General features: G+C 70.3%; 56 protein-coding genes (2 of these 56 cut by a window edge). 23 read left to right on the forward strand and 33 right to left on the reverse strand.

From position 1 onward, the window contains the following. The 3 genes from H4281_RS17680 to H4281_RS17690 all read left to right on the forward strand — a co-directional run. Positions 1–327, forward strand: partial view of a S8 family peptidase gene (locus H4281_RS17680; RefSeq protein WP_182892012.1) — the final stretch only. It extends 837 nt beyond the left edge of the window; the window shows 327 of its 1,164 coding nt (coding positions 838–1,164); its start codon lies off the left edge, out of view; it ends in the stop codon at positions 325–327. A 284-nt stretch (positions 328–611) separates the two neighbouring features. Beyond that, a complete protein-coding gene (locus H4281_RS17685; protein ID WP_182892013.1) occupies positions 612–1,772 on the forward strand; it encodes an MFS transporter in 1,161 nt (386 codons plus the stop codon). A gap of 175 nt (positions 1,773–1,947) precedes the next feature. Then, on the forward strand, positions 1,948–5,247 hold the full coding sequence (locus tag H4281_RS17690; RefSeq protein WP_182892014.1) for a protease pro-enzyme activation domain-containing protein: 3,300 nt from the start codon (positions 1,948–1,950) through the stop codon (positions 5,245–5,247). A 43-nt stretch (positions 5,248–5,290) separates the two neighbouring features. On the opposite strand, the gene H4281_RS17695 is transcribed toward H4281_RS17690, so the two are convergent. Both H4281_RS17695 and H4281_RS17700 read right to left on the reverse strand, forming a co-directional pair. Next, positions 5,291–6,208: an XRE family transcriptional regulator gene (locus tag H4281_RS17695; protein WP_182892015.1), complete on the reverse strand. Its 918-nt coding sequence runs from the start codon at positions 6,206–6,208 to the stop codon at positions 5,291–5,293. Positions 6,209–6,312: 104 nt separating this feature from the next. Then, a complete protein-coding gene (locus H4281_RS17700) occupies positions 6,313–7,368 on the reverse strand; it encodes a TetR/AcrR family transcriptional regulator (RefSeq protein WP_182892016.1) in 1,056 nt (351 codons plus the stop codon). A gap of 97 nt (positions 7,369–7,465) precedes the next feature. On the opposite strand from H4281_RS17700, the gene H4281_RS17705 reads away from it, so the two are divergent. From H4281_RS17705 to H4281_RS17715, 3 genes are all read left to right on the forward strand, one after another. Continuing rightward, positions 7,466–8,602 (forward strand): cytochrome P450, encoded by a 1,137-nt coding sequence (locus H4281_RS17705; protein WP_182892017.1) that lies wholly within the window; start codon positions 7,466–7,468, stop codon positions 8,600–8,602. A gap of 88 nt (positions 8,603–8,690) precedes the next feature. Then, positions 8,691–9,284: an HdeD family acid-resistance protein gene (locus tag H4281_RS17710; protein ID WP_182892018.1), complete on the forward strand. Its 594-nt coding sequence runs from the start codon at positions 8,691–8,693 to the stop codon at positions 9,282–9,284. 44 nt (positions 9,285–9,328) lie between these two features. Further along, positions 9,329–9,877, forward strand: coding sequence for a DUF6069 family protein (locus H4281_RS17715; protein WP_182892019.1), 549 nt, complete (start codon positions 9,329–9,331; stop codon positions 9,875–9,877). Position 9,878: 1 nt separating this feature from the next. Here the strand turns inward: H4281_RS17715 and H4281_RS17720 are convergent, their stop codons facing one another. From H4281_RS17720 to H4281_RS17765, 10 genes are all read right to left on the reverse strand, one after another. Then, complete coding sequence (locus H4281_RS17720) at positions 9,879–10,670, reverse strand: hypothetical protein (RefSeq protein WP_182892020.1); 792 nt, start codon at positions 10,668–10,670, stop codon at positions 9,879–9,881. Continuing rightward, positions 10,667–10,846, reverse strand: a complete 180-nt coding sequence (locus H4281_RS17725; RefSeq protein WP_182892021.1) for a hypothetical protein — start codon at positions 10,844–10,846, stop codon at positions 10,667–10,669. The genes H4281_RS17720 and H4281_RS17725 overlap by 4 nt, the downstream gene beginning before the upstream one ends. A gap of 20 nt (positions 10,847–10,866) precedes the next feature. Then, positions 10,867–12,321, reverse strand: coding sequence for a hydrogenase large subunit (locus H4281_RS17730; protein ID WP_182892022.1), 1,455 nt, complete (start codon positions 12,319–12,321; stop codon positions 10,867–10,869). Then, a complete protein-coding gene (locus H4281_RS17735) occupies positions 12,318–13,781 on the reverse strand; it encodes a proton-conducting transporter transmembrane domain-containing protein (protein WP_182892023.1) in 1,464 nt (487 codons plus the stop codon). Before H4281_RS17735 ends, H4281_RS17730 begins: the two co-directional genes overlap by 4 nt. Continuing rightward, a complete protein-coding gene (locus H4281_RS17740; RefSeq protein WP_182892024.1) occupies positions 13,781–14,419 on the reverse strand; it encodes a hypothetical protein in 639 nt (212 codons plus the stop codon). Before H4281_RS17740 ends, H4281_RS17735 begins: the two co-directional genes overlap by 1 nt. After that, the gene (locus H4281_RS17745) at positions 14,416–15,378 is read right to left on the reverse strand and encodes a respiratory chain complex I subunit 1 family protein (protein WP_182892025.1); all 963 of its coding nucleotides are present in this window, start codon (positions 15,376–15,378) and stop codon (positions 14,416–14,418) included. The genes H4281_RS17740 and H4281_RS17745 overlap by 4 nt, the downstream gene beginning before the upstream one ends. Then, the gene (locus H4281_RS17750) at positions 15,375–17,375 is read right to left on the reverse strand and encodes a proton-conducting transporter transmembrane domain-containing protein (RefSeq protein ID WP_182892026.1); all 2,001 of its coding nucleotides are present in this window, start codon (positions 17,373–17,375) and stop codon (positions 15,375–15,377) included. The genes H4281_RS17745 and H4281_RS17750 overlap by 4 nt, the downstream gene beginning before the upstream one ends. Next, positions 17,372–17,851 carry an NADH-quinone oxidoreductase subunit B family protein gene (locus H4281_RS17755; RefSeq protein WP_237598952.1) on the reverse strand — a complete coding sequence of 160 codons (480 nt, stop codon included), beginning with the start codon at positions 17,849–17,851 and terminating at the stop codon, positions 17,372–17,374. The genes H4281_RS17750 and H4281_RS17755 overlap by 4 nt, the downstream gene beginning before the upstream one ends. A gap of 33 nt (positions 17,852–17,884) precedes the next feature. Next, positions 17,885–18,241, reverse strand: coding sequence for an ArsR/SmtB family transcription factor (locus H4281_RS17760; RefSeq protein WP_182892028.1), 357 nt, complete (start codon positions 18,239–18,241; stop codon positions 17,885–17,887). A gap of 173 nt (positions 18,242–18,414) precedes the next feature. After that, entirely contained in the window at positions 18,415–19,266 is an 852-nt protein-coding gene (locus H4281_RS17765; RefSeq protein ID WP_182892029.1) for an NAD(P)H-binding protein, read from the reverse strand. A gap of 87 nt (positions 19,267–19,353) precedes the next feature. Between H4281_RS17765 and H4281_RS17770 the strand changes: the two genes are divergently transcribed. Further along, the gene (locus H4281_RS17770; protein ID WP_182892030.1) at positions 19,354–19,761 is read left to right on the forward strand and encodes a winged helix-turn-helix transcriptional regulator; all 408 of its coding nucleotides are present in this window, start codon (positions 19,354–19,356) and stop codon (positions 19,759–19,761) included. A 243-nt stretch (positions 19,762–20,004) separates the two neighbouring features. Here H4281_RS17770 and H4281_RS17775 read toward each other — a convergent pair whose 3' ends face one another. Both H4281_RS17775 and H4281_RS17780 read right to left on the reverse strand, forming a co-directional pair. Continuing rightward, positions 20,005–21,159: an acyl-CoA dehydrogenase family protein gene (locus tag H4281_RS17775; protein ID WP_182892031.1), complete on the reverse strand. Its 1,155-nt coding sequence runs from the start codon at positions 21,157–21,159 to the stop codon at positions 20,005–20,007. A gap of 20 nt (positions 21,160–21,179) precedes the next feature. Further along, positions 21,180–22,031, reverse strand: a complete 852-nt coding sequence (locus H4281_RS17780; protein WP_312872137.1) for a 3-hydroxybutyryl-CoA dehydrogenase — start codon at positions 22,029–22,031, stop codon at positions 21,180–21,182. 140 nt (positions 22,032–22,171) lie between these two features. On the opposite strand from H4281_RS17780, the gene H4281_RS17785 reads away from it, so the two are divergent. Beyond that, positions 22,172–22,840, forward strand: a complete 669-nt coding sequence (locus H4281_RS17785) for a TetR/AcrR family transcriptional regulator (protein ID WP_182892032.1) — start codon at positions 22,172–22,174, stop codon at positions 22,838–22,840. Positions 22,841–22,981: 141 nt separating this feature from the next. Here H4281_RS17785 and H4281_RS17790 read toward each other — a convergent pair whose 3' ends face one another. From H4281_RS17790 to H4281_RS17805, 4 genes are all read right to left on the reverse strand, one after another. After that, positions 22,982–23,536 (reverse strand): YbaB/EbfC family nucleoid-associated protein, encoded by a 555-nt coding sequence (locus H4281_RS17790; RefSeq protein WP_182892033.1) that lies wholly within the window; start codon positions 23,534–23,536, stop codon positions 22,982–22,984. 1 nt (position 23,537) lies between these two features. Next, positions 23,538–24,584 carry a hypothetical protein gene (locus H4281_RS17795; RefSeq protein ID WP_182892034.1) on the reverse strand — a complete coding sequence of 349 codons (1,047 nt, stop codon included), beginning with the start codon at positions 24,582–24,584 and terminating at the stop codon, positions 23,538–23,540. A 1-nt stretch (position 24,585) separates the two neighbouring features. Further along, positions 24,586–24,963 carry a hypothetical protein gene (locus H4281_RS17800; protein ID WP_220507328.1) on the reverse strand — a complete coding sequence of 126 codons (378 nt, stop codon included), beginning with the start codon at positions 24,961–24,963 and terminating at the stop codon, positions 24,586–24,588. A 120-nt stretch (positions 24,964–25,083) separates the two neighbouring features. Further along, the gene (locus H4281_RS17805) at positions 25,084–25,920 is read right to left on the reverse strand and encodes a DUF1295 domain-containing protein (RefSeq protein WP_182892036.1); all 837 of its coding nucleotides are present in this window, start codon (positions 25,918–25,920) and stop codon (positions 25,084–25,086) included. A 51-nt stretch (positions 25,921–25,971) separates the two neighbouring features. Between H4281_RS17805 and H4281_RS17810 the strand changes: the two genes are divergently transcribed. Then, positions 25,972–26,478 (forward strand): EXPERA domain-containing protein, encoded by a 507-nt coding sequence (locus tag H4281_RS17810; RefSeq protein WP_182892037.1) that lies wholly within the window; start codon positions 25,972–25,974, stop codon positions 26,476–26,478. A gap of 33 nt (positions 26,479–26,511) precedes the next feature. Here H4281_RS17810 and H4281_RS17815 read toward each other — a convergent pair whose 3' ends face one another. Genes H4281_RS17815 through H4281_RS17825 form a run of 3 tightly spaced genes read right to left on the reverse strand, consistent with a single transcriptional unit; the run spans position 26,512 to position 29,013 of the window. Then, entirely contained in the window at positions 26,512–28,026 is a 1,515-nt protein-coding gene (locus tag H4281_RS17815; protein ID WP_182892038.1) for an MFS transporter, read from the reverse strand. A gap of 58 nt (positions 28,027–28,084) precedes the next feature. Then, on the reverse strand, positions 28,085–28,453 hold the full coding sequence (locus H4281_RS17820; RefSeq protein WP_182892039.1) for a VOC family protein: 369 nt from the start codon (positions 28,451–28,453) through the stop codon (positions 28,085–28,087). A 17-nt stretch (positions 28,454–28,470) separates the two neighbouring features. Next, positions 28,471–29,013, reverse strand: a complete 543-nt coding sequence (locus tag H4281_RS17825; RefSeq protein ID WP_182892040.1) for a dihydrofolate reductase family protein — start codon at positions 29,011–29,013, stop codon at positions 28,471–28,473. A 97-nt stretch (positions 29,014–29,110) separates the two neighbouring features. Here H4281_RS17825 and H4281_RS17830 point away from each other — a divergent pair, with 97 nt between their 5' ends. Together H4281_RS17830 and H4281_RS17835 are read left to right on the forward strand one after the other, a co-directional pair. Then, a complete protein-coding gene (locus H4281_RS17830) occupies positions 29,111–29,482 on the forward strand; it encodes a YciI family protein (protein ID WP_182892041.1) in 372 nt (123 codons plus the stop codon). Further along, complete coding sequence (locus H4281_RS17835; RefSeq protein WP_182892132.1) at positions 29,479–30,687, forward strand: RNA polymerase sigma factor; 1,209 nt, start codon at positions 29,479–29,481, stop codon at positions 30,685–30,687. The genes H4281_RS17830 and H4281_RS17835 overlap by 4 nt, the downstream gene beginning before the upstream one ends. Here H4281_RS17835 and H4281_RS17840 read toward each other — a convergent pair. Then, positions 30,684–31,235, reverse strand: coding sequence for a M15 family metallopeptidase domain-containing protein (locus tag H4281_RS17840; RefSeq protein WP_182892042.1), 552 nt, complete (start codon positions 31,233–31,235; stop codon positions 30,684–30,686). The two genes, H4281_RS17835 and H4281_RS17840, sit on opposite strands and share 4 nt — an antisense overlap. A gap of 198 nt (positions 31,236–31,433) precedes the next feature. Between H4281_RS17840 and H4281_RS17845 the strand changes: the two genes are divergently transcribed. From H4281_RS17845 to H4281_RS17855, 3 genes are read left to right on the forward strand one after another with little or no spacing between them, the layout of a single operon-like run. Then, the gene (locus H4281_RS17845; protein ID WP_182892043.1) at positions 31,434–32,126 is read left to right on the forward strand and encodes a response regulator; all 693 of its coding nucleotides are present in this window, start codon (positions 31,434–31,436) and stop codon (positions 32,124–32,126) included. Beyond that, positions 32,123–33,529, forward strand: coding sequence for an ATP-binding protein (locus tag H4281_RS17850; protein WP_182892044.1), 1,407 nt, complete (start codon positions 32,123–32,125; stop codon positions 33,527–33,529). The genes H4281_RS17845 and H4281_RS17850 overlap by 4 nt, the downstream gene beginning before the upstream one ends. After that, positions 33,526–33,987: a hypothetical protein gene (locus H4281_RS17855; protein ID WP_220507331.1), complete on the forward strand. Its 462-nt coding sequence runs from the start codon at positions 33,526–33,528 to the stop codon at positions 33,985–33,987. Before H4281_RS17850 ends, H4281_RS17855 begins: the two co-directional genes overlap by 4 nt. Position 33,988: 1 nt before the next feature. Here H4281_RS17855 and H4281_RS17860 read toward each other — a convergent pair whose 3' ends face one another. Next, on the reverse strand, positions 33,989–35,158 hold the full coding sequence (locus tag H4281_RS17860) for an MFS transporter (RefSeq protein ID WP_182892046.1): 1,170 nt from the start codon (positions 35,156–35,158) through the stop codon (positions 33,989–33,991). A gap of 101 nt (positions 35,159–35,259) precedes the next feature. On the opposite strand from H4281_RS17860, the gene H4281_RS17865 reads away from it, so the two are divergent. Continuing rightward, positions 35,260–35,856 carry a TetR/AcrR family transcriptional regulator gene (locus H4281_RS17865; protein ID WP_182892047.1) on the forward strand — a complete coding sequence of 199 codons (597 nt, stop codon included), beginning with the start codon at positions 35,260–35,262 and terminating at the stop codon, positions 35,854–35,856. Between the two features lie 299 nt (positions 35,857–36,155). On the opposite strand, the gene H4281_RS17870 is transcribed toward H4281_RS17865, so the two are convergent. The 4 genes from H4281_RS17870 to H4281_RS17885 all read right to left on the reverse strand — a co-directional run bounded on the left by H4281_RS17870 (position 36,156) and on the right by H4281_RS17885 (position 39,357). Continuing rightward, the gene (locus tag H4281_RS17870) at positions 36,156–37,244 is read right to left on the reverse strand and encodes a Gfo/Idh/MocA family protein (RefSeq protein WP_182892048.1); all 1,089 of its coding nucleotides are present in this window, start codon (positions 37,242–37,244) and stop codon (positions 36,156–36,158) included. Continuing rightward, positions 37,241–37,972, reverse strand: a complete 732-nt coding sequence (locus tag H4281_RS17875) for a sugar phosphate isomerase/epimerase family protein (RefSeq protein WP_182892049.1) — start codon at positions 37,970–37,972, stop codon at positions 37,241–37,243. The genes H4281_RS17870 and H4281_RS17875 overlap by 4 nt, the downstream gene beginning before the upstream one ends. A 94-nt stretch (positions 37,973–38,066) precedes the next feature. Further along, entirely contained in the window at positions 38,067–38,606 is a 540-nt protein-coding gene (locus H4281_RS17880) for a GNAT family N-acetyltransferase (RefSeq protein WP_182892050.1), read from the reverse strand. A 19-nt stretch (positions 38,607–38,625) separates the two neighbouring features. Beyond that, positions 38,626–39,357, reverse strand: a complete 732-nt coding sequence (locus H4281_RS17885) for a FadR/GntR family transcriptional regulator (RefSeq protein WP_182892051.1) — start codon at positions 39,355–39,357, stop codon at positions 38,626–38,628. A 214-nt stretch (positions 39,358–39,571) separates the two neighbouring features. Here H4281_RS17885 and H4281_RS17890 point away from each other — a divergent pair, with 214 nt between their 5' ends. The 7 genes from H4281_RS17890 (at position 39,572) to H4281_RS17920 (ending at position 49,897) form a co-directional block, all read left to right on the forward strand. Further along, the gene (locus tag H4281_RS17890) at positions 39,572–41,179 is read left to right on the forward strand and encodes an ABC transporter substrate-binding protein (protein WP_182892052.1); all 1,608 of its coding nucleotides are present in this window, start codon (positions 39,572–39,574) and stop codon (positions 41,177–41,179) included. Between the two features lie 15 nt (positions 41,180–41,194). After that, a complete protein-coding gene (locus H4281_RS17895; protein ID WP_182892053.1) occupies positions 41,195–42,154 on the forward strand; it encodes an ABC transporter permease in 960 nt (319 codons plus the stop codon). Positions 42,155–42,221: 67 nt separating this feature from the next. Then, positions 42,222–44,183 carry a dipeptide/oligopeptide/nickel ABC transporter permease/ATP-binding protein gene (locus H4281_RS17900; RefSeq protein ID WP_182892133.1) on the forward strand — a complete coding sequence of 654 codons (1,962 nt, stop codon included), beginning with the start codon at positions 42,222–42,224 and terminating at the stop codon, positions 44,181–44,183. Further along, positions 44,180–45,139 carry an oligopeptide/dipeptide ABC transporter ATP-binding protein gene (locus H4281_RS17905; protein ID WP_182892054.1) on the forward strand — a complete coding sequence of 320 codons (960 nt, stop codon included), beginning with the start codon at positions 44,180–44,182 and terminating at the stop codon, positions 45,137–45,139. The genes H4281_RS17900 and H4281_RS17905 overlap by 4 nt, the downstream gene beginning before the upstream one ends. Then, positions 45,136–46,065 (forward strand): dihydrodipicolinate synthase family protein, encoded by a 930-nt coding sequence (locus tag H4281_RS17910; protein ID WP_182892055.1) that lies wholly within the window; start codon positions 45,136–45,138, stop codon positions 46,063–46,065. The genes H4281_RS17905 and H4281_RS17910 overlap by 4 nt, the downstream gene beginning before the upstream one ends. Continuing rightward, positions 46,065–48,071, forward strand: coding sequence for a beta-galactosidase (locus H4281_RS17915; RefSeq protein ID WP_182892056.1), 2,007 nt, complete (start codon positions 46,065–46,067; stop codon positions 48,069–48,071). Before H4281_RS17910 ends, H4281_RS17915 begins: the two co-directional genes overlap by 1 nt. Continuing rightward, entirely contained in the window at positions 48,068–49,897 is a 1,830-nt protein-coding gene (locus H4281_RS17920; protein WP_182892057.1) for a sialidase family protein, read from the forward strand. The genes H4281_RS17915 and H4281_RS17920 overlap by 4 nt, the downstream gene beginning before the upstream one ends. A 35-nt stretch (positions 49,898–49,932) precedes the next feature. On the opposite strand, the gene H4281_RS17925 is transcribed toward H4281_RS17920, so the two are convergent. The 3 genes from H4281_RS17925 to H4281_RS17935 all read right to left on the reverse strand — a co-directional run bounded on the left by H4281_RS17925 (position 49,933) and on the right by H4281_RS17935 (position 52,438). Further along, the gene (locus H4281_RS17925; RefSeq protein ID WP_182892058.1) at positions 49,933–50,667 is read right to left on the reverse strand and encodes a sulfite exporter TauE/SafE family protein; all 735 of its coding nucleotides are present in this window, start codon (positions 50,665–50,667) and stop codon (positions 49,933–49,935) included. Positions 50,668–50,797: 130 nt separating this feature from the next. Continuing rightward, positions 50,798–51,523, reverse strand: coding sequence for a GntR family transcriptional regulator (locus H4281_RS17930; RefSeq protein WP_182892059.1), 726 nt, complete (start codon positions 51,521–51,523; stop codon positions 50,798–50,800). 150 nt (positions 51,524–51,673) lie between these two features. Then, complete coding sequence (locus tag H4281_RS17935) at positions 51,674–52,438, reverse strand: SGNH/GDSL hydrolase family protein (protein WP_182892060.1); 765 nt, start codon at positions 52,436–52,438, stop codon at positions 51,674–51,676. Between the two features lie 126 nt (positions 52,439–52,564). On the opposite strand from H4281_RS17935, the gene H4281_RS17940 reads away from it, so the two are divergent. Continuing rightward, positions 52,565–53,764 (forward strand): glycosyltransferase, encoded by a 1,200-nt coding sequence (locus H4281_RS17940; protein WP_182892061.1) that lies wholly within the window; start codon positions 52,565–52,567, stop codon positions 53,762–53,764. A 23-nt stretch (positions 53,765–53,787) separates the two neighbouring features. Here the strand turns inward: H4281_RS17940 and glgC are convergent, their stop codons facing one another. The 3 genes from glgC to H4281_RS17955 all read right to left on the reverse strand — a co-directional run. Beyond that, positions 53,788–55,005: a glucose-1-phosphate adenylyltransferase gene (gene glgC / locus H4281_RS17945; RefSeq protein ID WP_167545609.1), complete on the reverse strand. Its 1,218-nt coding sequence runs from the start codon at positions 55,003–55,005 to the stop codon at positions 53,788–53,790. After that, positions 55,002–56,159: a glycogen synthase gene (gene glgA / locus H4281_RS17950; RefSeq protein WP_182892062.1), complete on the reverse strand. Its 1,158-nt coding sequence runs from the start codon at positions 56,157–56,159 to the stop codon at positions 55,002–55,004. The genes glgC and glgA overlap by 4 nt, the downstream gene beginning before the upstream one ends. Positions 56,160–56,225: 66 nt before the next feature. Then, on the reverse strand, positions 56,226–56,643 hold the 3' portion of the coding sequence (locus tag H4281_RS17955; RefSeq protein WP_182892063.1) for a putative protein N(5)-glutamine methyltransferase. 335 nt of this gene lie beyond the right edge of the window; the window shows 418 of its 753 coding nt (coding positions 336–753); the start codon falls outside the window, past its right edge; its stop codon occupies positions 56,226–56,228.

Consider the following 56,643-nt stretch of genomic DNA (forward strand, 5'->3'; position numbering starts at 1 on the left):
GCCCGGCAGACCACCGGGATCACCGTGGGCGCCACCGATCAGGCCGACCACCGGGCGCCGTCGTCGAACTTCGGCAGCTGCGTGGACCTTTACGCGCCAGGCAAGGACATCCCGACGGCGGACAACACGGGAGACTGCGCGTCCGCCGTGGTTTCCGGGACGTCGATCGCTTCGGCGGAAGCGGCCGGGGTGGCCGCGATGTTCCTGTCCGCGCATCCGGACGCGACGCCGGACCAGGTGCTCAAGGGCATGACCGACGCGGCCGCGAAGGACAAGGTCGTCGATCCCGGCGAGGGCTCGCACAACCTGCTGCTGCACACCACGTAACCGCGCGCGGCCGGGCCGGTCGCCACGACGTCAGGGCCCCCCACCACGGACGTCACGGCGCCGCCCGGCCGCTCCTCCCCGCCCGGCCGCGCGACGGCATGACCGACGCGGCCGCCAAATCACCGACCGGCGACGCATCACCCACCCCGCACGGCCGCACTTCCCCCGCCCGGCCGTGCTCCGCGACGGCATGACCGACGCGGCCACAACACCGAACCCGACGACGAATCACCCGCCCCCGCCTGACCGACGCGGCCGACCGCCACGACCCCAAGGACCCCGCCATGGACGTCACCGCGCCGCCCGGCCGCACCGCTCTGCCCCTCCCCGCCCTGCTGGCCTTGGCCGCCTCGGTGTTCCTCGGCTGCCTGACCGAGATCGTCCCGGCCGGAATCCTGCTCCCGGCCGCGGCCGACCTCGGCGTGTCCCCGGCCGCCGCGGGACAGCTGGTGACGGTCTACGCGATCACCACCGCCCTCACCGCGCTGCCGCTGACCGCGGCGTCGGCCCGGATGCCGCGCCGGAAACTCCTGCTCCTGCTGGTCGCCGGGTTCGTGGCGGCCAATCTGGCGATCGCGCTGTCCCCGTGGTTCGCGCTGGTGCTCGCGGCGCGGGTGGCCTCCGGGGCGCTCACCGGGATTCTGTGGTCCCTCGTGGCGAACTACGCCATGCGCCTCGTGCCCGCGGAGCGGTCCGGCCGCGCGCTCGCCGTCGCGATGGCGGGCACCCCGGTGGGTTTCGCGCTCGGCGTCCCGGCCGGTGCCGCCCTCGGCGAACTCGTCGGCTGGCGCTGGGTGTTCGCCGGGATGGCTCTCGTCGCCGCGCCGCTGCTGTGGTGGATCGTGGCGGTGGTTCCGCCGCTGTCCGGCGAGGAACCGGGGGCTCGGACGAGTCTCCGCGCCGTGCTGCGCACGCCGGGGCTGCGTCCGCTGTTGCTGCTGGTGGTAGCGTTTTCCTTGGCGCACAACATGTTCTACACCTATCTCGGGCCGTTCTACGCCGCTCACGGGCATCTCGTGCTGTTGAGCGCCGGGCTGCTGCTCTTCGGCACCGCCACGGTGGCCGGGCTGTGGCTGGTCGGGCTCGCCCTCGACCGGCATCCCCGTGCCGTGCTCACGTGCTGCGCCGCCGTCACCGCCGGCTGTTTCGGGATACTCGTCTTCGGCGGCCGCGAACCGGTGCTGCTGCTCGCCGCGTGTGCGTTGTGGGGCTTGGCTTTCGGTGGTGCGCCGACGTCGTTCCAAGCGGTCACCGCGGTGCTGGCCGGACGCCGTGCCGACATCGCGCAGTCGCTGACCATCGCCAGCTGGAACGGCGCCGTCGCCGGTGGCGCGCTGATCGGCGGAGTCCTGCTCGGCACAGCTCCCGGCGCGCTGCCCTGGACAGCCATCGCGTTGACGGTCGTGCCGGTTCTCCTTTCCCGTTTCGTCCTCCCAGCGCGGTGAATTGACCCGCCACTCTGTGGAAAACTGTTTCACCCCACTACCTCTGAGCAGGGGAAACGCCCTGGTTCAGAATTACGGTTGAACGTCGTCGAACGTTCAGCGAGCACGATTCGGCGGCCCCCGCCGCGGCTAGCCTTGGCCGGCTGTTTCTTCTCCGCTTCGCTTTGGAGGAATCGTGCTCCCTCGTTCCCTGTGGGCGAGACCGGCCGCCGCGGCAGCCGGTCTCGTCCTGACAGCCGCTCTGGCGATACCGGGTTCGGCTGCCGCCCAAGAGCCGCGGACGCCGTTGGCGCCCACCGGTTCCGCCCCGGCGGGCGCGCAGCGTCTCGGCGCCACCGATCCCGGCCGGGAAATCCCGATCGCGCTCTCGCTGCGTCCCCACGACGAAGCCGGGCTCGCCCAGTTCGTCGCCTCGGTCAGCGATCCGCGTTCGCCGGACTACCGGCATTTCCTGTCCAGCGCGGACTACACGGCCCGCTTCGCACCGCGCGAGTCCGATGTGGACGCTGCGAAGGCATACCTGGAGAAACAGGGCCTGCGGGTCACCGACGTCTCAGCCAACCGCCAGGTGGTCGACGCGGCCGGGACCGTCGAGCAGGTGGAGGCGGCGTTTGGCACGCGGCTCGGCGACTACGCCGACTCAGCCGGAAAGCACTTTTACGCCAGGGAATCCGCGCCGAGCGTGCCGTCGTCGGTCGCGAAGATCGTGCGCACGGTGACCGGCCTGACGAACCGGCCGATCGCGCACCGCGCGTCGTCCCCGGCGGGTCCCGGCGGCCCGGGCGGCGGCTACACCCCCGCCCAGTTCCGCACCGCCTACAGCATGAAGCAGCTTTCCGGTTCCTACGACGGATCCGGGCAGACGGTCGGGCTGATCGAGTTCGACTCGTTCAAGCAGTCCGACATCGACGCATGGACGAACTACTTCAAGCAGCCCGCGGTCAAGCCCAAGGCGGTCCCGGTGGACGGCGGGGTTTCCCAGCCGGGCAGCGGGCAGTTGGAGGTGACGCTGGACATCCAGGCGGTCGCGGCCACCGCGCCCGGAGCGAGCCAGATCGTCTACGAGGCGCCGAACAGCGACAAAGCCTGGGTCGACGAGATGGCGAAAATCGCGAGCGACAACGAGATCACGATCCTGTCCGGCTCGTGGCTGCTCGGCGAGAAGTGCGAATCCGACCCGATCGCCGCGTCGCACGACTCCTACTCCCAGATGGTCGCCCAGGGCGTCACTCTGCTGTCGGCCTCCGGAGACTGGGGAGCCACCGGCTGCGGCTACAACGGCGACAACTCCACCGTGCAGGCCGACTACCCGGCCAGCGACCCGCTGTTCACCGGCGTCGGCGGCACGCAGCTGCGGACGAGCGACAGCGCGGGCACTTACCAGTCGGAGTCGTGCTGGAACCAGGGCGGCACCGGCAACACCCGCTCCGGCGGCGGGTATTCGGCGGTCTACGGCAAGCCGGACTGGCAGCCGGGCAGCAGCAAGTACCGTTCGGTGCCCGACGTCGCGCTCGACGCCGACTACGGGGCGGGCGCGCTTTCGGTGTACATGAACGGCGGCTGGCAGGACGTCGGCGGGACGAGCCTGTCCTCCCCGCTGTGGGCCGGCTATCTCGCGATGGTGAACCAGAAGGCGAAGAGCTCGGGCAAGAGCAATCTCGGCGCCATCAACCCGACGGTGTACTCGATCGCCCAGTCCGCGCAGTACTCCTCGGCCTTCCACGACGTCATCTCCGGCAACAACGGCACCTACGACGCGGGCACCGGCTACGACCTGTGCACCGGCTGGGGCTCCATGCAGGGCGACAACCTGGCGGACCCGCTGATCAACGGCACGACGCCGCCCGCGGCCAACGACTTCTCCCTCGCCGCGGACCCGGCCTCGGTCAGCGTCGACCCGGGCAAGTCGGCGACCACGAAGATCACCACCAAGGTCGTCAAGGGCAGCGCGCAGAGCGTCGCGCTGTCGGCGAGCGGGCTTCCAGCCGGCGTCACGGCGACGTTCGACCCGCCCTCGGTGACCGCGGGCGGCACGTCCACCCTCACACTCGCGGCGTCGTCCTCAGCCTCACCAGGGCAGAACACCGTTACAGTGACGGGAAAAGCCACTGATGCCACGCACACGACGCCGGTCGCTTTGACGGTCAACGGTTCCGGCCAAGGCGATTTCTCCCTCAGCGTCGACCCGACGTCGGCGTCGGTCAACGCCGGGCAATCCGCCACGACCACCGTCTCGACGACCGCGGTGAACGGCGCCGCGCCCTCGGCGAGCCCGAGCGTGATCAACGGGCAGCCGACCACCGTCGCCAAGTACCCGTTCATCATTTCCGAGCACCGCACCGGCGGGGTGCGCCCGCAGGAGCAGTCCTGCACCGGCAGCGTGGTCGCCAAACGGGCGGTGCTGATCGCCGCGCACTGCAAGTTCGCCGACGGCGACCCGAAGTACCTGATCTACGGACGGGACGACCTGAACGACACGAGCAAGGGCACCCGGATCGAGATCGCGGAGTTCCGGATCCACCCGGACTACAGCCCGCAGAGCGACCAGGGCTGGCGCAACGGAAACGACGTCGCGATCATCTTCACGAAGACCGACATCCCCGTTCCGGCGGGCATGACCTACCCGAAGATCGCGTCCTCGGCCGACGACCTGCCGCTGGGCACCCAGGGCACGGCCATCGGCTACGGCAAGACCGACGCCAATGACGCCGGCAAGAACACCCAGCTGCGCGAGGTCGTGCTGCCCACAGTGGACGGTTCGAACTGCAGCACCATCGACTCGTCGGTGTTCAAGCCGCAGTACATGTTCTGCGACGGCTACGGCGACGGCAGCAAGGGCCTGTGCCAAGGCGACTCCGGCGGACCGTACTACTACAACGGCAAGATCTACGGGGTCTTCTCCTGGCTGCGCACCGACTGTGCGTCCTACAACGCGCACGGCAAGCTGTGGGGTTCGATGGGCGACTGGGCCAACCAGCAGATCGGCGCCACGCCTCCGTCCGGCGGCGACATCGCGTTGTCAGCGAGCGGATTGCCCGCCGGGGCGAGCGCGACGTTCGATCCGGCGTCGGTCAACGCGGGCGGTTCCGCGAAGCTGACGATCGCCACGAGCGCCTCCACGCCGCAGGGGACGTACAAGGTGACGATCACCGGCAAGAACGCCACGGCGAGCCACGACACCACGTTCACCCTCACCGTGCAGGGCGGTTCGTCCGGTCCGGTCACCGTGGCCGACCCGGGCTTCCAGGCGGTGCCGCACGGTTCGCCGGTGCACCTGGCGATGCGCGCCTCCGGCGGCACCGGCAGCTACTCCTGGAGCGCCACCGGACTGCCCTCGGGGCTGTCCATCGACCGCGCCACCGGCGTGATCTCCGGGAACCCGCAGACCACCTCGGGTCTGCTGAGCTCGACGATCACCGCGACCGACACCTCCGGCACGGCGGGGAAGGCGCAGGTCTCCTGGTTCGTCTACTGACCGGGTGCGGAGGGGCTGGCCGGCGGTTTCCCGGGACCGCCGGTCAAGCCCATTCCCAGGCCAGGCCCGCGATGCCCGGCCGGACGTCGGTCAGCACCAGATGCGCGGTCCGCGAGGCCCCTATCCACAGCGGAGGCCCGGGGCGCCGCGGCGCCTGCACGCTGTTCTGGCGGAACGGCACGCAGGTGGCGGGCGGGGCGCCGGCGAACTCCGCCTGCAGCAGGTATTGCCGCACCGGGCGGGTGAAGCGGTGGTGGTAGAAGGTCAGTTCCGGGCCGGGCGGGTAGACCGCGGTGTACTCGAGCACGCTGCGCTCGCCCGTCGCGAGCCGCTGGTCCAGCAGCAGTTCGCAGACCGTCGCCCCGGCTTCCGGATCGACCCGGACCCGGCCGGGACGGCAGTACCGGACCTCGGCGGGCAGCGCCGGGGCGGACCGCTCGGCCCACAGGAACACCACGCACCGGTCGACCCGGTCGGCGGTGGCCTCCACCACGAGCCGGGTGTGCACCTTGGTCAGCCGCCGGTGCTCGTCGACCCGCAGGTGCTCGTGCACGTCGAGACGCCGCACCAGATTGTCCGGCGGCAGGTTCAGCTCCGCCAGCAACGGCCGGTGGCCCGGCCACAGCCGTTTGCGGTCGATGGCCTCCGGTTCCGCCGCCGCTCCCCTTCCCCGCGGCCGGGGCGGGCCGAGCAGCGCGACCAGCGATTCCGGCGGCAGGCCGAGCACCGCCTCCAGGGCCCGCACCGCACGCAGCGATTCGGCCCGTTCCGGACGGCTGCGGCCGTGGCGCCAGTAGCTCAGCGCCGCCCGGCTGACCCGCACTCCCCGCCCGGCGAGCCGCTGCCGGACCTGTTCGAGGCTCAGCCCCCGGACGTTCAGCGCGTGGTCGAGGACCTGCGCGAACGTGCCGTGCCGCAGCAGGCCGCGCAACTGCCGGTCCAGCGGAGCGATCTCGGCCATCGCCGCTCCTTTCGGCCGATCTTCGCTCCACTATCTGCCGCGGCGGCTGCCCTGTCCACCGACGTCGGAAGGGTTTAGGCGGCCCGGCAGCGGATTCCGCCGATTCATCCGGCGGGCACGGCGCCCGTCGCGGCGGCGTGGCAGGCGCCGAAGCCCTCCGCCCGCAGCAGAATGTGTCCATTGTGGACGCGGATAGCGGTCTCGGTCGCGTCGCTGACCGCCGAAACCCCGGCCGCGGCGGCCACCGCGCCGGTCTCGTCGACGATCACCCGCACGTCCGGCCACGCCGATTCCGGGCACGACCGCTTCAGCAGACCACGCAGATCCGCCAGCACCAGATTGGTCAACGGCACCAGCTCCCCCGGCTGACCCGTCACCACGACGAGCGTGACCTCTTCGGCCGCGCGCAAGGCTTCTTCCACCGCGGACAGCCGGTGCAGCCCGATCACCGCGACCACCCCGTCCCCGTCGATCCGCGCCGGACGCTCCCGCAGTGCGTCGAAAACCTCTGGCGGAGACCAGATTTCCCCGGCTGCTTTCGCCTGCGGCACGATCGGCGGCTCCGGCCAGGCGTCCGCGAGTCCCAGCGCGGGCAACGCCTCGCACGCGCGCACGACGTTGAACGGCTCCCCGAAACCGGGTGCCGCGGCGGCGAGCTGACTCGCCCCGTGCAGCATCGTCAGCGCCGCTTCCGCCACCCGCACCGACCGTCCGGACGACGGCGAAAGCCGCTCCAGCACCAGGCCGAGGACGATCGCGTCGAAGCGCAGCAACTGCGCGTACGGGCGGTGGGTGAGTTCGTCGGCGAGGATTTCCGGCAGCAGGTCGACGCCGAGCCGCGCGTCCGGATCGGTGGCCAGCGGCAGCCGGGCGACCCAGGCGCGGGCGAACGCGCCGAGCGCCTCGGCGGGCGTCAGGCCCGGGTCCGGTTCTGGCGGCTGGGCGGCGAACCGTTCCGCTTCGGCGGCGAGCACGGCGAAGTAGAGCGCGCGTTTGCCGGGGAAGTTGGAGTAGACCGCGCCGCGGGTCAGCTCGGCGCGCTCGGCGATCACGTCGATCTTGGCGTCGCGGAAGCCGCGTTCGGTGAACTCCTCGCGGGCGGCGGCCAGCACTTTCGCCCGGTTGCGCTCCTGCGTCTGCGCCCTGGTGAGCCGCGCCATCGTGAGTCCTCCCGGTCCGCTTCCTTGCCAAGATACCGCCACCATTCATATGATGAGATCATCTGAATTGAACATCTGGAGGTCTTCCTTGTCCCCCGTGCTCCCCGTTCCCGACCTCGACCTGACCGATCCCGCGGTCACGAGCGACCCGTTCACCGCCTACGGAGCCGCCCGCGAGCAGGGACCGCTGGCCAGACTGACCGGTCCCGGATTCCCGCCGATGTGGGTGCTGACCCGGCACGCCGAAGCCCGCGCGATGCTCACTGACCAGCGGTTCGCCTTGAGCGAGGCCAGCTATCAGCGTCCGGACGTCCCCGAGCACTGCCGCCCTTACCTGCGGACCATGCAGGAAATGGAAGGGGCGGAACACACCCGGCTGCGCCGGCTCGCCACGCCCGCGTTCGCCGCCCGCCGCGCGCTGGACTTCCGCCCCGAGATCGAGAAGATCGTCGCCCGGTACCTGGACGCGCTGCCCGCGGAAGGCCCGGTCGACCTGCTGGCGGAGTTCGCCCGGCCGCTGCCGATGGAGGTCATCTGCGCCCTGGTCGGCGTGCCGGACGCCGAACGGCCGCGCTGGCACGAATACGGCGCGGCGGTCGTGCAGGTGTCCGGAGACGAGTTCGCCGCCGCCGTGCCCGGGATCATCGACAGCTCGCGGACGCTGGTCGCGCATCCGGACAGCGCGATGCTGGCGCATCTGACGAGCGCGGGCCTGACCGAGACGGAAGCCGTCGCGCTGGTCTGGCAGCTCGTGCTGGCCGGGCAGACTCCGGCGAATTTCATCGCCAATTCCGTGGAAACCCTGCTGGCGCACCCGGATCAGCTCGAAGCGCTGCGCACGGAACCGGAGCTGTGGCCGGGCGCGATCGAGGAATTGATGCGCTGGTGCGGTTCGCAGCTGCTGACCATTCCCCGGCGGGCGACCGAAGACCTGGAATTGCACGGCGTGCGGATCCGCCAAGGCGAACCGGTCACCGCTTCGATCGCCGCGGCGAACCGGGACCCGCGCGTCTTCGCCGATCCGGACCGCTTCGACGTCCGCCGCTCGGCAGGCGCGCACCTCGGTTTCGCGCACGGGCCGCATTTCTGCCTCGGCGCGTCGTTCGCGAGGGTGCAGGCGGAGGCGGCGCTGACCGCGTTGCTGGACCGGTTCGCCGGATTGCGTGTCCTTGAGGCGAAGCGGGTACCCGACCCGGGAACGTGGCGGCTCGCCGGGCTGACGGTCGACTGGTAACGCCCTCGATCGGGTGAGGTCCCGGCGACGGCGCCCCGGTCCGGCTACCGTTTCGCCAGGTCAGCACGACACCCCCGGGAGGCACCCGATGTCCACGCCCATTCCGCCCGTCCTCGGCTTCGCGGTGCTCGATCCGCGGCGCGCGTGGCCGCTCGTGCTCACGCGCGGGATCCTGGGCGTCCTGTTCGGCGTGCTGGCGCTCGTGTGGCCGGGCATCACCGTGCTGGCGCTGGCTTTCCTGTTCGGGATCTACGTGCTGATCGACGCCGCCGGGGCGATCATGCAGGCATTCCGGCCGGGAGACGGCACACACCGGATCGCGTACGCGCTGCTCGGCGTGCTGGGCCTGGTCGCCGGGATCATGACGCTGGTGTGGCCCGGGGTGACCGTGCTGGTGCTGGCGACGCTCGTCGGCGCGTGGGCGGTGGTCACCGGGATCATGGAAATCGTCGCCGCGATCCGGTTGCGCAAGCAGATCACCGGCGAGGCGTTCCTGATCGTGGCGGGCGCGCTTTCGGTGATCGCCGGGGTGCTCGTGCTGTTCCACCCGATCGCGGGCGCGTTCGGCGTCGCGCTGCTGATCGGGATTTACGCGGTCATTTACGGGGTAACCCTCGTGGTCCTGTCATTCCGGTTGCGTTCGCTGGCGAAATCCGCAGACCCGGCGAACCAGCCGAACTAGCGGGACAATCGGCAGCGACCGGTTTTGCGACGGAGGGACCGCTGATGGCGCAGCACTACCCCGGCGACTACGGGGAGGACACCCGGCCAGGCATCGACGCGGCGAGGCTGTGGGCGGGCGGCGTGGCCACCGCGGTGGTCGCGGCGCTCGTGGCGGTAGTGGGCCTGCTGATCGCGCGAGGGATTTTCGACGTGCCCGTGCTCGCCCCGAAAGGCGATGGCCTGTGGGGCAAAGCGAGCACGCCGACATACGCGATCTCCGCCGCCGCTGTCGCGCTGCTGGCGACCGGGCTGATGCACCTGCTGAGCGTGGCGACACCTGCGCCGGGCCAGTTCTTCGGGTGGATCATGGTGCTGGTCACGGCGATCGCGGTGGTCCTGCCGCTTACTTTGACGGTGGGCATGGAGGCGAAGATCGCCACCGCGGCGATCAACCTGGTGATCGGCTTGGTGATCGCTTCGCTGGTGAGCAGCATGGCGGCCAGTGCGCGGACGTTGCACCGGCGGAAGCGGAGCAGCCGGGCGGAGCAGCAGCCGCCTCCTCCGCCTACCCGGCAGTGGCCGGAGGGTCCGACCACGTACTACGACCGCTGAGCTAACGCTGCCGAGGCGGCCGCAACGCCTCTTCGATCGCGTCGGACACCCGCGCCGCCAAATCCGGATCCGACAGTTCCGGCAGCAGCCGGTCCACCGGTGCCAGCGTCGTCAACGCGTGCGCGCACGCCCGGTGCACGTCCAGCTGATACAGCGGATCGTTCACCGGCCGCGCGACCAGCCCTCGCCGCGACGCCGCGAACAGTCCGGGCAGCGGCAGCAGTCCCGCGCTTCGGTCCGGCGCCACCAGCAGCGACCCGCCGAGGTCTCCCGCCGCGTCGACCACCACGGTCGCGTTTCGCGCGACCTCGGCCAGCGGGTACCCGGCCGCGTCGGAACGCCGCCAGGCCACGACGTCCCCCACCCCGGACGCGACCAGCAGCGGCACCAGCAGCGGCATCGCGTCCGCGCCGGCCACCACCACCTTCGCGGCGAACGGCGCGACGTGCAGCCTGCGCGACCGGATCAGCACGGCGGCGGCCAGCACGATGCCCGACGTTTCCTCCTCGGTGATCACCGGAATCCCGCCGCCCGCGGCGATGTCCCGTTGCGCCGCACGGGCTTTCGCCGGGTCCGCCCCGGTCAGGTACACCGCTTCGACCTCGCTCGGCAACGACCGCAGCGCGGCCGACAGTTCGCCCGCGTTCCGCGAGCGCACCGCGAACGCCGACGCCGGTGTGCCGGTGTGCTCCCGGATCGCCCGCGCGTCGGCGCGCAGCAGCGCCAGCGAGGGTTCCGGCTCGTCCGGCGCGCTGTCCCCGACCACCGCCAGCCCGGCCCGCAGCCCGTTCACCGGCCGGTCTCGCCCGCGTCCGGGCCGTCGAGGTCGACTCCGTTGTGCCGCGCGATTTCCCGCAGCTCCGCGAGCCGTGCGCGGTGGCTGTCCGACTCTTCCTCGCCCGCGGTCTCCAGCGCCTGGCGCGCCGCCGCGACGCCCCGCTTCAGTTCCCGCACGAATTCACTCGGCATACTGCCTCCGGTCGATGGGTTCACAGGTCGTTGCCCGCGTACGAGAGGTTGAAACTCTTGTTGACGAGCGGGAAATCCGGGACGATCGTGTCCACGAGCGCCACCGGCAGCGCGGGCCAGTTGAAGAAGCTCGGGTCGACGGCTTTGACGCGGCTCAGCACCCCGCCGGAGAGTTCGACCCGGTGCACGATCGTGCCGCGCCAGCCCTCGGCCACCCCGGCCCCGGACCCCGAACCGGCGGGATCCGCCGTCTCCGACCGGCTGCCCAGCGACCCGGTGAGCCGTTCCACGAGCGCCGCCGAGTGGGCGATTTCCTCGGCCCGCACCAGGAACCGGGACAGGACGTCGCCGTCGGTCCGCGCGTGCCGCACCGGTTCGCCCAGATCGAGGAACGGGTGCTCGTACCGCGCGTCGCGGCGGAGGCCGCTGGCCCGCGCGACGTATCCGAGCGTCCCCAGGTCCGCCGCCTGCCGCGGCGAAAGCACCGCCGTGCCCGCGAATCGGTCGCGGACCACGGAATGGTCGAGCGCCAGCTGCGCGATCTCCCCGGCTTCGGCGGCCAGCGCCCGCACTTTCGCCGTGTCCGGCAGCCGGGCGAGCCGGGCCCCGCCGAGCCGGACGCCGCCGCGCAGGAGCCGGTGCCCGGTGACTTCCTCGTTGTGCCGCAACAGTTTCTCCCGCACTGTCTGCGCGTGCGAGTTCAGCACCGAGTGCCCGACGTCGTTGCACAGCGCGCCGAGATCGGCCACGTGGTTGTGGATCCGTTCCAGTTCCAGCAGAACAGCCCTGACCCGCGCGGCGTCCGCGGACACCTCCCGGCCCTGCGCGTCTTCCACGGCGAGGCAATAGGCCAGCGCGTGCCCGACCGCGGTGTCGCCGCTGATCCGTTCGGCCAGCTCGATCCCGGCGCCGGGCTCCCGGCCGGAGAACAGCGCCTCCAGTCCCTTGTGGACGAACCACAGCCGGGCCTTGAGGTTCAGGATCGTCTCGCCCGACACGGAGAACCGGAAGTGTCCCGGCTCGATCATCCCGGCGTGCACCGGGCCGACCGGGATCTCCGACACCCCGGCCCCTTCCACCGCGCGGAACGGATACGGCCCGTCGGCCTCGCCGAACTCCGGCGGCGCACCGGCTCCGGACCGCATCGGATACCAGCCGCGCGGCCAGTGGAAATGCCGGACCAGCCTGCGCGGCAACGGATGGCCGTCGGGCACGATGCCGAACAGGTCCCGCATCTCGCGCTCGAACCGGCCCGCCGGGAACGACAGCCGGGCCAAGCTCGGCAGCCTCGGGCCGGCTGCCGGGAGCGGCACGTGCACTTCGGCCCGGCGGTCCCCTTCGGCCAGGAACAGATACACCGCGCGCAGCCGGTCGCCGTCGTCGTGCCCGGACACGAGCGCGACCCGGAACCCCTCCGTCAGCAACGATTCCGCCGCCGCGGGCAGCTCCGCGGGAGTCGCTTCCCGTACGTTCACGAGGCCCCTCCCCCGGCCGACGCCGCCGCGTGCAGCAACGAGGACAGCGGACCGGTCCAGAACCCGAGCACCGCCCCGGCCACGAGCGGCACCGCCAGTGCGACCCGGGTCGCACGCGGCACCGTCACCGGAGCACGCGCCGCACCGGGGCCGCCGGGCGGGTCGCCCAGCAGCATCCGCGTCGTGTGCCCGGCCAGCGCCGCCGCGACCACCAGCACCAGGACCAGGACGATCGCCGTCGCCCAGCCGAGACCGCCGGCGAAACCGGCGCGGGCAAGCCCCAGTTCGCTCGCGAACAGGCTGAACGGCGGCATCCCGGCCAGCGCCAGCACTCCGGCGCCGAGACAGCCCGCGAGCACCGGCCCGCGCGCGGCCAGCCCGCGCACCCGGTCGATCCGGCTCGTGCCGGTCCCCTGCGCGACCCGGCCCGCGCCCAGGAACAGCACCGCCTTGACCAGGCCGTGGCCGAGCACGTGCACCAGCACCGCCGCCGTCGCGACCGGACCGCCGACCGCCGCGCCGAACGACACCAGCCCGAGGTGCTCGATGCTGGAATAGGCCAGCATCCGCTTGTAATCGCGTTGCGCCAGCAGCAAAGTCGCGGCCACGAGGAGCGACGCGAGCGCCATCACGGTCAGCAGGCCGCGGGCGAACCCGGCGCCGAGCGCGGCGTCGGAGACCACCTTCACCCGGAGCACGGCGTAGAACGCGACGGCGAGCAGCACCCCGGACATCAGCGCCGACACCGGTGCGGGCGCTTGCGAATGCGCGTCCGGCAGCCAGGCGTGCAGCGGGGCCAGCCCCGCCTTCGCCCCGAATCCGAGCACCAGCAGCGTGACCGCGATCCGCGTGACGCCGCTGTCGAGGCCGCTCGCCCCGGCCGCCAGCCCGGCCAGATCGAGGCCGCCCCCGGCGTGTCCGGACGCGTATCCGAGCAGCAGCGTGCCCAGCAGCGCCAGTGCGAGCCCGGCCGAGCAGATCACCACGTACTTCCACGCCGCCTCGACCGCGGTCCGGGTGCGGCTCTGTCCGACGAGGAACGCGGTCACGACCGTCGTCGCTTCGATCGACACCCACAGCAGGCCGAGGTTGGCGGCGAGGACGGCGAGCGTCATCGCGGCGAGGAACAGGTGGACCAGCAGGCCGTGCCTCGCCGCCGTGCGCTCGGTCGCGCGGCCCGCCGCTGTTTCGGCCGCGAAATGCCCCGGCGTCGCCAGCGTCGCCGGAACCGCGACCGCGCTGATCACCACCAGCAGGAACGCCGACAACGCGTCGGCCCGAAGCAGCCCGCCCAGCGCGCTGACCGGACCGGTCCGCACCACTGTCGTGGCCAGCGCGATCGCCGCGGCGAGGCTCACGAGCGCACTCGCCGCGGCCGCCCACAGCATGCCGCGCCGCCACGCGGGCACCAGGAAGCCCAGCGCCGTCACCGCGGGCACCGCCAAGACCAGGATCGCCATCAGTCGCGCAACTCCCGCAGCTCGCCGAGGTCCGTGCCGCCGAACAGCTGCCGCATCCGGCCGGACAGGATCTGCAGCACGAGGACCGCCAGCAGCACGTCCAGCGACACCCCGATTTCCACGAGCAGCCCCGGATCGGCGCCGAGCAGCAGGCCGGTCGCGGTGATCCCGTTGTCCAGCACGAGGAATCCGACGAGCTGGGACACCGCCCGCCGCCGGGTCACCAGCACGAAGAACCCGATCAGGACCACGGTCAGGCCGACCGGCGCGGCCGCCGACGCCGGAGAAGGATCGAGTTCCACGAGCGGCCGCGACACGGCGTACGCGACGAGTGCCAGCAAAGCGGCCGACAGCAAGGAAGCCGTCACGTTCACGACCGGACGCGTCTCGCGTCGGTCCGGCCCCTGGCGCGCGGTCATCCGCCGCACCAGCCACGGGAGGACACCGGCGCGCAGGATCAGCAGCCCTGCCGCGGTCAGCGCCGCCTCGACCGAGCCCGCGAGCACCGCGGCCACCCCCGCCAGCGCGCAGCCCTGCACCGCGAGCACCCGCACGAGAACCGGAAGCTCGCGCCTCCACAGCACCAGCACCGCGGTCAGCAGGAACACCCCGCAGACCAGGTAGAGCAGTTCGGTCACGAAACCCCTCCCGGCAGGACGAAGGACGCCGCCACCGCCAGCAACGCGAGCAGGAACGAGCCCGCGAGCAGCTCCGGAACCCGGAACAGCCGCAGCTTCGCGAAAAACACCTCGGCCGCCGCGAGCGCCGCACCCAGCAGTCCGACCTTCGCCGCGAACGCCGCGGCCCCGGCGAGCAGCGCGGGCAGCGACGCCGACGTCGCGATCCCCCACGGCACGAACAGATTGGCCAGCAGGCCGAGGAACACTGTCAGCCGCATCGAGGACGCGAGTTCGACCAGCGCGAGGTCCGGTCCGGCGTACTCCAGCACCATCGCCTCGTGCACCATCGTCAGCTCGAGGTGCGTGGCCGGGTTGTCGACCGGCAGCCGCCCGGTCTCCGCGACCGTCACGATCGCCAGCGCGACCGCGGCCAGCAGGCTCACCGGCGAACCGACCCGCGCCGGATCGTCCACTGTGGACGAGACGATCGCGGCGAGGTCGGTGCTGCCCGCCCGCGCGGACAGCGCCAGGATCGCGACCAGGAGCGTCGGCTCGACCAGCGCGATGACGGTGATCTCCCGGCTCGCGCCCATCCCGCCGAACGCGGTGCCGGTGTCGAGCGCGGCGAGCGCGAGCGCGACCGTGCCGAGGGCAAGCAGCGCGACCACCGCGAAGAGGTCGGCCACCGGCGGCAGCGCCGACGCCGTGGTGACGAACGGGGCCGCGAACGCGACCAGCAGCGTCGTCGCCGTCAGCAGGACCGGCGCGGTCCGGAAAACCTGGCCGGTGCCCCGCGGCGTCAGCGATTCCTTGCGCCGCACCAGTTTCCGGAGGTCGCGCCACGGCTGGCCCGCCCCGGCTCCGGCCCGCCCCTCCAGCCGGGCCCGGACCTGCCGCATCAGGCCGGTCAGCACCGGCGCTCCGGTGACCACGAGCACTGTCTGCACGACCGCTCCGGCGGCGGCGAACCCGGTCATCGCGTCACCGCCAGCACGATCAGTGCGAGAACCACCGCGGAGAAGCCGTAGCCGAGGTACCGGTGCACGCTGCCGGTGGCCAGCCTCCGCCCGGCGCGGCCCCACGTCGCGAATGCGGCGAGGACCGGCCGGTACAGCACTCGTTCGATCCGGTCCGGCACCTCCCGGCGGTAGGCGACCTGGCGCACGAGGTAACGGGCTTCGTCGTAGTGGCCGACGTCCACGTCGGTCTCCGGGCGCACCACGTTGTCGAAAACCCGTTGCAGCGGTTCGGCGAACGACGTCGCGGTGTACTCCGCCCTGGCCGTCGCGGGACCGCCGCCGCAGTCCCAGAGCCGCGCTTCCCGGCGCGCCCGGCTCGACGCGAGCATCCGCACCGTCGCGACCACGAGCAGCGCGCCGCCGAGCAGGCCGCCGGTGATCAGCAACGGCGAAACCGTGCCCGCGGCACCGTTCAGCCGCACGGTGAGCAGGTCGCGCGCGGCCGGATCGCCGAAGCCCGCCGCCGCGCCGACCGCGGGCAACACCAGCGTGGGAAACAACGCGGGCACCACGCACGCCACCGCCGCGATACCCATGCCGACGAGCATCGCCGCCGGGCTTTCGTGCGCCCGCTCCGCTCCGGCGCCGCGCGGTTTCGCGAGGAACCCGATGCCGAACGCCTTGACGAACGTCGCCACCGCAAGGCCGGCGGTGAGCGCGACAGCGGCCATCGTGAGCGGCATCGCGACCGCGGTGACCACTCCCGCTGCCGGGAGACCGTGCACCAAAGCCTGCAGCAGCAACCATTCCGACACGAAAGCCGTGCCGGGCGGCAACGCCGAGGCGGCCAGCGCGCCGAGTCCGAACAGGCCGGTGGTCCACGGCATCCGGGTGCGCAGGCCGCCGAGCGCGTCGAGGTCGCCGGTGCCGGTCGCGTGGACCACCGATCCGGCGGCGAGGAACAGCAGGGTCTTGAACGCGGCGTGCCCCACGATGTGCAGCAACGCGGCGGCCAGCGCCAGCCCCGCCGCGACCCGGTCGCCAGCGGACGCGAGCAGCCCGGCCGCGCCGATCCCGGCGAAGACCAGCCCGAGGTTCTCCGTGGTCGAATACCCCAGCAGCCGCTTGAGATCCGACGCCATGACCGCCTGGAGGATCCCGTACCCCGCCGAGCCCGCGCCCAGCGCGAGCACGACGACCCACCACCAGCGCGGCCCGCCGCCGAGGAGGTCGAACCCGACGCGGAGCACGCCGTACGCGCCGAGATTGACCATCGCCGCCGACATCAGCGCGGACACGTGGCTCGGCGCCTCCGGATGCGCGCGCGGCAGCCAGGCGTGCAGCGGCACGATCCCGGCCTTCGAACCGAACCCGGCCAGCACGAGCAGGAAGATCGCACTCGCCGCGGCCGGCGGCGGGGAAGCGGCGCGCAATGCCGCGAAACTGTCGCCGCCGGCGAGCGCGGCGAACCAGAGCAGTCCGATGAGGACAGTCACGAACCCGAGGTGCGTCATGACCGCGTACCACCGGCCCGCCGACGCGACCGCGGGCCGCAGCCGGTGCTCGGCCAGCAGCAGCACCAGCGACGTGACCGCCATCAGCTCCCAGCACACCAGGAAGGTCCCGACCGAGGCCGCCGCGGGCACGAGCAGCATCGCCACCACGAACAGCGGCTGCACCGCCTGCACCGTGCGGGCGCGCAGCCCGTTTCGCGCGTAACCGATCCCGTACAGTCCCGCCGCGATCGCCGCTCCGCCGGCGACTGCCGTGAACAGCCCGCCCGTCCGGTCCAGCTCGAGCCAAAACCCGGACAACGGAAGCAGCCACGGGAACCCGGCGTGCGCGGTCTGCCCGGCGAGAGCCGCCGCACCCGCCGCGACCCCGGCCGCACCCGCGAGCATCGTGCCGATTCCGGACACGAGCGTCCGGGCCTTGGCAGGCGTCACGAGGCACACCAGCGCTGCCGCCGCGCCGCTCCCCACCGCCGTCCCGAGCCCTGCCGCCGCGAGGTTCACCGGCCGGTCAGCTTTCGCACCGCCTCGACGATCGCCTCGGGCCGAGGCGGGCAGCCAGGCACTTCGAGGTCGACCGGCACGACGTCGCGCACCGGGCCAGTCACGCCGTAAGCACCGGCGAACACGCCGCAGTTCCGCGCGCAGTCCCCGATCGCCACGACCGTCCGCGGCCGCGGCACGGCCTCGTACGTGCGCTTCAACGGCTCCGTCATGTTGCGCGTGACCGGTCCGGTGACCAGCAGCCCGTCCGCGTGCCGCGGTGACGCGACCAGCCGCGCGCCGTATCGCTCCGCGTCGTAGACCGCGCCGAACGCCGCACCGATCTCGATCTCGCAGCCGTTGCAGGATCCCGCGTCCACGTGCCGCAACTGGACCGAACCGCCGAGTTCACGCGCTCGCGGCAGCGGCTCCGGCCGCGGCGGCGCGGGTTCGGCGGTCCGTCCCGTCCGGCGGATCGCACGCCACAGCCTCAACACCGCGCACCACCGGCGCGCCAGGCCCCGCGCACGTCAATGCTCCGCGGGGCGCGTGCTGCCGGCCTGCGCGGTACGCAGGTCGTCGAGCAGCTCGACCTGCCCGGACAGCACACCGGTCAGGATTTCGCGCGCCACCGCCATCAGCTCCGCGACCTGCGGGCTGATCAGCGAGTAGTAGACGCTCGACCCTTCCTTGCGCGTGGTGACCAGCCCCATCCGGCGCAGGACCGCCAGCTGCTGCGACAGGTTCGCCGGTTCGATGCCGACCTCGGGCAGCATCTCCGCGACGGCGTGCTCGCGCTGGGACAGCAGTTCCAGCACCCGGATCCGGGCCGGATGGCCGAGCGTCTTGAAGAACTCGGCTTTCAGCTGGTAGAGCGGCTTGCTCACCGCGCCTCCTTCGGTCCGGGCCCGCCCGCGGACGGGCTGGAAGGGTTCAGCAATTGCGAATATTAGCAATTGCTGAACCCATGCCGCGACGGGGTGCGACAGCGGCTCCGGACCGGTCCGCCCCTCGTGCGACCGTGTGCCGGGCGAGCGTCCGCGCGATCCCGCCCCCTGCCTCACCGCTCCGCAGGAGCGAACTCGGCCGCGTGATCGGCCACCCACTGGGCGAAAGTCCGTGCCGGAACCCCCGTGACGTCTTCCACCGTCGTCGTCGGCCGATCGGGTTCGCGACCGGCCAAGCGGGCGAACGCGTCGAGCATGGCGTCCGCGTACTTCGCCGGAATCCGCCGGAGGAGAAGCTCGCGCGCGACCTCCCGCGGCACCTCCTCCCAGCGAGTCTCCCGGCCGATCACCTCGCCGATCACCCGAACCTGCTCGACCTGCGTGAGCGCCGCGGCACCGGTGAGGTCGTACTTCGCGCCGGCATGCCCCTCGGAAGTCAGCGCGGTCACCGCGACCGCCGCCATGTCGGCTTCGTGGATGAGCGTGGAGTAAACCGAACCGTAAGCCCCGCGAACGACGCCGTCCTCGCGAATCTGCGATGCCCAGCCAAGGGTGTTGGTCGCGAATCCGTGCGGCTGAAGGAACGTCCACTCCAGACTGGTGCGCTCGATCGCCTCCTCCACCGCACGATGGACCTGGCTGATCGCGTCGTGCGAATCCCCGCGCGCCGCGGCCGACGAGAGCAGAACCAGCCGACGAGCGCCGGCAGCGACAGTGTCCGCGATCGCCTCGGCCGGATCGCCGGAAATCAACGGCCACATCAAGAAAACCGAGTCCACCCCCCGCAACGCGGCGCGCAGGCTGTCCAGATCGGACAGATCACCGGGAACGACTTCGATGCCGCTGGGCAAATCGGCTTTCTCCGGCCGCCGCGCCAACGCGCGTACCGGAAGCCCGCGCCCGGCCAACTGAACAGCCACCTGACGGCCGACGTTGCCGGTAGCTCCGATCACCAAACTGGTCACGGGAATACCTCCTTGTGTCGCAGTGAAGCTCACCGTAGGTTCTGGGCTAACTTCTGGTAAGTACGCACCCTGGGGTAAGCTCCGGACATGGGAGTAGGCACCGAGGCAGGACGCCGCGCCGCCGCGGACCCGGGTGACGCGTTCAACAGCGACTGCCCCGGCCGGACGGTGCTCGACCACGTGTGCAGCCGCTGGGGCACGCTGATCCTGCTCTCCTTGCGCGATCGACCGGCGCGCTTCCACGAACTGCGCGACACGATCGGCGGGATCAGCGAGAAGATGCTGTCGCAGAACCTGCGCACTCTGACGCGTGACGGCTTGCTCCATCGCGAGGTGGAGCCTGCGACGCCGCCCAAGGTGACGTACTCGCTCACGGAGCTTGGGCAGGAGCTGGCTACGCCGTTGGCGGGTCTGCTGGATTGGGTCCGGGCGCGGGCGGTGGATGTGGTCAAGGCGCAGCGGCGGCATGATCGGCAGCACAAGCCAGCGTCGTGATCCACGGCGGCAGAAAGCCCAGGCCGGTTACCGAAGCGGTAGCGCGACATTGGGGTTTCTCAGCAGCGGTGGCGGGTGGCTTCGCTGCGGCGATGTGCGGCACCGGCCGAGTTGCGGGGCACCGGTGAAGCACGTGAGGGGAACCCTGAGGGAATCCGATTCCCTGGGGTTCCCCTCACGTACTTGCCGCTCCCTGCAGATCACCGCGCCGCTCAAGAACGCGAAACCAAAGCCCGAAGGACCTCAGCCCTTCAGCAACTGCCGAGCCATCACCAGGCGCTGGATCTGGTTCGTGCCCTCGTAAATCTGGGTGATCTTCGCGTCCCGCATCATGCGCTCCAGCGGGAAGTCGCGCGTGTACCCGTACCCGCCCAGCAGCTGGACCGCATCCGTGGTCACGCTCATCGCCACATCCGACGCGTGGCACTTGGCCGCCGCGCCGAAGAACGACAGGTCGTCATCGCCGCGTTCGGACTTCGCGGCAGCGGTGTACACCATCTGGCGCGCCGTCTCGACTGCCATCGCCATGTCCGCCAGCATGAACTGGATCCCCTGGAAATCCGCGATGTGCTTGCCGAACTGCTTGCGCTCCTTGACATACCCCAGCGCGTGGTCCAGCGCGCCCTGCGCGATGCCGACGGCCTGCGCGGCGATCGTCACCCGGGTGTGGTCGAGCGTCTTCAGCGCGATTTTCAGGCCCTGGCCCGGCTCGCCGACCATGCGGTCGCCCGGGATGCGGACCTGGTCGAACAGCAGTTCACGCGTCGGCGAGCCCTTGATGCCCAGCTTCTTTTCCTTGGCACCGAAAGAAAAGCCCGGGTCGGACTTCTCGACGACGAAGGCGCTCACGTTGGCTCCGCGGCGACCGTCGGGGTCGGTTACCGCCAGAACCGTGTAGTACTCGGAGAAGCCTGCGTTGGTGATCCAGGACTTCTGTCCATTCAGGATCCAGTCATCGCCGGAAGGGGTGGCGCGGCACCGCATCGAGGCGGTGTCCGATCCTGCGTCGCGTTCGGACAGTCCATACGAGAATCCTGCTTCGCCCGACGCCAGCGGGGGCAGGTACTTCGCCTTGACGTCCTCGTTCGCGGCCAGGATCAGCGGCATGCTGCCGAGTTTGTTCACCGCGGGGATGAGCGAGGACGAAGCGCACACGCGCGCCACTTCCTCGATCACGATGCAGGTGGCCAGCGCGTCGGCACCGGCGCCGCCGTACTGCTCCGGGACGTGCGGGGCGTGGAAGTCCGAGGCGACCAATGCGTCGTAGGACGCCTTGGGGAATTCTTCGCGCTCGTCGGCCTCCGCGGCGTGCGGGGCGATCTGCTCTTCGGCGACCGCGCGCACGGCCTCGCGGATCGCTTCGTGGTCTTCGTTGATCTTGAACAGGTCGAAGCTCATCGGATTCTCCTCGCCGGAACTCAGTAGGTGTAGAAGCCGCGGCCGGTTTTGCGGCCCAGCAGGCCGGCGTCGACCATGCGGGCCAGCAGCGGCGGCGGCGCGTACAGCGGCTCCTTGAACTCCTCGTACAGCGATTCCGCGACCGCCTTCGTGGTGTCCAGGCCGATCAGGTCGGCCAGCGCGAGCGGGCCCTGCGGGTGCGCGGCACCGCGCACGAGCCCCTCGTCGATGGCTTCCTTCGTCGCGAAACCCGACTCCAGCATGCGCACCGCGGCGAGAATGAACGGGATCAGCAGCGCGTTCACCACGAATCCGGCGCGGTCCTGGCACAGGATGGCGTGCTTGCCGAGAGTCTCCTCGGCGAACTTGCGCGCGCGGTCGGTGGTCTCGTCGCCGGTGAGCAGGCTCGGCACCAGTTCGACCAGCGGCAGCACCGGCACCGGGTTGAAGAAGTGGATGCCGAGGACCTGCGCGGGACGCTCGGTCGCGGTGCCGAGCTTCATGATCGGGATCGACGACGTGTTGGACGCGAGCACCGCGTCCGGCGCGGCGACGATCTTGTCCAGCTTCGCGAACAGCTCCGCCTTGACCGCCTCGTTCTCGACGATCGCCTCGACGACGAGCGTGCGGTCGGCAAGGTCGTCGAGGTTCTCGGTGATCCGGATCCGCTCCAGCACGCCGGCCGCGGACGCGATCTTGCCCTTGCGCTCGGCCCGCCCCAGCGACGCCTCCAGCCGCGCCCGGCCCGCGTCGGCGGCCGCCCGGCTCGATTCGATCGCCACGACGTCCAGGCCGGCCCGGGCGCACACCTCGGCGATCCCCGCCCCCATCTGGCCGCAGCCGACCACGCCGACGAGCTCCACGTGCCTCACCCATCCCTCCGGTACTTGGTTTCATGATAACGGTACTCAGTACCGGCGAGTAGGCGAGAGCGGGGTGGCCCACCTCACCCTGCTCCCGGGGAGCCGCGGCCGATTAGGCTGGCCGCAGCGTGCGTGCGAAAGGTGGCCCGATGCCCGCGAAACCGGCAAAGCAGCGGCTGACCGAGGCCGCGTTCGCGCTGTTCGAGGAGCGCGGCTACGACCAGACGACGGTGGACGACATCACCGACCGGGCAGGCGTCGGGCGCAGCACGTTCTTCCGCGCGTTCCGGTCCAAAGAGGACGTGATCTTCCCGGACCACGAGGTCCTGCTGAGCGCGATCGAGGCCCGGCTGGCCGGATCCGACCCGCGCACCGCGACCGTCGCGGTCACCGAAGCCGCGCGCCTCGTGCTGCGGCATTACGTCGCGGAGGGCGAGCTGGCGCTGGCGCGCTACCGGCTCACCCGCAGCGTGCCCGCACTACGAGCGCGGGAAATCGCGGGCACGCGGCAGTATCAGCGGCTGTTCCAGGAATTCGTGCACCGCTGGATGGGCGGCGGCGAGGAAACCGCGCTGCGCGCCGAACTCATGGCGGCCGCGGTGGTGACAGCGCACAACCACGTCCTGCGGCGATGGCTGCGCGGACAGGCGACGGACCCGGAGGCGGCCTTCGACGCCGCGATGGCGGACACGGTTGCGTTGTTCGGCAACACCGGAGAGGCGGAGACGACGGTGGTCGCTTTCCGTACTGGGAAGGACCTTTCCGCCGTGCTGCCCGGGTTGCGCAAGCTGCTCGGCGACGAAGGCACGCTCGGCTGAGCGGCTACCACGCCTCATCGAAGCGCACGCCAGCTCCGTAGCCCACCGGACACTCCGGCACCCCCGGAGCATCAGCCGACACCGCCGCACTGCCCGCCCCGCACAAACCGCCCGGCGACGAAAACACCCTCGCCCGAACGGCTACCACGCCTCATCGAACCGGACGCCAGCCTCGTACCAGTCTTCGTCGCTCACCGGGCGCTCCGGTTCCGCAGGAAGTTCGGGGTCGGCGGTGCGGTTGCGGAGGTAGTCGCCCTCGCCCTGCACGACGGATCCGGCCGCGGTTTGCCGAGGTGCCGCAGGCTTTTCCGGTGCAGCAACGGGTTTCGGCTGGCTAGGCGCAGCAGGCGGTACCGTCTCAGCGGGCGGAGCGGGTCGCCGAGGGGCCGGAGTCGCGGGGGCGAGGTCAGGCTCGAATCCGGCCCGCCACTTCAAGCGGTCCATCACGAAGCCGCGGGTGCCGAGCGGAGCCAGCAGCGCCGCAGTGCGGTTCGCTGATTCCCGTTGCGCTTCGGCGTACGTGCGCAGGACTAGCGCGGCGAGCTCGTCCGGCGGCAGATTCCGTACTGTGCCGGACAGTTTCAGTCCAGTGAGGACACCGTCGGTGTTGACCGTGGCGGTGACCGCGTTGCCGGGCGAGGACGCCTCGACCGACAACGCGGACAGAGCTTGGATCAGTTCTTCCGGACCGGCCACGTCAGTCCATCGCGGACGGCGACATCGGCTGCGACACCGAACCGTCCGGTGCGATGTCGACGTTGCGGTCCCGGACCCGCTTTTCGGTGCCCTTCGGGGTGTTCGAGGTCTCGAAGTTGCCCGGGTCGAACGAATCGCCGGGGCTCACGTCGGGCGGGTTCGGCACCGGGGGCAGGTTGACCGACTTCTCGTGGATCTTGTCCGCCAGCCGGCTCGCCGACTCCCGCATGTGCGAGCGGATCTTGTCCGCACCGCTGAGGAAGCTCTCGAAGATGTCGTCCGCGTTGTCGCCTTCGACCTTCGCCGAGGCCTGCGCGGTCACCTCGGTGAGCCCGGCTCCCGCGCCGGCGACCGCGGCCTGTGCTCCGACCGCGCTCATCGACAGCCCGCCCGCCGCGGCGGCGGCCCCTCCCGGGGTGGCGACCACGGCGAGCATCCCGATCAGCGCGCCGGTGAAGGCCACCGTCGCCACCTTCGACCAGGAGATTTCGCCCTCCTTGGCTTTCGCCTTCTGGTACTTCTCCGCGGTTTCCCGGAACGTCAGCGCGAGCGAGCTGAGGTCCTCCCGCGCGGCCCACACGCCGTCGCGGGCGGCGACGATGTCGCTTTCCACGACGGTGATCTCGGCGGCGAGCGCCTCGTAGGTCTCCGACAGCCGGTCGAGGTAGGTCTTGACGTCCTCGGCCGCGTTGCCGCGCCACGAGCCCAGCAGTTCCTTCGCCCGGCGCAGTTCGGTGATCGACCCGCGGCTGAGGTTCTTCCACACCGGCTCGTACGAGTTGATCATCGACTGCAGGCCGCCGCCGGTGTCCTTGAGGTCGGCCTCGGAGAACTCCCGGAAGACCTCGGTGATCTTGTCCTGGTACGCCTCGTACAGCTCGTTCGCCATGGAGAACTTGAAGAACTCCGCGTAGCGCAGGAATTCCATCCCGTCGAGCGCGTCGTTGGCGCCCTTGTGCAGATCCTCGCTGATGCCTTCGAGCAGTTCCGAACGCGGACGGCCGTCCGAGCCGCCGCTGAGCCCGAAGTAGTCTTCCTGCTCGCTCACGTCAGCGCACCTCTCCGCCCGCGCGCCGCACCGCGGACTGCGACTCGGCGTCCGACGCCTCGTACAGCTCCGCCACGCGCTTGAGCGCTTCGCTCGCCTGATGCGTCGTGAAGGCCAGCTTCGCGAGCGCTTCCTCCACCTTCGCGCGGTGGTTCTCGTACGCCGCCGCGACCTTGGGCATGCCGAGCGATCCGCCGAACGCGGTGGTCGGGCCGCCGCCGAACAGGTCGATCGAACCGATGATGGCGGCCGGGCCGACCGCGTCGGGCAGGTCCAGCCTGCGCACGCCGCCGCGCGCGGTCTCCGCCGCGTCCCCGGCGGCCGCGACGAACCCGCTCGCCTTGCGCAGGTCGTCGAGGTCGGTTTCGAAACCGATCATGAAACTACCCCCAGTCGTGTGAACCGTGACCCTACCGGGCGAACGGTATCCCTTCCGACTCATCGGACACCGGGGAGGTTCACGGCATTGACGTGAGGACGGTCACATAACGGGCAGCGCTCAGTCCGAAGTGGACCCCACGGCGCTTCCGCGGCGGTCGGCCCGGCGCGGGAACCACGGCACGATCGGCGAAACTCGCCGCTGGTAGTCGGCGTACTCCGGGTAGCGGCCGAGCGTGATGCTCTCGGTGAAGATCGTCGAACCGGCGAACAGCGCCGTCAGCAGGACCGCGCCGGCGATCGTCCAGGTGACCGCGCCGGCCGCGGAGACTCCGATCAGGAACACCAGCCACCACTGCGCTTGCTCGAAGAAGAAGTTGGGGTGGCGGGAAAACCGGAAGAGCCCGGTCTGCGCGAACCGCGGTTCGGGGATGCGCCCGGCGGCCGTCTCGCGCTTCTTCCACTGGTGGAAGTTCCACTGCTGCTGGTCCGCGATCGTCTCGCCGGCCAGGCAGGCCACGAACGCGACGGCCAGCACGATGTCGGCGGCGCCCAGCGGGGTCCGATGGTCCAGCGCGGTCCACGCGGGAAGCGTGATGAGCAGCAGGATCACGTTCTGGTAGAGCGTGATGAAGAAGAGGTTGAACAGCTGGAACTGCCACGGAGCCATCCGGCCGCGCAGCACCGCCCAGCGGTAGTCCTCGCCGCCGGGGGCGTAGCCGCCCTTGCGGCCGTAGTTGAACGTCAGCCGCGCGCCCCACAGGAACACGAGTGCGAACAGCAGGTCCAGCCTGGCGTCCGCGAACCCCGCGTGCCCGGCGAAGATCCCGGTGTAGGCCACGGGGACGACCGACCAGATCCGGTCCACCCAGGAGTACTCCCTGGTGAGCACCGACAGCAGCCAGCAGCCGGCGCACACGCCCGCGAACACCCAGAGGCACACCTGGAACGCGTTCATGACCGCGACTGTACTGCCGAAATCGCCGGTGCGACGCCCTACAATCCGCCGATGGGCACCACGACGGCGAACCTGCCCCTGCGCGAGCGCAAGATCGACCTGTTCTTCGCGGTGATCTTCTCGGCGTTCACGGTGACGTCCCTGATTAGCGACCTGCTGCCGACGATCGGCGTCGACTTCTCGCGGCCGACCGGCAACTTCTTCGTCGACTCCAACTACTGGTACGCCCACGACGCCGACCCGCTGTTCATGCACCCGCCGGACTGGATGCGGATCGTCACCGGGCTCTCGGCGTTCGTCTACCTCCCGTTCTACGTCGTGCTCGTCTGGTGCCTCGTCGCGGGCCGCAACGGGATCCAGCTGTTCGCGGTGGTCTACGCGACGATGATCGTCACGCTCACCGGGATCGTCGTGTTCGGCGTCGAGTTCTTCGGCGACCCGGCGACCCGCACCGGCAACCCGGGCAAGTTCCTCGCGTTCAACCTCCCCTACGTGCTGATTCCGTTGCTGCTGCTGGTGCGGATGCGCCGCCCGCTGCCGTTCGCCCGGCGGTTCTGACCACTGTGGACAGAGGTGGGCGGGGTCTGGCGATCACCCCGCTCCGGCCTTGCGCAGCACCCGTTGCCGACGGCTCGTGTAAGCCGCGACCGAACCGCACAACAGGGCCAGCATCGCGACCGACCACAGCACCTCGGACACTGACGTCACCAGCAGCGAAAGCACCAACGGCCCAGCCAGCCCGCCCAACCGGTTGAAAAACGACACCGAACCCGCGGCCCGCCCGCGCGACCGGTCGTCGGCCACATCAGCGGCGACTGGCAGGAACACCGCGGCCATGGTGTTGACGCCCAGCAAGGCGACCGTCAGCACCGCGGCCGACAGCCATGGTGCGGCGACCGCCCATCCGGACACCGCGAGTGCCAGCAGCAGCACCGCGGTGCAGAGGGCGAGCCGCACGGTGACGCCGGTTGGGCCGAAGCGGCGGTAGCCGAGGACCAGCAGTCCCGCGCACAGCACCATCGCCACCGCCGAGCCCGTCAGGAGGGCGTTCGCCGTGGTCAGCGAGAGACCGCCGACGCGGGACAGGGTCGGTACCCAGGTCGTCAGGCCGAACGTGGTCAAGCCGATCGAGAAGGCGAACCCCCATTGCAGCCGGGTCGTGAGAGTGTTCCGGGCCAGCCAGTCGTCCGCCGGCCCAGCAGGCGCCCGGGTGCTTCGTCGGTCCGGGATGACGGCAGCGGCGGCGGCCAGCAGCAGGCCGGTCGGTGCGCCGATGAGCCACAGCACCCGCCAGCCGAACACGGGCTCCAGCCACAGCGCGGAACCGGACGCGATCAGGTAACCGATCGCGGTCGCGACGATCGACAGGCCGGTCACCGCCGCTCCCCTGCCCGGACCGGGGAAAAGGTCGCTGAGCACGGTGATCAGCATCGGAGCCAGCCCGCCTACGGCGATGCCCATCAGGAAGCACATCACCACGTTGCCGCGGAAATCCGGCATGGTGCCGCACATGCTGGTGGCGGTGAACCCGAGTGTGGCGAGCAGGTAACAGGCCCGGCGGCCGATGCGTTCGGCGAGCCTGCTGCACAGCAACGCGCCCAGCGCGGTGCCGGACAGCCCGCTCACCGCCAGCAGCGACGCGGTCGAAGCGTCGATGCCGTATTCCGTGCGCAGGCCGGGGATGACGAACCCCAGCGTCGACGTCTTGCTGATGTCGATCGTCAGCGCGGCGGTGGCGACCATCGCGGTCGTCCGCCTTCCCAGGACCGTCGGCTGCGGCACGACAACCGGGGCAACCGGCACACCCGGGGCACCGCTGTGCCGCGTCCGGCCGAGGACCAGCGCGGCTCCGAGCGCGAGGAGCAAGGCCGCGCCGGCGACGAACATTTCCGGCATGTCGGCAAGCGCCATGCCGTGCAATCGCCGGTCAGCCGTCGAACCCGTCGGACCCGGTGAAACCATCGAATCCATCGGGCCCGTCGCATCCATTCCGGGCAGCTGGAAAGCCCGGAAGAATCCCACGGCCGAAGCGGCCACGACGATCGCCGCCGCCAGCGCGAGCACTCCCCGCCAGCTCGTGCGAGCCGGCCCCGAAACTGGTGTCATGCCTCCAACTTCTCATCCGGGCGCACGCTCCGGCATCTTCAGTTTTGCGGTCCCGTCCTCAGTTTTCCTGGAGGACCGAAAGAATATTCCCCGCTGGATCGCGGAACCACGCGATCAGCGGACCGCCGAGCCGGAAGACGCCCTTTTCGTCGACGCCGTCGAACGGTTCGAAGGAAACCCCGGCCGCGCCGAGGTCCGCGACCGCCTGGTCGATGTCGTCCACCGGGAAGTTGAGAACGGTGTACTCGGCCGGAACGTGCTTGTCGCCCTTCGGGTAGACGAGCACTTCGCGTCCTTCGGCGAGACGCAGCCGCAGCATCCCCCAGCTTTCGGCGACCTCGATGCCGAGCGTCTCGGCGTAGAACGTCCGCGCGGCCGGGATGTCGTCCACGGAGAAACCGCTGAATGCCTTGCTGGTGTCGAACATTTTTCCTCCTGGAGGTCTCAGAGAATCGCCGGCCGGTAAGTGACGGAGAGGACGCCGTTGCCGAACGTCCGGGAAGCGACGAGTTCGAGGTCGGCACGGGAAGAAGCCTCCGGGAACAGCCGCGCGCCCGAGCCGAGCACGATCGGGTGGATCAGCAGGTTCAGCTCGTCGAGCAAACCCGCCGGCAGCAGCGACCGCACCAGCCGGGGGCTGCCGGGAATGTGGATGTTCTTGCCCGGCTTGCTTTTCAACGAGTTCAGCTCAGCCGCCAGATCAGGGCCGAGCAGCGTCGAACCGCGCCAGCCCACTTCGGTGAGCGTGCTCGAGACGACGTACTTCGGGGTGTTGTTCAGGAACGCGGCCATCGGTGACGAGTCGCCCAGGCCCGGCCACATCCGGGCGAAGTCCGCGTAGGTGTTCCGGCCGAGCAGGACGGCGTCCGATTCGGCGATGCCGGCGCGGATCACCTCGTCCGCCTCGTGGTTCAGCGTCATCCAGTCCGGCGGCGACTCGGTCACCCCGTCCAGCGAAACCGACAGTCCGGCCACGATCTTCCGCACGGCTATGCTCCTTCTTCAGCTGACATGTGCACGGGGGACGTCGGAGCCGGAATCCGCGAGGCGACACCGGCGGCGAAAAATTTCGAAGGGGGCCGTCGTGCGGTACTTGATCATGATCCACAGCAATCCGCGGTTCCGGGCGCTCTGGGAGGAGATGCCGGACGAGAAGAAGGCCGAGTTCGGCCGTAGCCATCTCGCGCTCGCCCGGGCGCTCGAGGAGTCCGGCGAACTCGTGCTCAGCGACGGGCTCGCCGATCCCGCCGAGGCCAAGTGCGTCACCGTGCAGGACGGCAAGGCGGTGCCGAGCGACGGTCCGTTCGCCGAGGTCAAGGAGCATCTGGTCGGCTTCTACCTGGTCGAATGCGAGAGCATGGAACGGGCGCTGGAACACGCCGCGCGGGTGCCGGACGCGGTGTACGGCAAGGTCGAGGTCCGGCCGCTTCGCAACGTGAAAGAGCTGGATCTCTGACTCCCCCGCCCGGCTTCGAGCAGCTCCTGCGCGACCTCGCGCCGCAGGTGCTCACCGCCGTCTGCCGCCGGTTCGGCGACTTCGCGCTTTGCGAGGACGCGGTGCAGGAAGCGCTGCTGTCCGCCGCGGTGAAATGGCCGGAACAGGGCCTGCCGGACAACCCCAGAAGCTGGCTGATCACCGCGGCCGCGCGCCGGCGCATCGACATCGAGCGCAGCGAGTCCGCTCGTCGGCAGCGGGAGCACACGGCCGCCGGGCTGGCGGTGCCGCAGCCGGAATTCGCTCCGGCCGAGGACGACACGCTGACCCTGCTGATGCTGTGCTGTCATCCCGAACTCGGCAAGCCGTCTCAGCTCGCGTTGACGCTGCGCGCGGTCGGCGGCCTCACCACCGCGGAGATCGGCCGGGCGCTGCTGGTTCCGGAGAAGACCGTGAGCCAGCGGATCAACCGGGCGAAGAAACGGCTCAGCGGGGCCCGGTTCCGGATGCCGCCGCCGGGCGAACGGGCCGAGCGGATGACCGCGGTGCTGCAGGTGCTGTACCTGATCTTCACCGAGGGGCACACCGCCAGCTCCGGAACCGCGGTCAACCGGGTCGAGCTGACCGCCGAGGCGATCCGGCTGACCCGGCAGCTGCACACGCAGGTTCCCGACGACGGCGAGGTCGCCGGGCTGCTGGCGCTCATGCTGCTCAGCGACGCCCGGCGGCCCGCGCGGACCCGGCCGGACGGCGCCGCCGTGCCGCTGGCCGAACAGGACCGCACGCTGTGGGACGCCGCCGTGATCGCCGAAGGGCTCGACCTGATCGGGAAAACCCTGGTCACCGCCCAGCTCGGGCCGTATCAGCTCGAGGCCGCGATCGCCGCGGTGCACGACGAGGCAGCCCGCGCCGAGGACACCGACTGGCCGCAGATCCTCGCCCTCTACGACCTGCTGCTCGCCCTCGCGCCGAGTCCGGTCGCGGCGCTGAACCGGATCGTCCCGGTCGCGATGGTCCACGGCGCCCGCGAGGGGTTGCGGCAGCTCGACGAGATCGCCGGGCTGGACGAGCATCATCGCGTCGACGTGGTGCGCGCGCACCTGCTCGACCTGGCGGGCGAGCCCGGGCAAGCCCGGGTCTATTACCGTTCAGCGGCACGGAAAACTCTCAGCGTTCCCGAACGACGGTACCTGGAATCCCGTGCCGCAAAAAGGAAATCACCCTAACTGGCCGCTCGGGCCATCGACGGCGGGCGCGACGCGTCCGGGTTCGGCAACCGCATCGGCACGGTGTCCGCGTGGTACTCGAAATGCCACCATTCGTTGTCGTAGCGGCGATACAGCCGGTACTCCGCCCCGTGCCGCTCCAGCCACGCCGCGCCCTCGCTCGGGCGCACGTCGAGCGCCGTGCCGCGGACGTGGGCCGATTCGTGCGGCGGCAGCACTCGACGCCGGGCCGCGGCGACGGAGCCGGTGCGGTGCACCTCTTCGGCGAACAGCCGGTGCTGATGGGCGGCGTCGCGGTGGCCGGAGGTGAGTCCGATGAGCTGGCGATCCCGCCAGAACGCCTCGGCGCGCGCCGCGGTGAACGCCGCGCGGGCCGATTCGCTGAGGCCCGCGAGGTCCTCGGCCGGATAGCGCGTCGCGAGCGCCCACTGGCAGGCCAGGTAACGGCCGCGGCCGGGCGAACGCAGGAACGCCGCCGGGAGCAGCGCCACCGCCAGGAGACGGGTGACGGTCGCGAGGACCCGGGGCCGGCGAAGCGACTCGATCATGGGGTCCACTTTCGGGCCCCAGTGTGCGCGCACTGCGCCCGGAGTTTGACAGCTCTGTAACAGTTCGCCGCGGCGGTGCTGTTACCGAACGATGACACGGCACGCACCGGGCGGCGATCCGGGCCGGGCAGGCTGGGCCCGGCCGTCCGCTGTGGACTGTCCGGGCGGCCGGACGGGCGGACTGCGATAGTGGGAGACATGCCGAGGGTGCTGCTGATCGAAGACGACCAGGCCGTGCGCGACGGCCTGCGGCTGGCCCTGACGTATCAGGGCCACACGGTCGACGCGGTGGAGACCGGCGAGGAAGGCCTCGCCCGGCTCGCCGGCGACTCCGCCGACGTCGTGGTCCTCGACCTCATGCTGCCCGGGATGGACGGCTTCGAGGTCTGCCGCCGCATCCGCGCGGCAGGCGATCTCCCGATCATCATGCTCACCGCGCGCAACGACGACATCGACGTGGTGGCCGGGCTCGAAGCGGGAGCCGACGACTACGTCGTGAAGCCCGCGCAGGCCCGCGTGCTGGAGGCGCGCATCCGCGCGGTGCTGCGCCGGACCGGCGGCGAACCGCGCAACCCGGACGCGAAACCGGGCCCGGAACGGCACGGCGACCTGACGATCGACCGCGAAGGCCTCGTGGTCAGCAAGCACGGCACGGTGATCGGGCTCGCGCCGACCGAACTGCGGCTGCTGCTGGAGCTGTCCTCCTCCCCCGGTCGCGTGCTCAGCCGTCAGCAGCTGCTCGAATCCGTATGGGACCAGGGCTATCTCGGCGATTCGCGGCTCGTCGACGCGTGCGTGCAGCGGCTGCGCGCCAAGATCGAGGACGACCCCGCGAAACCGGTGTACGTCCAGACCCTGCGCGGTTTCGGCTATCGCTTCGGGCCGCTGTGACCGGCTGGCGGCTGCGCGGGCTGCGCACCCGGTTGCTGGTGGCGTTCGCGCTGCTGAGCGTGTTCACCGCGCTCGCCGTCGCCGGGATCGGCTACGTGCAGGCCCGGAACGGGATCCTGCAGCGCACCCAGGACAACGCCGCCACGGAGATGACCACCCAGCTCAAGCAGCTGTATCCGCTCCCCCGGCAGCCTGTGGACACGAGTGCGCTGCAGTCGGCCGCCGAGCGGCTCAACGGCCGGAAGACCTCCGCACTGGTGACGAGCGGCGGCCACAGCGCGGGCGACATGCCCGCCTCGGTGATCACGCCGGAGCTGCGCGCGGTCGTGCAATCCGGCCGGGTCGCGTGGCAGCGCGTGGATGTCGGCGGAGTGACGCAGCTGGTGCTGGGCGCGCAGTTGCTGATCGCGACCGGCGACCGGCGGAATCCGACGATCCCGTCCGGGATCGAGGTCTACGAACTGCGCGATCTCAACCCGGAAATCGACGCGGTGAACCGGCTCGCCAGGGACGCGTGGCTCGCGGGCGGCGCCGCGCTGGTGGTGGCCTTGATACTCGCCGTGCTGGCCGCCGGCAGCGTGTTGCGGCCGGTCGGCGAGCTGCAACGCGCGGCTCGCAGGCTCGGCGCGGGCGACCTTGACGCCCGGATCGCCGTCCGCGGCAGCGACGAACTGGCCAGCGTCGCCCAGACGTTCAACTCGACCGCCGACTCGCTGCAACGGCACGTCGGCGAACTGCGCCGGATGGAAGCCGACGCACGGCGATTCGTCGCCGACGTGTCCCACGAACTGCGCACTCCGCTCGCCGCGATGACCGCGGTCACCGACATGCTCGACGCCGAAGCGAAGCGGCTGCCGGACGCGGCGGGCGAGGCGGTGCGGCTGGTCAGCCAGGAAACCCACAACCTCGCCCGGCTGGTCAACGACCTGATCGAGGTCACCCGGTTCGACTCCGGTACCGCCTCGCTCGAGGTGGACGACGTCGATGTCGCCGAGGCGGTTCGGGCGACCCTGCGAGCACGAGGCTTCGCAGTGGAGACGGACCTGCCGGAAGGGATCCGGGCGCGGGTCGATCCGCGTCGGCTCGACGTGATCGTGGCCAATCTCGTGGGCAACGCGCTGCGGCACGGCGCGGAGCCGGTGACCGTGCGGTTGCGGGGCGGCCAGGCGGGGATCACGCTCGCCGTCGAGGACTCCGGCCCTGGTCTGGACGAGAAGGTGCTTCCACACGTGTTTTCCCGGTTCTACAAGGCGGACACCGCTCGCAGCCGTTCGGAAGGGAGCGGGCTCGGGCTCGCCATCGCCTGGGAGAACGCGCGCTTGCACCGCGGGGAACTGGTCGCCGGGAACCGGCCCGAAGGCGGTGCGGTGTTCACGTTGTGGCTGCCCCGGGAGGTGCGATGACGAAGCGGTTGCTGGCGCTGGTCGCGGTCTTGGTGCTGGCGAGCGGCTGCGGGGTGCGGCCCAGCGGCGTGATCCCCGGCGAGAACGCGCCCAGCGGGCCGCCGAACGGGAACATCGGGCACACCGCGACGGTGTATTTCGTGGTGAACGGGACCGTCGTGCCGGTGGTGCGCAACGGCGTCGGCGACGTTGCCGCGGACCGGGTGCGGGCACTGGAACAAGGGCCGGACGAGGACGAACGAGCGGGCGGTTACACGACGGAGCTTCCGCCGTCGTTCGAGCCGATCGCCATCGGGGTGAACGAGGCGGCGATCGGCGTCAACGTCCGGGAATTGTCGCCGAACGCGGTCGCGCAGATCGTCTGCACGATCCTCGCGGCGGGCGGCGGCGGAGCGTCCGGGACGATCGTTCTTTCCGGCGGAGGCCAGAAACTGCAGCCCCGGGCCTGCACCCGCTGACTCAGCCGCGCGGCTTCATCGCGGGCGCGAACACCACCGCCACCACGCACAATGCCAGGGGCAGCAGGAACGCGACGTTCAGCGGCACCCAGTGCGCCAGCCCGCCGATGATCGCCGGACCGGCCAGCAGCCCGACGTACCCGACTCCGACCACCCGCGCCATCAACGCCCCCGACGCGCGTTTGTCCAGGTTGCCCGCCGCGGTGAACAACTGCGGGACGCCCCCGGACAGCCCGAGCCCGAACAACGCCCAGCCGCACAACGACAACGGCACCCACGGCGCGAGCGACGCGATCGCCAGCCCCAGCGCGGCGAGCCCGCTCCCGTAGCGCACCACCGCGACCGGTCCGGCCAGCGCGGCGACCCGGTCGGTCGCGAACCGGCCGGCCGTCATCGCCACCGCGAACGAGCCGTAAGCCAGGGCGGCGGTGCTTTCCGACGTCCCCAGCCCGTCGCGGAGATACAGCGCCGCCCAGTCGTTCGCGACGCCCTCGGACAGCATCAGCGCGAAGGCCAACAGACCCAGCAGCCACACCACGCGCGCGGGCGTACGCGTCGGTTCGGCTTCCTCAGCGGTTTCCTCCGCAGCCTCCTCCGACGAGTCGAGCAAGTACCGGCGGACCACCAGCGAAACCACGATGCACAGGACTCCGGTACCGCCGAGCGACACCAGCGCCGGCACGCCCGCGCCCAGCACTGCCGCGCCGACGACGGCCGCGATCGCACCGCCGATCGACCACATCGCGTGGAAGGCGGCCATGATCGGCCGCGGATAAGCGCGTTCTACGACCACTGCGTGCGCGTTCATCGCGACGTCCAGCGAACCGTTGAAGAACCCGAACGCCGCGAGCGCGAGCCCGAGCGTCCACCAGTTCGCCGCGAACCCCGGCAGCACCACCGCGACCCCGACGAGCACCCCCGCGACGGACACGACGCGCGGATGCCCGAACCGGTCCGCGAGCGGCCCGGTGACCTGCATCCCGACCAGCGCCGATCCGCCGAGCACGAGCAGCAGCGCCCCGAGCGCGGTGTGCGAGACGCCGGTCGCGCGCTCGATCACCGGGATGTGCACCACCCACATGCCGACCGCGAACCCGCACAGCGCGAACACGGTCCAGGTGGCGACGCGCGCCGCGCGGGGCAGCACCGGGGGCGGGGAAAGCTCGGTCATCGGGCTCGGCTCCTCTTCGGGGGTCGGGTCCAGTCAGGAACACGGATGCGAATGGGGCTGGGGCATGATGGGCGGGTGGAAGCCGACCTGACCGCCGCCCCGTGAGCGAGGGCTACCTGAAGGGCAGAATCCGCCGGGACGACATCGTTTCGGCGGCCGCCGTCGTGTACGGCGAAGCCGGCTACCACGCGTCGTCGCTGCGGGAAATAGCCAAGCGAGCAGGCATCACCCACGCCGGCTTGCTGTACCACTTCCCGACGAAGGAAGCGCTGCTCGCGGCGGTCCTGGAACGCCGGGACGCCGAGGACGCCGTCCGAGAGCAACTGTCCGCCCCGCCCGGCTTGGAAGTCCTGCGCCGCTTCATCGCATTGGCCGAACACAACGTCCGCCACCGAGGCATCGTCGAGCTGTACTCGCGCCTCGCCGCCGAAGCGATCTCCGAGGACCACCCCGCACACGCCTACTTCGCCCGCCATTACCGCGAAGCCCGCGACAGCATCGCCCAGTCGTTCCACGCGCTCGCCGAAACAGGCGAACTCCGCCCCGGCGCAGACCCGGACTTGGCGGCACTCACCTTCATCGCACTGATGGACGGCCTCCAGGTCCAGTGGCTCACCACCCCCACGCAAGTAGATACAGTCGGTTCCCTCCGCCTCTTTCTGCAAACTCTCCTGACCGTCCCCCTGTTCCCAAACTAGGCGGATTCAGGAAAAGCACCCCCGGATGGCCGCCGATCCCGCCATGAGGGTTCCCCTCACGCTCCTCAACCGGTCCGTGAGGGGCCCCGCACGGACGCAGATTCCCTCAACGGGCCCTTCACAGCCCACCCGCCCCGCCGACCTGCCGGGATGCGTCGGCCACTCGCGGACCGCAGCCGACGCACCCACCCATCGAGGTATCCCCACACCGCCCCAACCCCGATCCGAAGCCACCCTGCGGTTCGGGGGTGGGGGCCCAACCCCCAGCGCAATGTCGCCCGCCAGGGCGACGAGCCGCCTCACAACGTCCGCACAAACGGATCCCACTCAACGGGCAACAGCTCCGAAACCTCCACCCGGCTGCCCACCTCAACCCCCACCCCAAGCTCCATGGACTCCTCAACAGCCACCATCACATCCAAGACGTGATAAGCCATCTCCCCCGAAGCCCTCTCGGCCACCCCAGCCCGAACCGCCCGGGCCAAATCAAGCACCCCGGTACCCCGGGCAGCCGAATGCCCCACCGCAGCCAGCTCCTCCGCCTCCCCACCCGAATGCACCACGGCAGAACCGCCAAACCCATTAGGATCCGGCAAAACCGCAGTCCCCAGCGAACCGGAAACCTCAACCACCCCGGTACGCCGCAACGCAGAATCAAACGTCAGCAAAACCTGCGCGGTCCCCCCGCGCGCAAACTCGATCAACGCACTAACCGTGGTAGGCACCGTAACCGGAAACTCAGTCCCAGCCCGCGGCCCAGCCCCGATCACCCGAGTCTCCCTCACCCGCCCGCCAACCCCGGTGACCTTCCGCACCGCCCCGAACACCTGAACCAGCTGCGTCAAGTAATAAGGCCCGATATCCAGCAGCGGCCCGCCTCCAGCCTGGAACAAAAACTCCGGCGCAGGATGCCACCCCTCCGGCCCAGGCGTCTGAAACAACGCCAACGCAGCAAATGGCGCACCGATTCGCCCGCCCGCAAGCGCACGCAACGCAGTCTGATGCCCAGCACCGAGAAGCGTGTCCGGCGCCCCGGCCACCCGCACCCCGACGTCTCGCGCCCGATCAAGGAGCTTCCGCACAGTCCGCCGATCCACCCCGATCGGTTTCTCCGTCCAAACGTGCTTGCCCGCCTCGACCGCCGCGAGACTGACCTCGACATGCACCGCGGGCACAGTCAAATTCACGACAATCTCACCATCCGGCAACGCAAGCAGATCCGCTACCGAACCCGCCCAGGGAATACCGTATCGAGCCGCCTGCGCCCGAGCACGGTCCAGATCGAGATCAGCAATTCCCACCACCCGAAGATCCGGGAACGCCGTCAGATTCTCCAAATAGGCGTCACTGATGAACCCAGCCCCGACGATCCCGACCCCGACAGTCACTCCCCCACCTCAGCGAGATAAGCGAAACTCTCCGCGATCCCCCCGAATACATCCTCGTGCTGATCGAACTCCACCACCCGCAACGCACCCGGAGCAGCCGCAAGCACCTCCCGCAGCGGCACCCGCCCCTGCCCCGCAGGCACCTGCCCGGTGGCATCGACAGCCAACGACCCGTCCTTCACGTGAATCGCGCACACCCGCTCCCCCAGCCGCCGCAGCAACGCAGGCGCATCCTCCCCGCCCGCAGCAGCCCAATAAGCGTCCACCTCCACCACGATCTCCGGAGCAAGCAGATCCGCGAAAACCTCCAACGCACTGCGCCCGGAAATCCGCGATTCGAGCTCCCACCAATGATTGTGGTACCCCACCCGAACGCCATGCCGCGCGGCAACCTCAGCCGCCGCATTAAGCGCAGCCGCCGTATCCGAAATATCGGCGAGACTCCCCCATCGCTCAGCCGGAACCAACGGCTCGATCACGACCCCGATCCCCAGCTCCCGAGCCGCCCGGAACACCGCCTCCTGGTCTTTCCCGACCAACGCGGCATGCGCCGTCGGAGCATTCAGCCCATGCGCGGCCAACCCCGCCCGGAGCGCCTCGACGTTCTCCACCACCCCATACGGCTCGACCCGCTCGAACCCGATCGCCGCCAGCCGCCGCAACGTCTCGTCCGGATCCGCCGCGAACGCGTCGCGCACCGAGTACAGCTGCACCGAAGGTCCACCCATGCCAACTCCCAGAGGTAGAGGGGCTTTCGCCAATTTCTACCACCTGGTCAGAATTGACACCAGGACAAAACCGGACGGAAATCCCGGGCCACGATCAGCCGAGTTCCTTGTGCCAGATCAGAAAATCGCACGGAGTGGCCAGCAGCGGCGCCAGCTCCGGATGCGGCCCGTCGATCGTCGACTTCTCCACCACCCGATACCCCAAGCGGCTGTACCACTGCGAGAGAAACTCCTTGGACGGATGCGCCCACTCCCGCGGCACCAGCAGCTCAAGCTGCATCCGCGCGCACCCGAGCTCCCGGCAGTGCCGCTCCGCGAACCGGACCAGCTCCCGCCCGATCCCGGCGCCGCGCACCTCCGGCGAGGCAGCGAGCAGGCCGAACTCCCCCAGATCGTCCGCCAGCCGCTGGATCCGGACCGAACCCACCACGGCCCCGCCGATCCGCGCGACCGCGATCTCCCCCGTGCGAACCAGCCCGGCCATCTCCCCGGCATTGGTCCGATCGGCCGAACCGGCCCACAATCCCGCCTCGGCCTTCGCGTAGACGGTGTTCACCAGATCGGTCAGCAGGGCCACCAGCGCAGCGTCCTCGGCGGCGGACGGCGGCAGGAAGGCGATCTCCGGAGTCGTCACCTCTCCAGGCTAACCGCAATCAGCTGGCGGCCGAGCCGGAAACCGCGGGCCGCGCCTCCCCGAAGCCGCCGTAGCGACCGGCTTTCGCGCGTTTGCGCACCTCGTCGAAATGCCGGTGCACCGCGTGCGCGGCCGCTTCCGCGTCGCCGCTCACGAGCGCGTCCACGATCGCCTGGTGCCGTTTCGCGGTGGCCGGAGCGGACGAAACCGGCCCGCCCATTTCGCCTTCCGCGGCCCGGTAGACGTCCCAGAACAAGCCGGTGAGCTCGCGCGCCAGGTCGAAACCCGCCTCGGCGCAGATGAGGTCGTGGAATTCGCGGTCGGCCACCGCCGCGTCCGGTCCCTTGCGGCGCATCCGCGCCACGCACGCCTGCAGTTCCCCGATCAGCTCCGGCCGGTGGTCGCGGGCGACCCGGCTGGTCAGCTCCGTTTCGATCATCTCGCGGACCTCGAGCAGATCGCGCAGCCGCCCGGCGTCGGTGCTGCCGCGGCTGCGCGTGCGGAACAGCAGCCACGTCTGCAGCGCCTCCGACCCGGCCGAGCCGACGAACGTCCCGTAGCCGTGCCGGACCTCGACGATGCCGAGCGCCTGCAGCGCCTTGACCGCCTCCCGGATCGAATTCCGGCTGACCCCGAGGTCTTCGGCGAGGCTCAGTTCGGTCGGCATCGGCGCGCCGGTCGGCAGCTGCCGGTCGACGATCAAGTCGATGATCTGCTTCGTGATCTCTTCACTGCGTTGCGGGCGCGCCACACGTTTCTCCCGGATGTCTTTCTTGCACTGGCACGTCGCCATCGCAGGACATCCTACGTCATGATCGGCTTCCCCCGCCGCACCCGCGCGGGTGGGAACCAGCCTCTTGACCGGGGCGGGAACGGGACTTAGGGTTCCGGCAAGTCATAGGACGTCCCACGTCCTACTTCTGGATGCTTTCTGGGTGGAACACCGCATCAAGTCAGGAGACGCCATGTCCCGAACCGCCATGGGGACTCAGTTCAACCGGCGCGCACTGCTGCGCTACGCCGGCCTCGCCGGTGCTGCCGCAGCGGTTTCGTCGACGCTCGCCGCCTGCGGCGGTCCCGCGTCGACCAACAAGACCGGCAGTTCGTCCGGTTCCGTCACCGCGGTGATCGGGTACGGCAACAATCAGACCTGGGACCCGCTGCAGACGGCGTCGGCGTTCGCGATGGCGGCCATCCTGCACAGCTACGAATCGCTCGTCGAGGGCGATCCGGTCACCCGGGAACCGTTCCCCGGCTTGGCCAAAGCGCTGCCGGCCGATCTCAAGAGCACCACGATGCGCTTCGAGCTGCGCGACGGCGCGAAGTGGCACGACGGACAGCCGGTGACCGCCGACGACGTCGTCTTCACCTACGCCCGCGTGCTCGACCCGAAAGAAAACGTTCTCATCCACAGCTTCTTCTCGCAGTGGCTGGAGTCCGTCACCAAGGTCGACGCGAAGACGGTGGAGTTCAAGCTGAAATTCGCGTTCCCGTACGCGCTGCAGCGGATCCAGATCTGCAAGATCGTGCCGAAGCACGTGTTCGAGAACAACTGGAAGGCCGCCGCGGCGGGCAAGGTCGTCGGCTCCGGGCCGTACAAGGTCACCGAACAGGCCCCGCTGTCGCACACCTCGTTCGAGAAGTTCGCGGACTACAACGGCCCGCGCCCGGCCGCGTACGACAAGATGCTCTGGAAGTCCATTGTGGATTCCGCGCCGAGGGTCGCGGCGATCTCCGGGGCCAAGCCGGACGCGCAGATCGCGGAGAACATCCCGCCCGCCAACGCAGAGCAGCTGCGCAAGGCTGGCCGCACGGTCGAATTCGCCGACGGCGGCAACAACCTGTTCCTCCTCTTCAACACCAAGCACACGCCGTTCGCCGACAAGCGGGTCCGCCAGGCGCTGCATTACGCGATCGACAAGAAGAAGATGATCGAGATCGGCTTGCGCGGCACCGGAACCGCGGGCACGTCGTTCATCAACCCGAAGCTGCCCGGTTCGCAGCCCGCGGCGCAGGACTTCAACTTCAACCCGGAGAAGGCGAAGCAGTTGCTCGCCGAAGCGGGCGTCAGCGGGTTGAAGATCTCGCTGTCCACAACGAACACTTCGCTCGTGCTCGACTGCGTCAAGGTGATCAAAGAGGGTTGGGACGCGATCGGCGTGCAGACCACTTTGGACTCCCAGGACACGAAGGCGCTGTTCTCCAAACTGGACAACGGCGACGACTTCCAGGTCGTGGCCACCACGAACAACCCGCTGCAGTTCGGCAACGACCCGGACCTGCTCATCCGCTACTACTACGACGCGCAATCGGTGCTCATGACGAGGTACGCGCGCTGGGGCGGCCCGGACACCGACGCGTTGCTGGCGTTGCAGGACAAGGCCGCCGCGGAAACCGACGAGTCCAAGCGCGGCGGGCTGTACAAGCAGCTGCTCGACCAGATTTCCGAGCAGGCGGTGATCTACCCGATCGTCTTCACGCAGATGGGCACCGCCTGGGACCCGAAGGCGATCAGCGGCGTGCGCGCCCAGGGCTACCCGGGCATCTACCTCAACCAGGCCAAACCGGTCTGACGGGAGGCCCGCGAAGTGACAGTCGTCGTGCGGATGCTGGCCGGCCGCATCCTCGCCCTGATCCCGCTGCTGCTCGGCGTGATCCTGTTCGTGTTCATCGTCATGCGGTTCTCGCCGGTCGACCCGGCGATGGCCGCGTTCAACGGAGCCAACGCCACCGCCGACCAGCTCCAGCAGTTCCGTGAGCAGAACGGCCTGCTCGACCCGTTGCCGCTGCAATACGTGCACTTCGTGTGGCATCTGCTGCAAGGCGACTTCGGCACGAGCGTGATCACTAAGGAGCCGGTGGGCCAGACCATCGCCACGGCGCTCCCGCTCACCGTGCAACTGACCCTGCTCGGCCTGGCGCTCGCGCTCGTCGTCTCGGTCGTGCTCGGCGTGACCTCGGCGCTGTTCCGCGGCCGCTGGCCGGACCACCTGATCCGGTTCGTGACGCTCGCCGGCGTCGCCGCGCCGGCGTTCTGGATCGCGCTGCTGCTGGTGCAGTGGCTCGCGGTCGGCAAGGGCCTGTTCCCCACCAGCGGCTACGTCAGCCCGGCGGATTCCTTCTCCGGCTGGCTGAACTCGCTGACGCTGCCCGCGATCGCGCTGTCCGCGCCGGTCGCCGCGCAGCTGACCCGGGTGATCCGCACGTCGATGGTCGAGGAACTCGACAAGGACTACGTGCGCACCGCGCGCGGCGGCGGGCTGCCGCCGGTCGTGGTGGTCGGGCGGAACGTGCTGCGCAACGCGCTGGTCAATCCGCTGACCGTGCTCGGCCTGCGGGTCGGTTACCTGCTCGGCGGCGCGGTGGTGATCGAGACGATGTTCGCGCTGCCCGGAATGGGCCAGAACATGATCCAGGCCGTGCAGGACGGCGACACCGCCAAGGTGCAGGGCTTCGTGATCACCATCGCCGCCGGGTTCGTGCTGGTGAACCTGATCGTCGACGTGCTCTACCTCGTCGCCAACCCCCGTCTGCGGAGCCGCTCGTGATGCACCCGAACCTTCTCGCCGACGTGCTCTGCCTCGTCGCCGACCCCCGTCTGCGGAGCCGCTCGTGATGCGCCCGGTCCTCCGCCCGAACCTGACCGCCCGGCTGTCGCGGCCCGGCGTCCGGTTCCGGCGGCTTCCCCTGTCCTCGTGGATCGCGCTGGGCGTGCTGATCGTGCTCGGGCTCGTCGCGATCCTCGGCACCGTCGTGGCCACCCACAACCCGGACCTGCTCAGCACCGACGCCGGCGGGCCCAGCGCGGCGCACTGGTTCGGCACCGACCAGTCCGGCCGCGACATCTTCTCCCGGCTGGTCGCGGGCACCCGCTGGTCGCTCGCGATCGGCCTCGGCGCGACGCTGCTCGCGCTGGTCGCGGGCATCATCGTCGGATCGTTCGCGGCGACGTCCGGCCGCCGGGTCGACGGGCTGGTCATGCGGGTCCTCGACGTCCTGATGGCCTTCCCCGGCATCGCGCTCGCCGCGGTGCTGGTGGCGGTGTTCGGCCGCGGCATCCTCGTGCTGATCCTCGCCATCGGCTTCCTCAACATGGCTCCGGTGGCGCGGGTGGTGCGGGCGAACGTGCTCGCGCAGTACGGCGAGGACTACGTCGCGGCCGAGCGGGTGATCGGCGCGAAACGGCTGTTCATCCTCGCCCGGCACGTCGCGGTCAACTGCGCCGCGCCGATCCTCGTGTACTGCACGGTGACGGTGGCGGACGCGATCGTGTTCGAGGCGTCGCTTTCGTTCATCGGCGCGGGCATCCAGCCGCCCGATCCGTCGTGGGGTTCGGTGCTGTCGGACGGCAAGGACCTCGTGCTGACCGGCGGCTGGTGGGCGACGCTGTTCCCCGGTCTGCTGATCCTGGCCACGGTGCTGGCGTTGAACATTCTCTCCGAGGGAATCTCCGACGCTTGGGCCGCGCCGTCGGCTCGCACCGCGAAGGCGGCCGAGGCGGCACAGCAGATCGAGCTGGCCCCGGAGACCACCGCTCCGGTGCTGCCGCTGCGCGGTCTGCGTGAAGCCGGGCAACGGCTGGCGGCGAAGGCGAGGGATCTGTCCGGCCGGGAAACCGTGCTGGCAGTGGAGAATCTCGCGATCTCGTTCCCGGACCGGCACAACGGCGTGAACGTGGTCGACGGCGTGTCCTTTTCGGTCCGCTCCGGCGAGGTGCTGGGGCTGATCGGCGAATCGGGCTGCGGGAAATCGCTGACCGCGCTGTCGATCATGGGCCTGCAGCCGGATGCCGCGCGGCTCAGCGGCGCGATCCGGTTCGCGGGCGACGACCTGCTCACCATGAAGCCGAGCGTCCGCCGCCGGCACCTCGGGCACGACCTGGCGATGGTGTACCAGGACGCGCTCAGCTCGCTGAACCCGGCGATGACGATCCGCGCGCAGCTCAAGCAGTTCACCCGGCGCGGCGGCACGCGCACGCCGGAAGAGCTGCTGGAACTGGTCAACCTCGATCCGGGCCGGACGCTGCGGGCGTATCCGCACGAGCTTTCCGGCGGGCAGCGGCAGCGGGTCCTGATCGCGATGGCGCTGTCCCGCGGCCCGAAGCTGATCGTGGCCGACGAGCCGACGACGGCGCTCGACGTGACCGTGCAGGCGCAGATCATGGCGCTTCTGCTGCGGCTGCAAGAGGAACTGGGCTTCGCGCTGGTGCTGGTATCTCACGACCTCGCGCTGGTGTCCGACATCGCCGACCGGGTTGTCGTGATGTACGGCGGGCAGGTCGCCGAGACCGGCGCGACCGCGGCCGTCGTCGGCGCGCCGCAGCACCACTACACGCGCGGCCTGCTCAGCGCGGTGCTGTCGCTGGAGGAGAACGAAGCGACGCTCACCCAGATCAAGGGCGTCGTGCCCGCGCCGGCCGACTTCCCGCCCGGCTGCCGGTTCGCGAGCCGCTGCCCCTCCGCGCGCGGGCACTGCTTCGAAGTCGCGCCGGAGCCGGAGGGCAACGGGCATCTCGTGGCCTGCCACTACCCCGCTGAGAACCCAGTCGCGGCGATGGCGGAAGGAGCTCAGGCATGAGCCTCGTCGAGGTCGACAGCGTGCACGTGGTGCACAAGATCCGCGGTTCGAGCCTGTTCGGGCACGACAAGGTGTACGCGCTCACTGACGCCACATTGGCCATCGCGAAGGGCGAAACCGTGGGCGTGGTCGGGGAATCCGGCTGCGGAAAGTCCACTTTGGCCAAAGTGCTGGTCGGGCTTCAGAAGCCCACCTCCGGCACAGTGCGGTACGCGGGCCAGCCACTGACCGCGTTGCGCCCGGCCGAACTGGGCCGCACGGTCGGCATGATCTTCCAGGACCCGTCGACCGCGCTGAACCGGCGGCTGCCCGTTTCGAAGATCCTGCGCGATCCACTGGACGTGCACCAGATCGGCACCGCCGAGGAACGCGCCGAACGGGTCCGGGAGCTGATGAACCTCGTCGGGCTGCCGTCCAGCGTAGCCGACGCGCTGCCCTCGCAACTGTCCGGCGGACAGCGGCAGCGCGTAGCGATCGCCCGCGCGCTCGCCCTGCGGCCGGCGTTGCTGGTGGCCGACGAGCCGACGTCCGCTTTGGACGTTTCGGTGCGCGCGCAGATCCTGAACCTGTTGCTGGAACTGCGTGAACAGCTCGAACTGGCGATGGTGTTCGTGTCGCACGACATCCAGACCGTGCGCCGGATGAGCGACCGCATCGTGACGATGTACCTCGGCCGGATCGTCGAACAGGCCCCGGCCGTCGACCTGCCGCACCGCGCGCACCACCCCTACACGCGGGCGCTGTTCTCGGCGACGCCGAGCCTGCTGCACCCGGTGGAACCGATCGTCCTCAGCGGACCCGTGCCCTCGGCGACCGCGCCGCCGCCGGGCTGCCCGTTCCACACCCGTTGCCCGAAAGCCACCGACGAATGCTCCCTGGCCTTGCCACCGCAGTCCGGGCCGGACGAGCACACCTACCGCTGCATCCACCCAGAAATCGGAGTGACTGCCTCATGACTGCGCCCAAGTTCGCCGGCATCATCCCGCCGCTGTGCACGCCGTTCCACGACGACTTCACCGTGGACACCGCGTCGCTGCGGCGGCACATCGAATTCCAGCTCGACGCCGGCGTGCACGGGATCTTCGTGCTCGGCTCGTCCAGCGAGGTCGCCTTCCTTCCCGACGACCAGCGCCGGATCACCGTCGAAACCGCGGTCGACCAGGTCGCCGGGCGGGTCCCGGTGCTCGCCGGCTGTATCGACATGACGACCCTGCGCGTCGCGGAGCACGTGAAGACCGCCGAAGCGGCCGGCGCGGACGCCATCGTGGTGACCGCGCCGTACTACACGCGCACGCACGTCGCGGAGATCGACCGGCACTTCCGGCTCCTGTACGAGCGGACGTCGCTGCCGATCTTCGCCTACGACATCCCGATGGCCGTGCACACCAAGCTCGACCGCGACCTGGTGCTGAACCTGGCCGCGGACGGCGTTCTGGCCGGGCTCAAGGATTCCAGCGGCGACGAGGCCGGGTTCCGGATGGTGCTGCAGCAGCGGCGCGAACGCGGGCTGGAGCACTTCGCCGTGTTCACCGGTTCCGAACTGCTCGTGGACGCCGCGCTCGCGCAGGGCGCGGACGGCGCGGTGCCCGGGCTCGGAAACGTCGACCCGGTCGGCTATGTGCTGATCTACGACCACTTCCGCGGCGGCAACCCACAGGCCGCGCGGCGCGAGCAGGAACGGCTGCTGACACTGTTCAGCATCACCGACGTGGCGCCGCCGAACCGGATGGGCCGCGGCTCGGCCGCGCTCGGCGCGTTCAAGGCGTCGATGAAGATGCGCGGATTTATCGACAACGCGGTGATGGCGCCGCCGCAACTCCCCCTCAACGACGACGAACTGCTGCAGATCAAGGGAAAGCTAGCGGAAGCGGGTCTCCTCTGATGGATCGGCTGTACTACGGCGGGGACTACAACCCCGAGCATTGGTCGCCCGACGTGTGGGCGGAAGATCTGAAATTGATGGCCGAGGCCTCGGTTTCGATGGTGACGGTCGGCATTTTCTCCTGGGCGCAGGTGGAACCCCGGCCGGGCGAATTCGATTTCGGCTGGTTCGACACGGTGCTGGACAACCTCGCCGCCGGCGGCGTCCGGGCTTGCCTGGCCACCATGACGGCCTCGCCGCCGCCGTGGCTTTCGCACCGGCATCCGGAAATCCTTCCGGTGCGCGCGGACGGCACCCGGCTGTCCGCCGGGGCGCGGCAGCAGTTCTGCCCGTCCAGCCCGGTGTTCCGCGAGCACGCCGCCCGGCTGGTCGAACAGGTCGCCACCCGGTACGCCGGGCATCCGGCGCTGGAAATGTGGCATATCGGCAATGAATTCGGCTGCCATATCCGCGCCTGCTATTGCGATACGTCCGCCGAAGACTTCCGGTGCTGGCTCGCCGAACGCTACGGCACCATCGAGGCGTTGAACGAAGCCTGGAGCACGACTTTCTGGTCGCAGCGGTACTCCGAGTTCGACGAGATCCAGCCGCCGCGCGTCGCGCCGACGTTCCCGAACCCGGCGCACCGGCTGGACTACCACCGGTTCTCCTCCGACGCTTCGCTCGGCTGCTACCTCAACGAGCGCGAGGTGCTGGCCCGGGTCACGCCGGACGTCCCGGTGACCACGAACTTCGTCGGCCTCGTCCAGAAATCGCTCGACTGGAACAAATGGGTGCCGCACGAGGACATCGTGAGCCTCGACTCCTACCCCGACCCGTACGATCCGCGCGGGCACCTGGAAGCGGCCTTCGCCTACGATCTGGTCCGGTCTGTCAAGGACGGTCAGCCGTGGCTGCTGCTGGAGCAGGCACCGAGCGCGGTGAACTGGCGCACCCGCAACAGCCCCAAGCCGCCGGGAACGATGCGGCTGGGCAGCTGGCAGGCGGTCGCCCGCGGCGCGGACGCGGTGTTGTTCTTCCAGTGGCGGCAAACCCCGGGCGGGGCCGAGAAGTTCCACTCCGCGATGGTGCCGCACGGCGGTCCGGACACCCGGACGTTCCGCGAGGTCCGCGACCTCGGCCAGGAACTGGCGTCGCTGCCGCAGCTGGCGGACAGCCGGGTGAAGGCCGACGTCGCGATCCTGCACGACTGGAACAGCTGGTGGGCGCTGGAGCTGAACTCGCATCCGTCGGACGACCTCAGCCAGCTCGACGCGCACCTCGCGCACTACGCGCCGCTCTTCGACGCGAACGTCACCTGCGACGTCCTGCACCCGTCCCGCGACCTGTCCGGCTACCGGCTCGTCGTGGTGCCCAATCTGTACCTGATGGACAGTGCGGTCGCGGCCAATCTCCGCTCCTATGTGGAGGGTGGCGGGCATCTGGCGGTGTCGTTCTTCTCCGGCATCGCCGACGAGAACGACCGGGTGTACACCGGCGGCTATCCCGCGCCCCTGCGAGACATTCTCGGCCTGCGGGTCGACGAATTCTGGCCGCTGCCCGAAGGCGGTTCCACGACGCTCGACCTCGACGGTGCGACCGCCGGCGCCACGATCTGGTCCGAATGGATCGAAGCCGAGGGCGCGGACGTCGTCGCCACCTTCGCCGAAGGCCCGCTGGCCGGGCGTCCCGCGGTCACGCGGCACGAGTTCGGCTCGGGGGTCGCGTGGTACCTCGGCACCCGGCCGGACGCGGACGTCATGCGCACGCTCTTCGACCGGATCACCGCCGAGGCCGGAGTTTCGCCGGTGCTGACCGGGTTGCCGGACGGTGTCCAGGCGATTGTGCGGCACGGTTCCGCCGATTATCTGTTCCTGCTCAACCACAACGCTGAAGCCGTCACGGTTTCCCTGCCTTCACCCGGTACCGATTTGCTCACCGATCCCGCCCAGCCATCGTCCGAAGTGGAACTGGCCGCGCACGGCGTGGCCGTCCTTTCCGGACAGTTCGGAACGGAGACCAGATGAGAACCGCCCTTCGCGTGGTGCTGGCGCTCGTGCTGCTGGCTTTCCTCGCCCCCGCCGGTTCGGCTCAGGCCGCGCCGCAATTCGATCAGAAAGCGCTCTTCGACCCGCATCAGGAAACCGGGTACGCGTGCTTCCGCATCCCGGCGATCGTCCGCAGCACGCACGGCACGCTGCTGGCCTTCGCCGAGGGCCGCAAGGACAACTGCGGCGACACCGGCGACATCGACCTGGTGCTGAAGCGGTCCACCGACGGCGGCACCACCTGGTCGCCGCTGCGGGTGGTCAACCGCGGCGGCGGGGACACCCACGGCAACCCGGTGCCCATCGTGGACGCCAAGAGCGGCCGGATCGTCCTGATCACCACGTACAACAAGGGCCGCACCGACGACAAGGGCTGCTCCGTGCCGTGCCCGCGCACGCCGCACTCGCAGTACAGCACCGACGACGGCCGCACCTGGTCGACGCCGGTCGACATCAGCGCGCAGGCGAAGCTGCCCGCGTGGGATTCCTGGTACGCCTCGGGTCCGGTGCACGGCATCCAGCTCCAGCACGGCAGGCACGCGGGCCGTCTCGTCTTCGGCGTGAACGCCGAACGCAGTGACGGCACCAATTCCGTCGAGAACTACGCCGGGCTCGTCTACAGCGACGACGGCGGTTCCTCCTGGCACGTCGGCGCTGTCGACAACTACCTGCATCCGGTGGGCGGCACCTTCACGCAGAAGCCGTCGGAAGTCAGCGTGGTGGAACTGCCGGACGGCACGATTTACGCCGGGGGCCGCGAACAAAGCGGCACCGACATCGGCAACCGCGACTACGCGTTGAGCCGGGACGGCGGCGAGACTTTCTCCCAGCGCTTCACCACGATCCCCGACCTCGTGACGCCCATGGTGCAAGGTTCGCTGCTGCGCCTGGACCGTCCCGGCGGCAAGCGGATCCTGTTCGCCTCCCCCGCCGACACCGACCGGCGGCGCTGGATGACCATCCGTTCGTCCTATGACGACGGTCGCACCTGGGAGAACGCCGACCAGGGCACGCGGGTCACGACGGACTGGTCGGGCTACTCCGACCTGGTCCAGCTCAGCGGCCCGCAGGACCGGAACGCGAAGATCGGCCTGATGTACGAGGGCGGCGCGGTGGACGCCCGCGACGAGATCCGGTTCGCCCGCTTCGACGAGAACTACCTCGGCTGGAAGCGTTCGCCGGGAGTGTCCACTCCGGACGTCGCAAGCGGACAGCCCGCTCGCATCCTCGGCGACGCCGGTCTGGTTCCCGGCAAGTTCGGCAAGGCGGTCGAGCTGAAGAACGGCTTCGTCCGCGTCCCGTACTCGCCGGCGCAACTGGTCGGCTCAGCCGATTTCACCTTCTCGACCTGGGTCAAGTACGGCGCTTCGAAAGACCCGCAGCCGCTCCTGTGGCTGGGCGGAATGGGCTCCACCGCGCCGCAGCTGTGGCTCCGCGCCGAACCCGCGTCGCATCGCCTGATCGCGATGACGACCACCGCGGCCGGAAGCAAGTCGGTCACCACGCAATCGGCGTACGACGATCAGAAGTGGCACCACGTGGCACTTGAGCGATCGGGCGGCCAGCTCCGCATCCTGGTCGACGGCGCGGTAGCCGCGTCCGGTCCGGACTCGCCCGGTTCGGTCACCCAGACCGTCTCGTTCCAGCTGTGGCTGGGCGAACGGCTGGACGGCGCCCAGCACCTGTCCGGCGCGCTTGACGACAGCCGCCTCTTCCGGCGGGCACTGTCCACTGCGGACCTGACCGCGGTCCGCGCCGGGAAACCGGTCTCGGGTGCGGTCATGGAGCTTCGCTTCGACCGATGACGCACTGGCTGAAGCCGGGTGGCCGCCACCCGGCTTCAGCCGTGCAACGCGAGATACGGCGCGATCCCGACCAGCACCGCGATGAGAGCGGCTTTGAGCGTCTTGGTCGGCAACGCGTGCGCGATCCGCCAGCCGATCAAGACTCCCGCCAGCTCCGGGATCCCGACGATCGCCGCCAACCGCCAGTCGACCGTTCCGTGCAGGACATACCCGAGCGTCCCGACGCCGGCGATCACCACCGACTGCGCTTGCGCCGCGGCGAGCGCCCCGAGCACCGGCATCCCGGCGACGACCAGCAACGGCACCGCCAGCATCGGGCCGCCGACCCCGACCAGGCCCGCCACCACGGCGACGCCCGCCCCGATCGCCCCCGCGACCGGCAGCCCGACCGCCCGCTCGCGCCCCTTCAACCCGACGAACACCGCCACGACCAGCGCGAACCCGCCGAGCACGATCCCGAACGCCTTGGTGGACACCCACGAGTTCAGCAGCACGCCCAGCGGAGTCCCGACTACGGCGGCCGCGGCGAGAACTCCCGCTACGCGCCGGGTCTCGGGTTCCCGCAACTGTCCGGAATGGACGAATGCGGCACTGCCGAGGATGCCGGTGGCTACGTGTGTGACGATTGCCGTGCCTGCTACCTGCGCCGGGGTGAGCGAGGTGAAGACGAACAGCCCGACCGTCGCGAGCACGCCGCCCGGTCCGACGGCGGTGATGCCGATCCCGGCGAGCAGTCCGGTGATGATCAGCGCGGCGATCACCTGTGCCACCGCCAGAAGTCGTTCTCTCGGCGGCGTTCCGCTGCGAGGTCACCCGCACGGAGAGCCTGCCCGCGCTCAGTCCGCCACCGGAAACCGCGGCGCGCCCATCGATTTACTCCTGCCGGGGCGTCGTGCGCGTTCATGCCGCCCCGCGCTGCAAGGTCGCACGCAGCGTGAGCCGGTCCGCGCGGATGTGCAGCCACTCCGCGTCGACCGGGCGCCCGTCCGGCAGCCGGGTCAACCGGTCCAGCGCGAAGACCGCGGTCCCGGGCGCGACGTCCAGCAGCGCGGCCGTGTCCGGCCCGGCGGACACGGCGTGCACCTCGACCTCCGCCCGTCCCAGCCGGATGCCGTTCGTCTCCTCCAGCAACGCGAACAGGTCCCGGTGCGCCAGATCCTTCCCCAGCAACGGAATCCCCAGATCCGCGACCAGATAGGTCGAGTCGAGCGACAACGGCGCCCCGCCCAGCCGCCGGACGCGCTCGAGGTGCACGACCTCCTCCCCCGCCGTCAGGCCGAGGCGTTCGGCCACCGACGGCGGCGCGGCGACCGTCTCGGCGGTGCGCACCTCGTTCACGACCTCGCCGTGTCCTTCGAGCGCCTCCGCCAGCCCGGTCAGCCGGTCGAGCCCGTGCCCGTATTTCGGGCGCACGACCAGCGTCCCGACGCCCTGCCTGCGTTCGACGAGCCCTTCGTCCCGCAGCAAGCCGAGCGCTTCCCGCACGACGTTCCGCGACGCACCGAACCATTCGCCCAGCGCCCGCTCGCCCGGCAGCAGGTCGCCGACCTCGCCCGCGACGATCCGCTGCCGCAGGCCGTCGGCCACCTGCCGGGCCCGTTCCGCCCTCCGCTGCGTAGTCACCACGTCGGCGACGCTACCGGGATTTTGATTACGCCGAGGTTACGCCACCCGCATTGACCTGCGAAAACGCCGTGAGCAGCAGCGATGATCGGTCGCGCTGCCGGTTCCGCCACCGCATTGCGGCCGGGAACGCGATCCCGCGCGCTGAACCGGTCAGCAAATGCTTCCCAGGCTCGACGTCCAGCCCCACCACATCCCGTACTCGGCGAGGTTGCCCGCGTCGTTCAGGTGCACGTTGTCCGCCAGCCAAGGACTCGGGTTCGGCAGATTCGCCGAGCCCGCGGGCGGGATGTACTGCCGCAGATCGACGAGCGCCGTCCCCTTGGCGACCGCCGTCTGGTAGATCGACGTCGCGTACTGCGACCAGAAGTACTTCTGCGTCTGCCCGCCCCACGGGTTGGGCGTCCACTTCAGCTCGGCGTAGATCGAGAGCAGGATGTCTACCCCGGGCCGCGCGGCGCGGATGTTGTCGATGAGCTTCCCGAGGTTCGCCTTGAACACCGCCGGGTCCACCTGCGCGATCAGCTCGTTGCCGCCGAGGTCGACGAGCACCAGGTCGGGCTGGCGCTGCGTGAGGTCGGCGAGCGCGCCGGTCGTGTCGGGCCAGCGGCCGCCGGGGAAATAGTCGGTGGCCATCGCGCCGTTGTGCGCGTAGTTCTTCGTGGTGGTGTTCCACTCGGCGTGGAGATCGTTGGCGATTTTCGTGGTCCAGCCGTACGTGGTCGGCGCGTACGTGTCCGTAGCGGACTGGTAGCCCGTGGTCCCGTAGCCGGTGTCGGCCGACGTGCCGAGGATCGCGACCTGCTCCTTCTTGGTGCACCAGGTGCTGGTCTGACCGGCGTCCGCGGCGACCGCGGGGGACATCGCGATGCCGAAGCCGACCAGGGTGAGCAATGCCGCGATACGGGCTCTTCGCATGGGGACCGGGCCTTTCCGGGAGAGATGATCTGCGGATGTGTCGCCGCGACCGGCCCGCGCGTTACCGGTGTGCGGAAAGAGAAACCGGGATGCGGGGAGCGTCACGGTTCTGGCAGTCTCGGACGCGTGAAGATCCTGTTCGCGTCCGCGCCCGGCTACGGGCTCACCCTCCCGCTGATCCCGGTCGTCTGGGCCGCCCGTGCCGCGGGCCACGAGGTCCTGCTGGCCACCACCGCCGAGATCGCCGAGGTGTCCGCGCGCGCCGGCCTTCCGGTCGCCGACGTCTTCCCCGGCCGCGACATCTGGACCGACCTGCTGGCGACCGTCAAGGACGGTTCCGCCCCGGACCCGGACGAACCCGAGGAATACCGCGTCGCGCGGCAGCATCGGGGTCCGTTCGGGCTCTTCACCGCCGCCATGACCGCGGGCACCGTCGAAACCGGCCGGGCGTTCGGCGCGGACCTGGTCGTCTACCCGTCCGACCACGCGGCGGGCGCACTCGCCGCGGTCGCGCTCGGCGTGCCCGCGCTCGAGGTCGGCAACCGGATCTCCTGGTCGGCAAGGGACCTGTCGTGGCGCACCGAGCACGACGACTTCCTGAGCGGCGAACTCGTCGCCCTGATGCGCGAGAAGCTCGGCCTCGGCGACGCGCCGCCGAACGTCATCGCCCGGATCGACCCGCGCGCGCCGAGCATGGGCGGGCTGCGCGCGGACGAGGAGCACGTCGACGAACGCGACGGCGTGCCTTGGTGGCCGATGCAGTTCGTGCCGTACAACGGCGGGGCGGTGCTGCCGGAATGGGCGCTGCGGAGGCCGGACCGGACTCGGGTGGCTGTCACGCTGGGCACCGTAGTCCCGGCGATGACCGGGGTCAGCAGTCTGAAGGTCGTGCTGGACGCGCTCGGCGGAATGGACGTCGAGGTCATTCTCGCGGCGGGCACTGCCGATTTGAGCGAACTGGGCGAGCTCCCGGGAAATGTCCGGTCGGTGGGGTATCTGCCGTTGTCGGTGTTCCTGCCGGGGTGTTCGGCGATTGTTCACCACGGCGGGTCCGGGACTACTGCCGCGCCGTTGTTTTACGGGCTGCCGCAATTGGTTCTGCCCAGTTTCGCGGACAATCCGATGTCGGCTGAGCGCGTCGTCGATCGGGGCGTGGGATTGAGCCACGATCCGGCCGCGGTGGATGTTCCCACGGTCGCGAAGCTGGTTTCGCAGTTGCTCGAGGACGAGGCGTTCCGGATCGCGGCCGCGGAGGTCCGGGCGGAGATGAGCGAGCAGCCCAGCCCGGCCGACGTCGTCGCGCGTGCGGTCGCCGCTCTCCGCTGAAATGCGCGCAAGGCCGCGGCGGGCTAGATGGCCGTTTCCCCCTTGCCCAGCACCACAATCCCGAAGTCGCTCACGTGGTAGTGGCCGCGATCCCGAGCCAGATCGACCCCGATGTGCGCGCCGGGCGGAACCACGACGTTCTTGTCCAGGATCGCGCGCCGCACCACCGCGCCGCGCCCGACCCTGGCGCCGTCCAGCAGCACCGAGCCCTGCACGACAGCGCCGTTCTCCACGAAAACATCCGGTGACAGCACCGAATCCACCACCTGCGCGCCGGAGATGATGCAGCCGTTGCTGACGATCGACTGGGTCGCGGTGCCGCCTTCCACGAACTTCGCCGCCGCGCGCTGGCCGGGGTGGGCCAGGATCGGCCATTTCCGGTTGTACAGGTTGAAAATCGGCTGCGTCGAGATCAGGTCCGTGTGCGCGTCGTAATAGCTGTCGATCGTTCCGACGTCGCGCCAGTAGCCATGGTCCCGGCCCGTTTCCCCGGGCACCACATTGCCGTTGAAGTCGTAGACCGCCGCCTCGGATTTCTCCACCAGCGCCGGGATGATGTCGCGGCCCATGTCGTGTTTGGACGCCGGGTTCTTGGCGTCCGCGTGCAGCGCGTCGAGCATCACCTGCGTCGTGAAGACGTAATTGCCCATCGACACATACGATTCGTCCGGCGAATCCGGCAGGCCCGGCGGATCCTCGGGCTTTTCCAGGAACGCGTCGATCTTGGTGCCGTCCTCGGTGCTGATCACGCCGAACGAACGGGCTTCCGCGCGCGGCACGCGGATTCCGGCGACCGTCACGCCCGCGCCGGACGCGATGTGCGCGTCGATCATCTGGCGCGGGTCCATCCGGTAGATGTTGTCCGCGCCGAACACCGCGATGTACGCGGGCGATTCGTCGTGCACGAGGTTGAGGCTCTGGTGGATCGCGTCCGCGCTGCCCTGGAACCAGCGCGGGCCCAGCCGCTGCTGGGCGGGCACCGGCGTGACGTACTCGCCGGTCAGCGACGACAGCCGCCAGGTCGTCGAGATATGCCGGTCCAGCGAATGCGATTTGTACTGCGTCAGCACGCAAATCCGGCGGATCCCGCCGTGCACCAGGTTGGAGAGCACGAAGTCGATCAGCCGGTGCACGCCGCCGAACGGGACCGCGGGTTTCGCGCGGTCGGTGGTCAGCGGCATCAGCCGTTTGCCCTCGCCGCCGGCGAGGACGATCCCCAGCACATCGGATCCGTCGATCACGAAACCCTCCCGCACGCCTCGTAAACCCCGACCGTCGCGGCGGCGATCGCTGCCCAGCCGAACTCTCCCACCGCGCGGTCCCGTCCGGCGAGGCCCAGCCGGGTGGCGCGGTCGCGGTCCGCGGCCAGGTCGTTGATCCCGCGCGCGAGCCCGGCCTCGAAAGCGCCGGGCTCGTTCTCGTCGTAATGCACCAGCACGCCGGTCTCGCCGTCCGCGACCACCTCCGGGATGCCGCCGACGTCGCTGGCCACCACCGCGGTGCCGCACGCCATCGCTTCCAGGTTCACGATGCCGAGCGGCTCGTACACCGACGGGCACACGAACACCAGCGCGTGTGTCAGCAACTGGACGACCTCCGTGCGCGGCAGCATTTCCGGGATCCAGTGCACCCCGGACCGTTTCTTCTGCAGTTCCGCGACAAGCCCGCGGAACTCGGCGTCCAGCTCCGGCGTGTCCGCACCGCCCGCGCACAGGATCAGCTGCACGTCCTCGTCCAGAGCAGCCCCGGCGCGCACGAGATGCGGCACGCCTTTCTGCCGCGTGATCCGCCCGACGAACAACGCGTACGGCCGGTTCGGGTCGATGCCGTGTTTCTCCAGCACGTCGGTGCCCGGATCGGGTTGGTACAGCTCGGTGTCGATGCCGTTGCGCACCACATGCACCCGCGCCGGGTCGACGTTCGGGTACGCGGCAAGGACGTCGCGCCGCATGCCGGAGCTGACCGCGATGATCGCGTCCGCCGCCTCGTACGCATCGCGCTCGATCCACGACGACACGCGGTAGCCGCCGCCGAGTTGCTCGGCCTTCCACGGCCGCAGCGGTTCGAGCGAATGCGCGGTGATCACGTGCGGGATGCCGTGCGCGAGCTTCGCGAGATGGCCGCCGAGGTTCGCGTACCAGGTATGGCTGTGCGCGAGATCGTGCCCGGCAAGCGCGTCGGCCATCGAGACCGCGATGTCCATGGTGGCGAACGCGGGCTGGGCGTACCCGTGCGCGTCGCGGTGCCCGTGCGCGCCGTCCGGGCGATCGGGGCCCCAGCAGTGCACGTCCAGGTCGACCAGCGACCGCAGTTCCCGTGCCAGGAACTCGACGTGCACCCCCGCTCCCCCGTACACGTCCGGCGGGTACTCCCGGGTGAGCAGGCCGACCTTCATGCGTTGACCCTAGACGTCCCCACCGGACGCACGCAGTACGGAAAGCGGGCGAATCCGGTTCGCCGCTCAGTGTTCGCGCCGTCCTACCACGACTGTCGCGCCGAGTTCGTCATCTTCTTCCACCGCCGCGACCAGCCCTGCCCGGCGCAGTTCGGCCGTCGCCGCGGCCGCTTGGCGTTCGCTGGCCTCGAAAAGCACGTGCCCGCCGGGCGCGAGCCACGACGGCGCCTCGGCGACGACGCGACGGAGCACGTCGAGACCGTCGGCTCCCCCGTCGAGCGCGACGCGGGGTTCGTGATCGCGCGCCTCGGGCGGCATGAGCGCGACGTCGTCAGTCGGGACGTACGGGACGTTCGCGATCAGGACGTCGACCCGGCCGCGCAGCCGCTGCGGAAGCGGGGCGTAGAGGTCGCCTTCGTAGACCTCACCAGGCACGTTCTGCCGCGCGCAGTCCACCGCGGCGGGTTCGACGTCCGCCGCGTGC

Origin of the sequence: Amycolatopsis dendrobii (genome assembly GCF_014145675.1) — a bacterium.
GTDB classification, from domain to species: Bacteria; Actinomycetota; Actinomycetes; order Mycobacteriales; family Pseudonocardiaceae; genus Amycolatopsis; species Amycolatopsis dendrobii.

Bases quoted from the DNA above. Each gene is read 5' to 3' on its own strand.
- H4281_RS17815 (WP_182892038.1), bottom strand. From the start codon at position 28,026: ATGACACCAGTTTCGGGGCCGGCTCGCACGAGCTGGCGGGGAGTGCTC.
- H4281_RS17745 (WP_182892025.1), bottom strand. From the start codon at position 15,378: ATGACCGGGTTCGCCGCCGCCGGAGCGGTCGTGCAGACAGTGCTCGTG.
- H4281_RS17695 (WP_182892015.1), bottom strand. From the start codon at position 6,208: ATGGCCGAGATCGCTCCGCTGGACCGGCAGTTGCGCGGCCTGCTGCGG.
- H4281_RS17915 (WP_182892056.1), top strand. From the start codon at position 46,065: ATGGATCGGCTGTACTACGGCGGGGACTACAACCCCGAGCATTGGTCG.
- H4281_RS17775 (WP_182892031.1), bottom strand. From the start codon at position 21,159: ATGAGCTTCGACCTGTTCAAGATCAACGAAGACCACGAAGCGATCCGC.
- H4281_RS17900 (WP_182892133.1), top strand. From the start codon at position 42,222: ATGCGCCCGGTCCTCCGCCCGAACCTGACCGCCCGGCTGTCGCGGCCC.
- H4281_RS17935 (WP_182892060.1), bottom strand. From the start codon at position 52,438: ATGCGAAGAGCCCGTATCGCGGCATTGCTCACCCTGGTCGGCTTCGGC.
- H4281_RS17875 (WP_182892049.1), bottom strand. From the start codon at position 37,972: ATGGGTGGACCTTCGGTGCAGCTGTACTCGGTGCGCGACGCGTTCGCG.
- H4281_RS17805 (WP_182892036.1), bottom strand. From the start codon at position 25,920: ATGAACGCGTTCCAGGTGTGCCTCTGGGTGTTCGCGGGCGTGTGCGCC.
- H4281_RS17840 (WP_182892042.1), bottom strand. From the start codon at position 31,235: ATGATCGAGTCGCTTCGCCGGCCCCGGGTCCTCGCGACCGTCACCCGT.
- H4281_RS17735 (WP_182892023.1), bottom strand. From the start codon at position 13,781: ATGGCGATCCTGGTCTTGGCGGTGCCCGCGGTGACGGCGCTGGGCTTC.
- H4281_RS17785 (WP_182892032.1), top strand. From the start codon at position 22,172: ATGCCCGCGAAACCGGCAAAGCAGCGGCTGACCGAGGCCGCGTTCGCG.
- H4281_RS17800 (WP_220507328.1), bottom strand. From the start codon at position 24,963: ATGATCGGTTTCGAAACCGACCTCGACGACCTGCGCAAGGCGAGCGGG.
- glgA (WP_182892062.1), bottom strand. From the start codon at position 56,159: ATGAAGGTCGGCCTGCTCACCCGGGAGTACCCGCCGGACGTGTACGGG.
- H4281_RS17910 (WP_182892055.1), top strand. From the start codon at position 45,136: ATGACTGCGCCCAAGTTCGCCGGCATCATCCCGCCGCTGTGCACGCCG.
- H4281_RS17855 (WP_220507331.1), top strand. From the start codon at position 33,526: ATGACGAAGCGGTTGCTGGCGCTGGTCGCGGTCTTGGTGCTGGCGAGC.
- H4281_RS17845 (WP_182892043.1), top strand. From the start codon at position 31,434: ATGCCGAGGGTGCTGCTGATCGAAGACGACCAGGCCGTGCGCGACGGC.
- H4281_RS17725 (WP_182892021.1), bottom strand. From the start codon at position 10,846: ATGCCGAGTGAATTCGTGCGGGAACTGAAGCGGGGCGTCGCGGCGGCG.
- H4281_RS17890 (WP_182892052.1), top strand. From the start codon at position 39,572: ATGTCCCGAACCGCCATGGGGACTCAGTTCAACCGGCGCGCACTGCTG.
- H4281_RS17920 (WP_182892057.1), top strand. From the start codon at position 48,068: ATGAGAACCGCCCTTCGCGTGGTGCTGGCGCTCGTGCTGCTGGCTTTC.
- H4281_RS17710 (WP_182892018.1), top strand. From the start codon at position 8,691: ATGTCCACGCCCATTCCGCCCGTCCTCGGCTTCGCGGTGCTCGATCCG.
- H4281_RS17810 (WP_182892037.1), top strand. From the start codon at position 25,972: ATGGGCACCACGACGGCGAACCTGCCCCTGCGCGAGCGCAAGATCGAC.
- H4281_RS17820 (WP_182892039.1), bottom strand. From the start codon at position 28,453: ATGTTCGACACCAGCAAGGCATTCAGCGGTTTCTCCGTGGACGACATC.
- H4281_RS17770 (WP_182892030.1), top strand. From the start codon at position 19,354: ATGGGAGTAGGCACCGAGGCAGGACGCCGCGCCGCCGCGGACCCGGGT.
- H4281_RS17860 (WP_182892046.1), bottom strand. From the start codon at position 35,158: ATGACCGAGCTTTCCCCGCCCCCGGTGCTGCCCCGCGCGGCGCGCGTC.
- H4281_RS17905 (WP_182892054.1), top strand. From the start codon at position 44,180: ATGAGCCTCGTCGAGGTCGACAGCGTGCACGTGGTGCACAAGATCCGC.
- H4281_RS17715 (WP_182892019.1), top strand. From the start codon at position 9,329: ATGGCGCAGCACTACCCCGGCGACTACGGGGAGGACACCCGGCCAGGC.
- H4281_RS17685 (WP_182892013.1), top strand. From the start codon at position 612: ATGGACGTCACCGCGCCGCCCGGCCGCACCGCTCTGCCCCTCCCCGCC.
- H4281_RS17700 (WP_182892016.1), bottom strand. From the start codon at position 7,368: ATGGCGCGGCTCACCAGGGCGCAGACGCAGGAGCGCAACCGGGCGAAA.